Below are 57,671 nucleotides of genomic sequence, written 5' to 3'. Positions count from 1 at the left end.
CCGCGATATCGCAGGGGCATAGTTTCTTCTTTGCCACCATCCGGCGCAGCCATATACGAGCGGATTTTGATTGATGCTTGTTCCACTCATCTCTAATATTTGGAGTCATCACAACTCTGTGAGAAATATCCAAGACAGCTTGGAGAAAATCGCGACAGTAAACGGATATTGGATAGGTAGCATCTTCTCCACCAGCAGCACGCGCAACTGAAGCATCAATTACCAGGCGTTTAGAAATTTTATCTGCCATGTTAATGCTTCCACAAAACAGCTTCGGCTGCATCCAAATAGCGGTTTTCTAGATGCAAAGAGACATCGCCAAAATCTTCCGGCCACTCTCCAAAAGCTCCTGTTTCATCTAGATCGGCACTGCTGACTTCTGTAACACCATCGTCGCGCCGTTTAAACCAGTGAAGTTTGACTAAATCAGGTAATATTTTACCCTCGGCAACTAACGATTGAACTGCTAAAAGCAGCAATTCACTGTGAGTTTCTAGAACTACTCGCACACCTCGATTTGCAGCATCAACTAATATCTCTGCTAAAGCAGCTTGAGCGCGAGGATGCAAGTGAATTTCCGGCTGTTCTAGGTAAACTAATTGTCCTGGTTCTGCTACAAGCAAGGCAACTAAAATAGGCAAAGTTTGCGATACCCCAAAGCCAACATCAGCAATACTAACCGTATCGATTGCACTCCCGCTGCGGGATAAACGACCTACCAGCAGTTCAATTTGTACGTCATTAATCTGTCTGGCTTCAACTTTCCAGTTGAGTCCCAGGAACTCTAAGGCTTGACCCAATTTTATCAGTCGATCGTCCTTGGTTTCTTGCCAGGAATTAACTATACTAGCAACATAATTTTCAAAAATTCCAGTAAATTCACTGCCAAATGCTGCGATATTATAGGTGCGTTCTGGATTGCCTCTCGATCCGGGAACATGAATTATCTGGCGAATATATTGTTGAAAGTTGATTGCCAAATGGGATGAATCAAAATGACTTTCACCAAGTCGTAAGTCTAAAAAACCTCGAACATTACTTACGCTCCATAGTGGCGGTTCTTCGTCAATATTGTCTAATAAAATACAGTAATTTTCCGCAAAGTTTTCTGGAAGAACCTCAATCACTTCTTGATGTCGCATTCCCGGATAAATAGTAATAATTTTATCATTGTCAGGAAAACAGTAAATTGCCTTGACAATTCTAATGCCAGGTTTTGGCTGCTTGCTGAAAACGTTTTTCAAAAAATTATCTCTCTCTAGATTAACCCTGACATAAAACTCATCGTTGTATTTTTCAGGTGACAGTTTAGACAATATCTGTTCTGCGGATGTAAACTTAACATTCGGCCCGTCAAGTTTCAAACCACCCGGATCGTAAGGGGCTTCTAGCGTTTGCTTCATCAGCAATAGCGGCTGCATAATGCTAGACTTACCAGAACTGTTGGCACCGGCTAAAATTGTCAGCGATCGCACTTCAATTTGGCACTCTTCATAAATAGACTTGTACCCGCATACTGCAATTTCACTAATTCCCGATACAGGCTCTTTGTTCTGTGTTGCAAAGGAAGTGGATTGAGTCATAATATTATGTTTGCATTGTCAGCTCTAAATACCATAATATTATAAGATAATCTTTAGTAGCTGTGTATTTTGGCCCAATGACGATCGCAATTGACTTTGGAACTAGCAACACCGTCGTCGCTCGCTGGAATCAGGCTCTCCAGCAGCCCGAAACTTTGAAATTACCGGGATTGTCGGCAATCTCGGTTCAAAATCCACCCCTAATTCCCAGTTTACTCTACGTTGAGGACGCTGCTCAAAATAAAGTCATCCTCGGTCAGCAAGTCCGCGACAAAGGCCTCGATCTGAGTGGAGATTCTCGGTTTTTTCGCAATTTTAAGCGGGGAATTGGCACTTCTGTGCAGGGTTTTGTGCCGGAACTTGACGGGCAAATTGTTGATTTTGAACGAGTCGGTGAGTGGTATTTGAGCCAAATTGTGAACTCAATTCGCGAACTGCCTTTGTCGGTAGATTCTTTGGTTTTTACTGTGCCGGTAGATAGTTTTGAAGCTTACCGCCATTGGTTGGGTAAAGTTTCTGAATCTCTGCAAGTGGAACAGGTGCGGATGTTGGATGAGCCTACGGCGGCTGCTTTGGGTTACGGTTTGGCCGATCGCGAAATTCTATTAGTGATTGATTTCGGCGGCGGCACTCTCGATATTTCATTGGTACGCCTCGATGTTAATGCCAACAAAAAGCCTTTGGGGTTTTTGCTGAAATGGGGCGAAAAGTTGTTAGCTGAATCTTCTGCACAAAAGACAAAAGTTGCCAGGGTTTTGGCTAAAGCCGGACAAAATTTAGGCGGTTCTGATATTGATAATTGGTTGGTTGACTATTTTGTTAAAACGAAAAAGTTGGCAAAATCTCCGATTACGACGAGGTTGGCAGAAAGGTTAAAGATTCAGTTATCTTTGCTAAATAATGCGGTTGAGGTTTATTTTGATGATGAAAATTTTGAGAGTTACGAATTAGAATTAGACCGATCGGGCTTTGAATCTATCCTTGCCGAACATCAGTTTTTTGAGAACCTCGACGAGTGCATGAATCAAGTATTGCAGCAAGCGCGGCGCCAAGGCTTAGAAATTGGCGATATCAATGCAGTTTTGCTCGTTGGCGGTACTGTCCAAATTCCTGCGGTGCAGCGTTGGGTGCAGCAATATTTCGATCCGGCAAAAATTCGGTGCGACAAACCCTTTGAGGCGATCGCCCAAGGTGCTCTACAATTAAGTCAAGGCATAGAAATCAAAGATTTTCTCTATCACAGTTACGGCATTCGCTACTGGAACCGCCGCGACAATTGCCACAGTTGGCACAGTTTAATCAAATCCGGTCAGTCTTATCCGATGACCGAACCGGTAGAATTAGTCTTGGGAGCTTCTTTGGAAAATCAGCCCAGCATAGAATTAATTATCGGCGAATTGGGAGCGGAAACTGGTGGGACGGAGATCTATTTTGACGGCGACAGGCTAATTACTCGCCAACTCGCGGGCGAAAGATCCGTACAGCCGCTAAATGACAAAGACGGAGCTCGCAGTATCGCGCAATTGACGCCGCCTGGGTATCCGGGGAGCGATCGCATAAAAATCTTTTTCCGCGTTGACGAACAGCGCTTTTTGCGGATTACTGTGGAAGATTTGCTAACCAATGAAACTTTGTTAGAGGATAAACCAGTGGTGCAGTTAAGTTAAATATAGGACGTACGGTTGAAACCGCGTCTAGACAAAGGAAGTCCGCCTCCGCGGACTGAATGAAATCAAAAATTCCCACGCCCTTGAAGTGAATTTTGTCTCCATAAATGTAATTTTAACCGCTCACTCTTCAACCTGCGGAGGCAGGTTTTGTCTGTATAGACGCGGTTTCAACCGCCGTTTGATCTACGAACCTATTAGTTAAATTTCAGATTTGTGCACCACTACAGGCGTCCCCACCGAGGCCCAATTGAACAGCCATTTAGCGTGATTTACAGCTACATTTGTGCAGCCGTGAGTGACGGGATTTCCAAACAAATTGTGCCAGTAAGCGCCGTGAATTGCATTACCGCCATCGTAATACATTGTATAGGGAACGTCGGGCACGTCGTAGTCTTCCCCAGTCATTCTAGTAACGCGATATTTGGTTTGGATGGCAAAGGTTCCCGTGCGGGTGGGAGTCGATGATTTGCCGCTGGAAATAGTCACCGCATAAACGGGTGTATTTCCTTCCCAAGCTATGAGTTTTTGTCTTGACAAATCAATTTCAATCCAGCGCTGACTGGATTGCTGCAACTGCATGATTCTATTGGCAATTATGTTGCGCTGTTCGCCTGCAAATGCAGGAATTTGTCCGCCACAAAATGCAGCAACTGTTAGGGCGCAGGCAACACATAAAGTTCCTGCGCGACGCAAGTAAGTTGAGTTGATAATCATGTTTATTCCTCACACCCAAGACGATTTGATAGTTTTAGATTGAAAAATTGAAGAATTGGGAAACTTTCACACCTGGTACTATTTTAAATTGTAGATTATAGATTTTAAATTGGGAAAGAGGGCTTAACAAGTTGTTAAGTTTTGGGTGAGAGTTTTGGCAATTTCGACGATCGCCCGCCAATCTCGATTTTGCACTAAGTGTTTGGGAAATAAGTCTCCGGCTAAACCAACGGCGATCGCCCCAGCGTCAATAAATACCTTGGCATTTTCCAGCGTCACCCCGCCCGTGGGAATCAAAGGAATGTCGCCCAGAGGGCCTTGCAGGCTTTTCAGGTAAGCAGCGCCTCCCAAGCCTGCGATCGGAAAAACTTTCACGCAGGTAGCACCTGCTTGCCACGCCGTCATAATTTCTGTGGGAGAAAAAGCACCAGGGACGATCGGCACTCTCGCATCAACTGCTGCTTGAATCATGCCTACATCGGTGTGCGGAGTAAACAGGAATTGAGCCCCGCAATCTATGGCTTGCTGCAACTGTTCTAAGTGTAATAAAGTGCCAGTACCAATACTAAAATCTGGCAATTCTGAGCGGAGTTGCGAAATTAATTCAGCGGCTTTGTGGGTATTCCAGGTAATTTCAATAAATTGGATTCCTCCTGCTGCTACAGATTTTGCCATCTGCCAAGCGACTTCCTGTTCGGATGAACGGATCACGGCGATCGCTCGGTGTTTTTTTAGTAGTGTCAACCAAGATTGATGATTCATGCTAACTCATTCTGACTAGGATATAATTTTAGTACACATTACAAAATTCGATATATGCCAAACTACAATATGCGCGGCGTTCAATTTTTAATAGACAATGAAGGCAACAAAACCGCTGCAATTGTTGACCTCAAAGAACACAGCGAATTTTGGGTTGACGTGTTGGCTGAATGTGGCGAACCGACAGACTTTCAGTTTTTAGTTGACGGCCAAGGCGAAAAAATTGCGGTGCTGCTTGACTTCGAGAAGCACGGCGAACTCTGGGAGGATGTTTATGACTCTTTGACTATTGAATCTAGACAAGATGAACCAAGAGTTCCCTGGGAAGAAGTTAAGCGCCAGCTTGAGGAAAAGGGTATGTTGAATGTCTGATTACTTGGTCATTACTGCACGTTCGGCTCAAAAAGACCTGGACGCTCTGCCCGTTGAAATCAGCAGTCGCATTTATCCCCAGATAAATGCTTTAGCCAGTGTGCCCCGTCCCCCAGGCTGTCTCAAGTTAAAGGGGAAGAAAAACGGCTGGCGAATTCGGGTGGGCGATTACAGGGTAATATACACCATAGATGACGACAGCCGCACGATCGATATCAGTAAAGTGCGTCACCGGCGAGAAGTTTACCAAGGGTGATATCACGTCCGGTTATATCGAAATGATGCAGTGCGATCGCCCGATCGCATTGCACAATGAAATTAAACAGCCGATCGCACCACAAAAAAATCGGGGCGATTCCAGACAATACCAGAAGCACCCCAATTATCGATTTTAAGCTTTAGATTAAATCTAAAATCTAAAATCCAAAATCTAAAATCAATTAGGCAATTGTCGCCATCTTGACATCGCTATTAGCTAACAAATTTTGCAATTCATCAGCATCGACAGTTTCCTTGTCAACTAGCATATCTGCCAAGGCGTTCAGCACGTGGCGGTTGCCGACGAGCACGTCTTTAGCGCGCAGGTAAGCTTGCTCTACCAACAAGCGGACTTCATCATCGATCGTAGCTGCGGTTTCTTCAGAAAAGTCCCGTTCGGCCATGATATCGCGACCCATGAACATATTCCCTTGTTGGCGACCGAGAGCTACAGGGCCTAGCCGATCGCTCATTCCGAAGCGAGTTACCATTTGGCGTGCTACTCTTGCCACTTGTTGCAAGTCATTGGAAGCGCCAGTTGTGACTTCTTCTTCACCGAAGACAATCTCTTCAGCAATGCGGCCGCCCAAGGCTACCGCCATTTGATTTTGCAAGTAAGAGCGAGAATACAAGCCAGAATCCATGCGATCTTCGCTAGGTGTGAACCAAGTCAAACCACCAGCGCGGCCGCGGGGGATAATGCTGATTTTCTGTACGGGATCGTAGTCGGGCATCAGCGCACCGACTAAAGCGTGACCGGCTTCGTGGTAAGCTACTAAGGTTTTGCGTTTTTCGCTCATCACGCGGTCTTTCTTTTCGGGGCCGGCGAGGACGCGATCGATCGCATCGTTGACTTCATCCATCGAGACTTCGGTCAAATTGCGACGGGCTGCCAAAATTGCTGATTCGTTGAGCAAGTTAGCCAAATCCGCACCTGTGAAACCGGGTGTCCGGCGGGCGATTTTTTCCAAATCCACATCTTTTGACAAGGTTTTGCCGCGGGCGTGAACGTTAAGAATTTCGAGGCGGCCGGAGAAATCGGGGCGATCGACCACAACTTGGCGATCGAAGCGACCTGGACGTAGCAGCGCAGCATCCAGCACGTCGGGGCGGTTAGTAGCAGCAATCAAAATGATGCCAGTATTGCCTTCAAAACCGTCCATTTCGGTCAGTAACTGGTTCAGGGTTTGTTCCCGTTCATCGTTACCACCGCCCAAACCAGCTCCGCGCTGGCGGCCTACGGCGTCAATTTCATCAATAAATACGATACAAGGAGCGTTTGTTTTAGCTTGTTCAAACAAGTCGCGGACGCGGGAAGCACCGACACCGACGAACATTTCGACAAATTCCGAACCGGAAATGCTGAAGAAAGGAACACCTGCTTCTCCGGCGACTGCTTTGGCGAGCAAGGTTTTGCCTGTTCCGGGAGGGCCGACTAACAGCACGCCTTTGGGGATTTTAGCTCCGACTGCGGTGAAGCGATCGGCATTTTTCAGGAAGTCCACGACTTCAGCGAGTTCTAGCTTGGCTTGTTCGATGCCGGCTACGTCGCCGAAAGTCACCTGAGTTTGAGGCTCCATTTGGACTCTAGCTTTCGATTTGCCGAAGTTCATGGCTTGATTGCCGGGCCCGTTTTGGGCGCGCCGCACCAGGAAAAACAGTCCCACCAAGAGCAGGATCGGGAAGAACAGGCTGCTGAGGGCTTTTACCCAGAAGCCTTCGTCGTTTTGGGGCAGAACTGAAATATCTACCTTATTTTTGGTCAGGATGTTAATCAGTTCGGGGTCGTTAGGCAGGTTGACAATTACCTTGCTGCCGTCCTGAGCCGTTACGAGAGCTTTACTGCGATCGGAACTGATATTTATTTTGTCTACTCTGTTGCCTTCGACTTCCTGAATGAATTGGCTGTACTTCCAAACTTCCCGACTAGGGGGCTGTTTGTCAAAAAATGCAGTGGCTAGGGCAATGACTACAATAGCCAGCAGTGCGTACAGTCCAGCGTTTCTCCAGCGTTTATTCACCGAGGTCGATCCTCCTAATTATTTAGTCCCTGTGATTTGGGAATTTTTATTTATGTTCATCAATCTTAACGTATTTGTAACTTGTTTTTGTGTTGTCAGGAATCCCGGCAAGGGCGATCGCTCGTCTGAAGTAGTGGAAACCGAACTGCCCTGAAAGCCGTCAGGAGATGGGAGTGCTTTACTAAGGAGTCACATATAGCATAAATTAAAACTTGTCAAGCCTTTAGTCGAAGTAATCTTGAGGGGGCGGACTCCTGATAAGATCAGTCCTGGACGCACGGGTGGCCAGAAACCGGGTTTTTTTACGAAAATCCTTCGTTGGAGTCGCGAGATTAGGCAAAAAACCCGGTTTCTTTGGTAGGAATACGTCCAGGACTAAAGATATCTGAGTCAGGGCTGCATTGGTGTAGGATGTTCCTGTTTATTCACTCTTCATATATAACGATCGACCCTTGAGAAACCGTCTGAAGATTTCAAGACTCAGCATTAAAACAGTCTAGCCTACCCCATTGCCATCACTTGGCAACATTAAAAATTGAGTAAAGCGGGAGAGATATTCGGCCTTCCAATACAGACAGTCAATTAAACAACCTTGTAAGTTTAGATAATCAAAATGAAGTGCAATATTTGTGATTCTCCAACAAACAGCTTGGCTGCGGCTACGGTACTAAAAAAATATAACGTTGAGTATTTTCAATGCTCAAATTGTGGATTTGTTCAAACCGAGGAACCGTACTGGCTTGAGGAGGCTTATTCAGAAGCCATAGCTAGCAGCGACGTGGGAATGTTATCCAGAAGCACGATGTTCTCCACCGCAGCCAATAATATTATTTTTAATTTGTTTAATCACCGCGCTAATTTTTTAGACTACGGGGGCGGCTACGGTGTATTTGTTCGGATGATGAGAGATTTAGGATTTGATTTTTCATGGCATGATAAATATTGCAAAAATATATTTGCACAAGGCTTTGAAGCCGAGGCAAACAGCAGCTACCCCTACGAATTAGTCACAGCATTTGAAGTATTTGAGCATTTTGTTAACCCGCTGTCGGAGATCGAAAAAATCTTCAAATATTCTCGCAATATTTTATTCAGTACCAGATTGCTGCCAGCCAACAATCCCCAGCCCAGCGAATGGTGGTACTATGCCCTAGATGAAGGTCAGCACATTTCTATTTATACCACCAAGGCACTGTCTATAATTGCCGAAAAATTCAATTTAATTTTTTACTCTAACGGCGATTCTTTGCACCTCTTGACAGAAAAGGAAATCCCGCATCAACTTTTTCAAAGCTTATCATATTGCCAAGAGCCGGAATTAAAAAAAGCCTCATTACTCCAACATGATTACGAGGCAGCTTTGAGAAAAATTGCAGACACAGAGAAACGCAAATTAATGAAAAATCCAGCAGCCGTATCTCCTGAAAATTTAAAAAAGATTGTGATTGACGGCGTATTTTATCAGCTTAACAGCACCGGCATTGGTCGCGTCTGGACATCGCTGCTAGAAAACTGGGCAGAAAATGGTTTTGCTAAACAAATTCTAGTTCTTGACAGAGCGGGAACCGCCCCCAAAATTCCCGGCATCCAGTACCGGAATGTAGCCCGCTACGACTACAGCCAAACCGATGCAGACCGCCAAATGCTACAGCAAATCTGCGATGAAGAAAAAGCCGATTTATTTATTTCTACTTATTATACAACGCCTTTGTCAACGCGATCGGTATTCATGGCCTATGACATGATTCCCGAGTTGATGGGACAAAATCTTGCTCATTCCGAGTGGAGAGAAAAGCATTCCGGTATCCGCCACGCCTCAGCCTACATAGCTATTTCAGCAAATACAGCCCGCGATTTAGTTAAGGTTTTTCCGCAGATATCCTCAGCTTCTGTAGCTGTAGCGCACTGCGGAATAGACGCCAATTTCTCGCCAGCCGATAGAGAAGAAATCGCAGGTTTTAAGTCAAAGTACGGCATTGCTAAACCCTATTTTCTTTTGGTAGGCGAGAGGGTAGGCTGGCATGGTTACAAGAATGGGATATTATTCTTCAAAGCCTTTTCTCAACTTGCCAATAAGTTTGACTTTGATCTAGTCTGCACAGGCGGCAAACCTGTATTAGAACCCGATCTGCAATTGTATTGTTCTGGAATCACTGTCCGCACGCTGCAACTAAGCGATAGCGAATTGAGAGTTGCTTATTCGGGTGCTGCGGTATTAGTTTATCCGTCGAAATATGAAGGCTTTGGATTGCCAGTCGTCGAAGCCATGGCTTGCGGTTGTCCAGTCATCACTTGTCCAAACGGTTCGATTCCAGAAGTAGCAGGAAAAGCAGCGGTTTATGTAGATGGCGATGATGTCAGCGGGCTTGTCAATGCTTTGCGGGAAATACAGAAGCCTGCTGTCCGCAACTCATTAATTGCGGCGGGGTTAGAGCAAGCTAAGAAGTTTTCCTGGTCGAAAATGGCTGCAACTGTTAGCTCTGTTTTGGTTCAAGTAGCTGAGCATTCCCTTCAACCGCAAGCCGATCCAGCCTTACAGAGCGAATTATCGAATTATGACACATCGCAGCCTGTCCCGTCAGCTTTCAAAGTATCTGCGATCGTTTCTACCTACAATTCCGAAAAATTTATTCGCGGCTGCTTGCAAGACTTGGTAGATCAAACGCTGTACAAACAAGGCGAACTGGAAATCATTGTAATTAACAGCAACTCCGAACAGAACGAAGGAGAAATTGCACGGGAGTTTCAATCGAGATATCCCAACATAATTTATTGCCGGATACCACAGCGAGAAACCATTTATGCAGCTTGGAATAGAGGAATCGAGATGTCGCGCGGCAGATACATTACTAATGCGAACGCCGACGACAGACACCGCCCCGACGCATTGGAAATCATGGCTAATTATTTGGACTCGCAACCAAAAACTGCTCTGGTTTACGGCGATCAATTAATTACGAATGTTGTTAATGATACCTGGGTTGCGACGCAAGCTCAAACGCGGTGGAATTGGCCGGACTTTTCCTATGGGGAACTGGAACGACGCTGCATCATGGGTTCTGCGCCAATGTGGAGAAAATCGCTACACGAAAAACACGGCTATTTCCGAGCAGAATTGACGGCGGCTGGCGATTACGAATTTTGGTTGCGGGTGGGAAAAACCGAAAATATGTTCCGCATCCCGGAAATAATTGGGCTTTACTACCACAACGAGCAAGGTTTAGAACATGGTTCAGGGCGATCGCAACAAGAAACGCTTAAGATATGGAATGAATACGGCATCATCCGCCGAGGTATTAAACCCGCCACTACCCTCCCCGTTGCAATCTCTCCGTCACAGCTAAACGCCATGCCCTACCGCACGCCCGAACCAGCACTCGTCAGCATCATCATCCCCTGCTACAACCACGCCAATCTACTCAGAGAAGCTGTTGAAAGTGTTGCCAATCAAACCTATCAAAATTGGGAGTGCATCATTGTCAACGACGGCAGCACCGATGATACCAGCAACTTCGCAAATTATTTAATTCAATTGTATCCTCAAAAAGCGCTGCGCCTCATCGACAAACCCAACACAGGGCCCGCTGATTCCAGAAATGTTGGCGTTCAGAATTCCTCAGGAAAATTCATTTTATTCCTAGATGCTGATGATAAAATTCATCCCAAATTTCTAGAGGAGTGCGTTGAAGTTTTATCCGCGAAACCGGAGGTGGGTTTTGTCTATACAGATGTGCAGCACTTCGGCGCCAACTGCGATTTAGTTATCCACGGTGACTTTGACCCCAATAAATTTTTGAGAGACAATCAAGCCCCCGCTACTTCTTTATTTAGAAGAGAAATTTACGAGCAAGTAGGCGGCTTGAAAAAAGTGATGAAGCTGGGATGCGAAGATTGGGAATTTTGGATTTCTGCCTATGAAAAAGGCTGGTTAGGCGATCGTTTTCCTCAGCCTTATCTGTACTACAGGCAACATGGCGACGGCTCTAGCAGAACCCAAAAAATGGCGGGAGAACGCGAAAAGTTAGACTTGATGAGGGCTACAATTGTTCGCCTGCACTCTCAACTTTACAAACCCGAAGAAGTGCGTTGGTCAGAAAAAGTTTTGCAACAACACGGTAAGTTAATTGCTGATGAATTAGCTCAACTTAATACACCCGAACAGTTTTTAGCTTCCCTTCCTCAATACCTGGGAGAGTATCAAAAAGACCAAACGAATCAAGTTGCTCTCGCTCACATCCGCCACAGCCGCCGACAACTTGCCGATTATTTTGTGAATCTGCCCGCAGAACAACTAGAAACTGCCTACTCCGGTGAGGCAGGTAAGGCACATCAAATGCTGCTTAACAGCACTATCAAATATGAAGCGACAACAGATACTGAACAGAGTTTAATCGGTCAACTAGAAACACATCTATCCCAGGGAATTAAAACTCTGAAAGATGTTGGCTACTTACTAGCAGCCTCTCTCTACCGTCGTGCCGATCAGTTATTGCTAAAGTATGAAAATGCAGCTATACCCAATTGGTTTGTTAACGACTATCTCAAGTTTATGTTTACCGCGCCGACGCTCTTTCAAGAACTAGGAGAGGCTGACAATTATTGCCGCTACGTTCAGGGATGGGTTAGTTACGTGCACCGCAATATATTCCAAAACCAAAATTCACAAATTTGGCAGGAAATTGCCTGGTTTTTCACTCAAACCGCTAACTTTATCCCTTTGTATTTCAATAGCGAAAATCTCAAGCAAGTCTACACCAAACGGGCAGAAATTATTGAATTTGCGATGAAAAATCGCGGGGCTGCCATTGATTGCATTTTTCCGGCGAGGCCTGCAAACAGACAGAAAATTCGCGTCGGAGTTCTGACTAAGCATTTCGGGGCGATGACGGAAACTTTCGCGACTTTGCCTGCTTTTGAATATCTCAACCGAGATCAGTTTGAAATTATTTTGTATGCTATCAATTTGGATGGTAATAAATTAGAACAGTATTGCCAGAGTCGCGCGGATAGGCTGGTGCAATTGCCGAGTGATTTGCCAAGTCAAGTTCAGGCTATCCGCGCTGATGACTTAGATATTCTGTTGGTTGCTACGAATATTACTGCTGTCACTCATCCGATTAGTTTGCTGGCGCAGCATCGATTGGCGCGGGTACAAACTACTTGTTTTAATTCTCCTGTGACTACGGGAATGCGCCACGTTGACTATTATATTGCTGGCAAGTTGATGGAACCTGGCATTGAGGGATGCGCGCATTATCGCGAGGAATTAGCAACTATTGACGGCTTGGGTTGCTGTTTTAGCTATACCCTCGAACCCTATACTCCTAATGTTCAACTGACTAGAAATAGCCTGGGGATTTCTGAGGAATCGGTTGTGTTTATTTCCAGCGCTAATTTGTATAAGTTGGTGCCGGAGTTAAGGGAAACTTGGGCGAAGATTCTGGCGGCTGTTCCTAATTCTATCCTGTTTTTAATGCCTTTTGGCCCTAGCTGGACTAATTATTATCCTGGGGCGGCTTTTGTGAATAATATGCAAGGGATTTTTGCGAAGTATGGGATTGATAGTAAGCGTTTGCGGGTGGTGAAGGCTTTGCCGAATCGTGCGGATGTCAAGGAAGTTTTGAAGTTGGGTGATGTTTATTTGGATTCTTATCCCTATGCGGGGACTACTTCTCTTGTGGATCCGCTGGAGGTGGGATTACCGACTGTTGTCAGGGATGGTGATACTTTACGATCGCGCATGGGAGCGGCTGTGGTACGATCGCTCTTGATGCCCGATTTAATCGCCCGTGACGAGGCATCCTACATTCAGCTAGCCGTCAATCTCGCCACAAACCCGCAACTGCGGCAGCAAAAACGCCAGGAAATTCAGGAAAAAATGCAGGGCAATCCCGCCTGTTTTGACAGTGTGGCATACTCGGGGGCGATCGCGAAACTATTCCAAGAACTCTTTAGCAACTGGCAAACTAGCCACCTAGAAGCCTCGCGCAGCTTGCAGGATAGCATTCCCAAACAGCCAGACTTGGGCGATAAACTCTTGCATAACGTCCAGCTTTACCAAAGAAACTCATCAAACATCTCAGCAATATCCGAACTCCGCCAAATCCGCAAACAAATCGCTGATTTCTGGCTAAATGTTCCCACCGAAAACCTAGAAGCCACCTATAAAAGTGCTGACGGTAAAAGCTATCAAATGCTGCTGCATAGCTACTTTCAACATCAAGCGATGATGGAAGGCGAACAAATATTTTTGCAGCAACTAACCCAGATTAGCAAAGGATTAGTCCATCCTAAAGCTGTCAACGCCTTGCTCGCAGCAATGCTATATTTCCCGCCGGGAACCATGCGGATTCCCGACGCTCGCAACCGCTTGCCGCACTGGTTAATCGGCGATTACGAACAAGTTTTTGAAACAGAAGATACCGTCGAGAAGGAGTCAAGTTCTGACTTACTAGCTCAATACATTCAATCCCCGCAATTTGCAAATCAACTATTAGGATGCGTCAATCTTTACCGGATCGATCCGTCAGACGAATCGGTAGTTTTGGAACTCCGCCAAATCCGCAAACAACTGGCTGATTTTTGGCTGATTGTTCCCACAGAAAAACTAGAAAATGTTTACCGAGGGGAAGTTCGCAAAGCATATCAAGCAATACTTAGCTGCGGCTTGCAAGCCAAATCAATGACTGAAACCGAACACAACTTTTTGCAGCAAGTAACCGAAATTAGCAAAGGGTTAGTGCATCCTCAAGCTATCAATGCTTTGCTGGGTGGAATGCTGTACTTTGTACCAGGAAAAATGCGGGTTGCTGACGCTCACACCCGCTTGCCACACTGGTTGATTGACGATTACGAAAAAATCTTTGAAATCCCATTCGCGGACAATCAACAAACGATTGTCAACCAAGATTATCTCCCGCAGTTTCTCAATCAATTAACTGCTGCTGTGAATCTTTATGAAATTGACCCGACGGCGGAAATGGTAATAGCAGATTTGCGGGAAATTCGCAAGCAAATTGCTGATGTGTGGCTGAAGGTTTCCGGCGAACAACTTGAACTTTTGTACCGGAGCGATTTCGGTAAAGGTTACAAGGCAATGCTCGGGAGCGGATTTATTAACGAGCCGCTTACTGATACTGAACGTGCTGTTTTGAATTCGTTGGTGGGTGAGTTGAGTAAAGGGTTTGGAATGCCTCAGGCTGTGAATTATTTGTTGGCGGCGAGGCTGTTTTGTCGCGCTGGACAGTTGCAAGTTCAGGATGCGGATAGTTGTTTGCCTGAATGGTTGTTTGAGGATTACGAGCAGTTTGTTGGGGGTGCGATCGAGCTTGCTGTGAAGTAAACGGCTCTACAGCAGATTGCAGGTGCATGGAGTACAATTTAAATCTTAAGCACCTGCGAAACTCGTTGACAAACTGTCGCTGCTGCACTAAAACCCTAACCAACCTCGGAGAGATTTCTCCAGTCGCTCAGCATCAGAATCTGCTAATTTGCCAATCGTTCTTACAACTAAGCTTTCATGTACTGTATACAAACCTCGCTTGACTGCTGTAGCCACATTTAACCCTGCTATTGACCATTCAGCGAGTACGAACTCACCCTCAATTAAGGATGCAGTTTTGCTTGTCAATGGCACAATCATAATGTCTTGAGATACGTGTGGCGCACTCACAACAATTGCTGGTCTTACCTTAGAACTAGACAAGTTTGAAAAGGGATATCTAACCAAAATTATGTCATTTTTAGAGTAGCTGGGCATAGATATCATCCTCAGTATTATCCCAAACTGTATCTAGTGATGTTTGACTGGCTTGAAGCCAAAACTCAGCTTCTTCATCAGGTAAAACTGTTACTAATACTTTTGCCCCTTCGGGTAACTCTGATAACTCTAGCAGTTCAATTTTTCCTTGTCGAACAGTAGCCCAAAGTGTTTTCAGCATATCCACCTCATAAACTGTGCTTTACGCAATTTGCAGATTTTTGATACATTGTCGCACAATTACAACCTAAAACACATAGATCGAGGAAGTATTTAAGCCTGATTTAGGATTAATTCAAGACGAGTTCTGGATGTTGCGGCTCAAACAAAGGGCGAGTTACCTGACGCAGCAGCACTGTTTCTAAACTACCTTCTACTACATCTGCTGCTTCTATTTCTAATTCGCCCCACAAAAATCGATCGCCTTTATTTGGAATTTTACCGAAATTGTGGATCGCGAATCCGGCGATTGTTTGGTACGCTTGGTTGGTTGGCAGGTTTAACCCGAGTTTTTCGTTAACTGCTGTTACTTCCCAGACGCCGGAAATTAGGGCTGAATGAGCGTCTTTTTCAATCAGAGTTGCTTCGGAAGCTGGTAGCAGCGATTCTGACTGTTTACTGGTAATCCAACCTGTCAGCAGCCGCACCGTACCGTTGAGAATTGCTAGCAGCGGCCAGAGTATTTTCGAGCAGATTTCGAGGGCGGGCATCAGTAACAAAGCTGTGCGTTCTGGGGCGTGGGTTGCTAATACTTTGGGGATGAGTTCTCCTAATACTATCTCGATGTATGTAACGAAGATGAAAGCTACGGGAACTGCGATCGAATGCGCCGTCAGCATCGCGGGAAAATGACCGATCGGCAATTTGTCGATCCAGGGCTCGATCCAGTGTACAGTCGCACCCTCGCCCAACCATCCCAACAGCAGACTTCCGGCTGTTGTGCCTGTTTGAGTCACCGACAGGTAATGCGGTATGTTGTTCTGCGCTTGATGGACGAGTTCGGCGGTTTTCGCGTTTGGGCGATCGCGCAACTGGGCGAGTTGACGGATTTGATGGCGATCGGCTGATACTAATGCTAGTTCTGACGCCACAAAAAACGCGATTAAAAGTGTTAAGCCCAGCAACATTGCTAATCTCAGCAGTGTTTCGGCGACTTCTATTTCCAGACAAGTAAGGTTATTCAAGATAGATATCTAATCTGATAGATGTTTAGGTTAATCATTTCATCTTAGCTTGCAATTCAGATAGATTGACGGCTCCACATATCGGATATCCGCACTACGGGTCTTCGTAAGGTGTGCATTGCACACCCTACAAATAGATAAAAAAAGCAATTTGCCATCCATAAATCTATCTTCTGGCCGACGAGAAAAAACTCATAACATATTACAATGCCTTTGTGAAGCATAAGTATAAGGAAACCAAAGGTAGTGAACTTAAAAACAGTCATATCGCTGCTAAAACAAACTTTTACTGAATGGCAAGAAGATAAAGCACCAACCCTAGCCGCCGCCCTAGCCTATTACACAGTTTTTTCCCTCGCCCCGCTGCTAATTATCGTAATTGCGATCGTCGGTTTAGTCTTTGGTGCAGACGCAGCCCAAGGTCAAATCGTCGCCCAACTCCAAAGTTTAATCGGCAAAGATGGCGCTCAAACTGTCCAAGAACTAATCCTTAAAGCTTCCGAACCCAAGTCGGGAATGATTGCTACTATAGTTGGTCTCGCTACACTTTTGTGGGGCGCTTCCAATGTATTTACTAACCTCAAAGAAGCTCTCAATACTATTTGGAATGTTTCACCGCCTCCGGGACGCGGCATTTGGGGATTTTTGCAAGACCGCGTATTGTCTTTTGCGATGATTTTAGGCATCGGTTTTTTACTGCTAGTATCTTTAGTCCTTAGCGCCATTTTAGCTGCCGTCAGCTATTGGTTGAACGGCTGGTTGCAGTTACCTGTTGGCATTTGGCAGATTGTGGACTTTGCTATCTCGTTTGGCGTAGTTACGCTGCTTTTTGCCTTAATTTACAAACTTTTGCCCGATGTCGATCTTGCCTGGAATGATGTTTGGATCGGCGCCGCCATCACCTCAATGCTGTTTACGATCGGCAAATCCCTAATAGGAGTTTACCTGGGAGGTAGCGGTATTGCCTCTACCTACGGTGCTGCTGGATCGTTCGTAATTATCCTGCTTTGGATTAATTATTCCGCTCAAATTCTGTTCTTAGGTGCCGAGTTTACCCAAGTTTGGGCTAACCGATACGGCTCTCGAATGCGAGGTTCGCGAAATAATACCCTGCACAGCGAAAAGGGGGAATCCTCCACACGCAAACATCGAAAAAATTCTTAACATTTGACAATTGGGAAATTTGAGGTTAAAGTCTATCCCCGGCTTTGATAAAAGCAAGAGCGAAGCAGCCAGAAAGCGGAAGGCGGAAGGAAAGAAAAATTTTGAAGGCAATAATTTATCTTTCTCTTCGAGCGCCATGTCAAATTCTGTCTTTGGGAAGATTTACTTCTGCTTTCTCCACAGTTCAAATTATTTATCGCGACAGGTGAAAATTTTACCTCCGACTGACTGGATCGGCTCGAACAGCAAGCTGAAAGCTGGTTCGAGTTTGACAACTGCTCAAATCCGGGAAATTCTCTTCACCCTCGTTCATTTCCATTTAGATTATCTAGAGTTTTAGCTGCTGCTGGTCTCTGTCAGCAGAAGGAAGTCGTTTGTCAATTTTTCCAGTGAAATTATCCCTGAGGGATGATTTATCGATCGCCTATTTTGACTTTAATAACAATTAGCAGCTACATTTCATTCCCCGCGCAGTAGCCAAAATCGCACATTAATCGGCTTTCAACAGTTGACAGTTGACAGTTGACAGTTGACAGTTGACCCCAAGAGAGCAACGTCTACCTAAAAGGAAAAGGATTGGAGTAATGAATAGTCTGATTTTAATTTCTCCCTCACTCGTGTTCCGGCTTTCAACCAATTCTTTCTGGTAAGTTTTTTTAAATTTTGGTAAACAATCATGATTTCATTAACAAAAAAACGCATCGCCCTGATCTCGGTACACGGCGATCCGGCTGTGGAAATTGGCAAAGAAGAAGCGGGCGGGCAAAACGTTTACGTGCGTCAAGTAGGAGAATCTTTGGCGAAACAAGGATGGCAAGTTGATATGTTCACCCGCTCATCCGATCGCGAACAAGCAAGTATTGTCCAGCACAGCCCCAATTGCCGGACAATTCGCCTCGTAGCAGGGCCGCAAGAATTTATTCCCCGCGATGCACTTTACGGATATTTGCCAATTTTTGTTCGCGAATTTCAGAGGTTTCAGTTAGAGTCAGGCTTTCAATATCCCTTAGTTCACACGAATTACTGGCTGTCTTCTTGGGTGGGAATGGAGTTGAAAAAATCGCAACCCCTGCGACAAGTTCATACTTACCATTCTTTGGCAGCAGTAAAATATAAGTCGGTTTCGACAATTCCGATGATTGCCAAAACCAGGCTGCACGTGGAAAAAACTCTTCTGGAAACAGCCGATCGCGTGGTGGCTACCAGTCCCCAAGAAAAAGAGCACATGAGGTCTCTGGTGTCCTCAAAAGGCAATATAGACATCATTCCCTGCGGTACCGACACTCAGCAGTTTGGGTCGATCGCGCGATCGGAGGCCCGCCGCCAGTTGGGAATAGCGCCAGAAACCAAAGTGGTGTTGTACGTCGGCCGTTTTGACCCGCGCAAGGGCATCGAAACCTTAGTCCGCGCCGTCAGTCTGTCGGCGCTGCGAGGCAAAGGGGATTTAAAACTGATCGTTGGCGGTGGCTGGCGCGAGGGGGAATGCGACGGAAAAGAGCGCGATCGTATCGGCAGCATCGTTGAAGAATTAGGCTTAAGCGACATTACCAGCTTTCCGGGCGGCTTGAGCCGAGACATTCTCCCCGCCTACTACGCCGCCGCCGATGTCTGCGTCGTTCCCAGCCACTACGAACCCTTCGGTTTAGTCGCCATTGAAGCGATGGCCTGCCGCACGCCCGTAGTCGCCTCCGACGTGGGAGGGCTGAAATATACCGTAGTGCCGCGAGAAACCGGTTTGCTGGCGCCGCCGAAAAATGAAGCAGCCTTTGCAAGTGCGATCGATCGGCTGTTAGTTGACTCAGTATGGCGCCAGCAACTCGGACAAGCAGGCAGAATGCGCGTCCAAGCCAATTTCAGTTGGGACGGTGTGGCCTCCCAACTCGGTCAACTTTACACTCAACTGCTCGAAAAAGCGGCGATGAAACTTGACCCCGTGAGCGCTTAGTAGTATCACTTAGTATGGTTGAAGCCTGTTTCCCTCGATCCCTATCCATCTCATCTATAAACTGGGAACCTTCAACTAGAAGTGATATGAGGAGGTACTCTTGTACGCATCAGAACATCTGGGAAGACATCTGCTTCGTATGTCCGACCAAGAGCTAATTCGTCTGTGGGTAAACCGCAAATCTACCCCCAGCAAGCGCTTTAGCTGGCAGGCCGCCAACGGTTTTCAACTGTTTGTAGAAAAACCTTTGGCAGAAGTGACTCTGACAGATATCCAGACTTTCGCCGCAGCGATGAGGGCTCGCAAAGTTCCACCCCGTTTCTACAAGCAAACCTTGCTAGCTCTAAAATCGCTGTTCGCCTTCGGCCAGCAAACCGGAATCTTGCCCGCAGCTATCCCCCTCTACGCGTGGCCGGTGCGAGAGCACAGCCAGCAGTACAAACAACTCCGTTTGAGGCTGGGGTGGGGTTTGTGCATTTGTTTGTGCTTTTTTTTGGGTAGAATGACCCCAAAACTTTGGGGGCAAACAGTCTCGGCAGAAATGTCGCCACCTCCAAAACGCCTGACTGCCTCGGCAGAAAGCTCGCCGGCTTCGGCATCAGAAGCGTTGCCGAAAGTTGCAACTGACGAGCCACCAGACAAAGGAGATCGGAACGACGATAACGAGGATAATATTGAGCGCGATCGGGTAAAAGCATTTCTCGACACCATCGCCAGCGCCGAAGGCACCGCTGCTGCCGATGGCTACCACACCCAGTACACAGGAACCAAATTTGCCAGTTTCAGCGACCATCCCAGGGAAATGAGATGCGGCCGTCGCTACGGCAAAAAACTCTGTTCCGACGCTGCGGGGCGGTATCAGTTTCTCAGCACAACTTGGGACAGATTCGCCAAAAAATTCGGTGTCAAGGATTTCAGTCCAGAAAATCAAGACCTAATGGCTATAGAGTTAATTCGAGAACGAGGTGCATTAGAAGATATAAAAGCGGGTCGATTGGAGCCAGCAGTCAGAAAACTCGCTTACATCTGGCCTTCTTTTCGGCGTTTTGGCGGTTCCGTGGACTCGTCGCTGCCCAAACTCGAAAAAATGTACCTGCACAATTTAGGGATTTATCGCCCAGAATTGGTTGTTAGCAATTAGTTGACAGTCCGAGGACGAGTTGGAATTTGCGATTTTGGATAAAATTTTGAGTTCCAAAATTCAAATTTGGGGAGTTATGGGTGATGTCTATTTTTGGGGAAACTAGAGGGAAGAATGAGCAATTCCCATTACCTATTATCAATATAATTTATCTGTCAACTGTCAACTGTCAACTGTCAACTGTCAACTGTTTAAGCTAATTTTCCATCTTCCATGTTAACGATGCGATCGGCAATATCCAAAATTCGGTTATCGTGGGTCACTAACAAAATAGTACAACCTTGCTCTTTAGCAAGTTTCTGCATCAAATTGACCACTTCGCGCCCGGATTTGCTGTCCAGGGCGGCTGTCGGTTCATCAGCTAAGACAATTTGCGGGCGACTAACTAAGGCACGGGCGATCGCAATTCTTTGTTTTTGTCCGCCCGACAAGTCATCGGGATAATAGTTCAGCCTATCTTCTAGTCCTACTAATTCTAGCATTTGCCCAGAGCGATCGCGCATTTCGACACGGGACAAATTGCCGTGAACTTCCAAACCCATTTGGACATTTTGCAGCGCCGTCAAACTGCGGTGCAAGTTGTGGGCTTGGAAAATATAGCCAATGTTACGCCGCGTCTTTACTAATTTATCTTGGCTGGCATTGCACATCTCTTGACCGAGAATTTTCAGACTGCCAGATTGACCCGATCGCAATCCGCCAATCAATGTCAAAAGCGTGGTTTTTCCCGAACCGGAAGGCCCGGTCATCAGGACAATTTCACCTGCATATATTTCTAGGTTGATATCAAAAAGTACCTGTTTTTGCAGTTGACCTTGACCAAAGTAGTGGTCGAGTTTGTGCATGGAAATTACAGGCTCGGAAATCTGTAGGTTGGTGGTTGTGGGGTTAACAAGAGTGGATTTCATAAGTTAAGGATTCGGATTTTTTTAACCACAGAGGGCGCAGAGAACACAGAGAAAGATCAGAGAGAGATGAATAATTGGGATTAAAAAATGTCGGCGGGGTCGGCTGCTTGCAGTTTACGAGTGGCAATAGCTCCTGAAATACTGCACATAACCATGTTCAAAATTAATACTGCTAATGCTCGACCTATGGTCATGTATAAGGGTAAATTTGTAGCTTGACGAGTCACATGATATAGTGCTACAGAGACTCCTACTCCAGGTAAAAAACCGAGGACAGAAAGAATAATAGCTTCTTCAAAAACAATGCCGAGCAAGTAAATATTGCGGTAGCCCATTGCTTTGAAAGTAGCGTATTCTGCCATATGGTCGCTGACATCGGTTGACAGAACTTGATAAACGATAATTACTCCTACTACGAAACCCATCGCTACACCCAAGTTAAAGACAAAGCCGATCGCAGTATTTTTAGCCCAATAATTTTTCTCGAACTCGATAAATTCTTGTTTGGTCAAAACCTTGACATCCGACGGCAAATATGCTTTTAAAACTTGTTGGACTTGCAGCGAGTCGGCACCGGGTTGCAGTTGAATTAATCCGGCATTTACGCTTGCAGAATCCTGTCGGGGAAACAGGCGTAGATAATTTTGATCGCTGGTGATTAAAGCTCCGTCAGCGGCAAAAGATGCTCCAACTGTAAATAAACCGCCGATCGCAATTGTGCGCCGATCGATCTCAGTTTTAACAGATTGTCCCTGATTAATTTGGGCGATAGACCCTTGATAATCTCCCCTTGAAGCTCGGTCAAATAACACAGTATCCGGCAATTTAATCAAGTTCAAATTTTTGTTGACTTCTGGCAGGTCAAATGCAGGGCGATCGGGATTAAATCCCAACACCATAATCGACGTTTCCTGCCTAGTTTCGGGATTTTTCCAGTTGGCAATTTTCACGTAAAGTGGATCGGCTGATTTCACACCAGGTACATTCATCGCCTGATATAATCTGCGTCTTGGGAAAGAAGATAAATTCAGCAAATTCCGGCCTTGGGGATTCATCAAAACTAAGTCTGTTTGCAAAGTTTGGTGCAGGCGCGTATTGCTACTGTAAAGCGCATTTTGAAATCCCAACTGCATGAACATCAAAACGTCAGCAAAAGCAATTCCTGCTACTGCAACCGCCATTCGTCCTTTGTCGTGACTCAGTTGCAACCATCCGAGAGGAGTTCTGTTTCTTAACTGTTGTAAAGGTTTAATTAGTCCAATCATATCTCTCTTCTCTTCCTCTGTTTTCTCTGTGTCCTCTGCGCTCTCTGCGGTTAAAAAAATCTTAATTCTTAATTCCCGCCGATCGCAACTTTGACTTGCAAATTGGTCAATCCCGCTACTTTCTGACTGGAAGCGGCATCCAAACGCACTTTCACTTCCACAATTCGAGCATCAATATTCGCAGAAGGATCGGTGTTAACAATGTTTTGCCGCTGCACCTGCAAACCGATATATTCTACTTTTCCCTGCAATTCGCCCTGGAAAGAATCGCTAGTAATTTTGGCTGGCTGTCCAATCCGTACTTTGTCCACATCGCTTTGGTAGATTTCAGCCACCGCCAGCATTTCGCGAGTTTGTCCAAGTTCGACAATGCCATCGTTTCCCACTTTTTCCCCAGGATACGTGTGAATTTTCAGGACTTGAGCATCTCTGGGAGCGTGGATGTAAGCTAGAGCTAAATTGGCTTTGGCTTGTTTGGCGGCGGCTTGGGCGGAACCGACTTCGGCGGCGGCTGCTTCTATGTCAACGGGGCGCACTTCGGCGATGCGATCGAGATTTGCTTCCGCTTCGCCGATTTGCTGCTGTCGAGATTCCTGAATTTGGCTGAGTTTCGCTTGCGCTTCATTAATTTGTTGTTGGCGAGATTGCTGAATTTGATTCAGTTTGGCTTGCGCTTCGTTAATTTGTTGTTGGCGAGATTGCTGAATTTGATTCAGTTTGGCTTTTCCTTCGTTGAGTTGCTGTTGGGCTGTTTCGGTGGCGAGGGTTTTGCTGTCGCTAGTTGAGGCAGAAATTGCTCCTTGTTGGTACAGTTGCGAGTAGCGTCGCTGTTCGTTTGTAGCGTTGCGGAGTTCGGCTTCTATGCGAGCAATTGCTGCTTGTTGGGTTTGAATTTCCCCTTGCTGTTCGGCTTTTAGGCGCGCAATGGTGGCTTGTTGGGCTGTAATTTCGGTGCTGCGATCGACTTCTAAGCGAGCAACGATCGCCTGTTGCGCTGCGATCTCGTTACTGCGATCGGCTTCTAAGCGGCCAATAGTGGCTTTCTGGGCTTGAATTTCGCCATTTTTGGCTCCTGCTTTCACTTTTGCGAGATTTGCCTGGGAAACGCGTACTTGTTGTTGAGCTTGGTCAAAGGCTGCTTGCTGGCGATCGCGATTGTCGAGAATTGCGATCGTCTCACCTGTTTTCACTCTGTCTCCTTCTTTTACCAGGAGTCGATCGATCCTGCTTCCATCCGCCGCCCCAGATCCCGAAACTTTAATCACTTCTCCCCTCGGTTCCAATCGCCCCAAAGCTGTCACTGTGGTTAATTGGGATGCTGCGACGGCTGCTGCTGCGGTTGCTGCGTTGGGATCGGGAAGGCGCGATCGCCAGATCGTGTAACCAGTAGTTCCCCCAGCCGCCAGAGTGAAGAACGCTGCTACAACTAGGAGTTGTTTAACTAAGGGTGAATTGGAAGATAAGCTTTCTGCTGTTAATCGGTGTACCATGACACACCTCATGATTTGGGTAGGTAAAAACTAAACGGTTTAGTTCATACTTGAATACTAAACCGTTCAGTATAATGATGTCAATACCCGAAGCAAAAATTACAGAAACCAGAGATGGCCAGGACAAAACCAATCGAACCCGACGGAACATTAGGTGACAAAAGCGAGCAAATCCTGCAAGGTGCGATGCAAGAATTTTTAACCCACGGCTACGCGGGTACGAGTATGGACAAGGTAGCCAAGACGGGGGGAGTTTCCAAAGCCACGGTTTACAGCTACTTTCAAGATAAGGAGGGATTGTTTGCAGCCTTGGTGCAGTGGCTGGCGCGAAAAAAAGTCCATTTTACAATTCTGGATGAAGAACCCGCCGTAGCGCTGCGATTCATTGCCACAACTATATTGGATCAGGCGACGCACGAACCCGAATTTCTCAATTTCGTCAGGCTAGTGATTGCGGAGTCGGGGCGTTTTCCCCAGCTAGCGCAGACTTTTGTGAGAAACTTAGCTAAACCGGGTATCGATCGGCTGACTGAATATTTAACATTGCATCCAGAGTTAAAATTGTCCGATCCGGAGGCGACGGCGCGGATTTTTATTGGCTCTCTGGTATATTTCCAGTTAACGCAGGAGATGATGCACGGTAAAGATATTATGCCCATGGAGCGCGATCGAGCGATCGACGCTCTGCTGCACTTGATTTTGCCTGCGGAGTTAAATTCCTAGTGCGATCGAATGTTGATGGGAAGATGGGTGATGGGGTTAATTTTTGAGGTTTTGAGTAGTCGCTTTGGGAGTATCTCAGTTTAGCATTTCATAGTGCGAGCGGGGACGCTCGCTAGCCTTGCACCGATCGCGAGCGGGGACGCTCGCACTATAATAAAAATGCTTTTTTCAAAAAAGAGATGCTCCCGTCGCTTTCCCTCTCCCTTTCCCCCATCATTTGAGCTTTCAAACTTTGCTGTCAACTGTCAACTGTCAACTGTCAACCAACCTTTCCCTCAATTCAGCATCCGATAACTGTGGCAGTTGTTCTACAAACAATGTCAATTCTGCGATCGGCAAAGCCAATAAATTAGTCACGGCCTGGGGCCGAATCTCCTCCAAGTTAGTAACAAACATTTTCAATACACTTTCAGCTAACAACTTGACCGCTTCTTGCCGCCCCGATTCATCGACTGTCAGCATCGATATTGCCAGCAACAAAACCGTAAAATCCGCAGCAAACAACTTGGATATTGGAGATAGAAAAACAGTCATTTTCGGGCTTAATTCTCCAAATCGAACTCGCAGAAAATTTTCCAAGATTAACCGCTGTTGTTCTTGTCTGCCTCGTTCTAGCCCTCGTTCTAGCCCTTGTTCCAGTCCTCGTTCTAGCCCTCGTTCTAGCCCTTGTTCTAATCCTTCTTCCCTAGCTTGTTGCTGTGCAGCTTGTATTTGTTCTCGAAAAAGTGGTGCAATCGCCATAATTAACTCCCGCTCTTCTGGCTCTAATTTCTGTGGGATATCAGCTACTAAATTTGACTGTAACCGATACAATAATTCTAGCGCAGTAATCCGCAACGGATCGTCCGTTGCTAAAACGCTCATTTGGGCGATCGCCCTTTCCTGCACTTTCCCTTTGCCCAAAATCCTCAACCACAGAGTTTCGGGAGTTTCTGGCAACTGGTGAATCACCACAATTGCCGATTCCCAATGCCCCGGCAAAAAATAAATTCCTTCAACCCAATTTTGCGAGTTCGGTATCGCACCAAAACCCTCTACCAATGCTTTCGATGCTGTAGGTGTTAAAATCCACAGTCTGGGCAACTCAGCATCATCAGAGGGAGTATTTTTTCTTTTAGCCCCCCGCTGCAATTCACCTCGCAAATTCCACAGCTTAATGATACAGCTAATCGCCTCGACCACATTTATTGGATTGCGAAACGGTTCAAAAATAGCAGTTGTACCAGCCATTTTCCCCAACAATCCTAGATTTTCGGAGTATTCGGGAATTGGGGTACCAGGAGTGAAGTAAACATCGATTTCTCGGACTTCGCTTGTCACATCGCGACCGACATTCACCGTACCGATCGGCGACAGCAATTCTTCCAGAAATTCTTTAGCAAAGCGATCGTGAATAAATCGCGTCATATAATTAAGACAATTTTTTATGAGTTGATTTTAGCATATTTCCAAGATATTTATTAAGCGAATTTCAACTTGAAACACTAAATAAATTCTTGAGTCTTTTTCTCACCCAATCTACAGGATTTACCTCATCTTCTTCTTGTACATCTACCAATTCCATTTCTCGCAGTTGCTGCTGTTTCTCCTTTAGTTCTTCATGTTTGACTATTTCTTGAATAATCCGTTCGGATAAATCTGGCCGTTCTAAAATCTTTTGTAATCCTTCTTTATTGATAGCAAACACAATAGTTTCTTCCAAAGCTTTCACCGAAGTAGTTCTAGGAATTCCCAGTATCAAAGAAAGTGTGCCAAAAAACTTGCCCCTACCCAGATGAGTCAGTTCCTTATCAGTTGCTGCGATAAACACTTCTACTGAACCAGAAAGAATCATATAAAAAGCATCTCCTGGGTCGTTTTCTCGGAACAAAAATTCTTGCGATTGCAGCCGTTGCCGATAGCCAACTTCCATGAGTTGTCGCAATTCTATATCGTTCAAAGTTTCAAAGTATTTTACCTGTCGCAACAAACTACTGAGGGAAGATAACTGTTTGCTTTCCTCTCCAACAAAAAGCATTCTTTTTGCGAGTTTATTAGATGTTTTGACATTGAATGGAAAATTGATTTCCTCCTGGCGAAAATGATACTCGATCGCAAAATTTAAAGAACTTTTAATAACTTCTCGATCCGTTGGTCGATCGGTCCACACTAAAAGTTCAAATTTAAAGCAATCATTGCCAAACTCGGCAAATAATACTTTCGGATTTGGTTCGTACAATACTCCTGCTTCTGTATAAGCAATGTTTAAAAGAGTTTCTGTTACTAACAGCGGGTCACTATTTCCGTCTACTTTTATCGAAAGTCGCAGGCAAAGTGTCGAATTTTCGTAACTCCTATTAACAATTTTGTTGCTAATCATATTACTGTTGGGAACTATGACGCTGGAGTCGTCGTTGGTTTTGATAATAGTCGATCGAATCGAGATTTTTTTGACTACTCCCATCAATCCTTCTAATTCCACGAAGTCTCCCACTTTGACAGGTCGATCTAAAAGCAGCGTTAGTCCGCTGACAAAATTGGTGGTTAAATCTTGTATTCCGAAACCAATTCCTACTCCCAATCCGCCCGCAATTACTGCAAAAGAAGCAAGGTTAAATCCTATTCCTTGGATCGCAATTATCACTCCCAGTGCTATGATTAAATAGCGCAAAATAACTGCTATGGCTTCCTGATTCCCCTCATCAATTCCTAGTTTTACGAGCAAGCGCTCTTTCAGAAAATCAGTAAAAGTTCGCGATACGATCAGCACAATCATGAATGATATTATCAGTTCCAGAAGCGATCGCAGCGATACAGAATTTTCCCCTATCTTAAATAAGGTTGCTGTAAAGAGCTGGAAAAGATTAGTCAGTAGTTCTTGGGGTACTGTATTCATTCTTATTTCAGAAAAATATTTGTATAACCAGCATTAAACCAGCTTGTAGTAAGGACTCAAGTCCTTAGTCCCAAGTTAGACAAAAAAGGAATGAAGTCCTGACTACAAACTTTTATTAATTTCTCGCCGATCGCGCGGGCGACAGGGTGTTCCCGTGCAAACAAAGCCGGCTGGCATATTTTCAAACACGCTGCTGCGAGCTCCGATTAAGGCATTTGCACCGATCGCAACACCAGGGCCAATGAAACAGTCGGCGGCAATCCAAACGCCGTTATTAATGATAACAGATGCTGTTATTAACCCAAAGGCTGGGTCTTGGGGGTCGTGAGTGCCGGTGCAGAGGTAACTTTTTTGAGAAATGACGCAGTGTTTGCCGATCGCAATTCGATCCAAACTGTACAATACAACATCATCTCCGATCCAACTATAATCACCGATTTCAATTTTCCAGGGATAGGTAAAACGAGCCGTAGGGCGGATAATTACCCCAAAACCTATTTTCGCACCAAATAACCGCAACAACGCGCTTCTGATGCTATTACAAGGATGTGGAGTGAGGGGAAATGCGATCGCCTGCACCAACCACCAAAGCAAAATTAGCCAACCACGTCTTCCGCGATCGAAATTTGATTGGTTGTACAGCCGCAAATCAATTAAAGATTCGCCTGTTAAAATATTTGGTTGGTTGTCGCCAATTGGACGATCGTTGATTTCAGGATTTGGGGAATTTGCGATCGGATGCGGCGGTTCCGGGTCGGGACTTGGCGTATAATGAGTCATCTAATGTTTGATTGAAAATCGAGTTTAGCTGTAAGGATTGCTGCATGATATTTCCAGTTGGGGACAATTTTAACCCTGAAAACACCAAGAATCTCGCACAATGCGACAATCCCAATCCCAGAATTGCCAAAGTGCGACTTTTACAAACAGCTTTGGTACTGCTTAGTAGCTTTTTTGTAGCAGAGTTAATCGCCGCCATCAACTCTCACAGTTTATCCCTATTGGCAGATGCTGGTCATGTTTTGTCTGATGTAGCAGCTTTAGCGATCACATTAACTGCGACTTGGTACTCGTCAGTAAAAAGAAGTAAATCGGTGGATTGCGCGATCGCGCGATCGGCAATTCCTGCACGGGGAGAAATCATAGCAGCCTTAGTTAATAGTATCAGTTTAGTAGCGATCGCGCTTTGGATTGCAGCAGAGTCGATCGCCCGCTTGCTGTCCCCAACCCCCGAAGTAGAAGGACTCCCGATGTTAATTACCGCAATAGTCGGTTTAAGCATCAACTCAATCAATGCTTGCTGCTTGCACTCCTGCTGTCACGGCGACTTGAACCTCAAAAGCGCCTTTTTGCACGCCGTTGCCGATATTTTTTCGTCGGTTGGAGTAATTTTAGCTGCGATCGCCGTAGCGTGGCTGCATTGGAATTGGGCTGACGGATTAATCAGCTTGCTAGTATCAGCATCAATCATTTTATTAACTCTACCATTGCTAATTGAAAGCATCCAGTTGCTGCTAGGAAATGTATCAGCAATATCCGCAATTCAACAACCTTGCGACTGCGAAAAAGTGAGCGCCGAAAAATTGCTGTTTCCATCTCTTGAAGAACTAATTAAATGATGCCTCCTCATCTGCGTTCATCAGCGTACATCTGCCACCATCTGCGGTTCACAATCAAAGAAACCGGGTTTTTGACCCCCGCGCTGTCTCCCACATCCAACCGGGGTTAAAACCCCTGGCTAATAGCGAAAGTCGGTTGAAACCGACTGAAAAGCTGAGATAAAAATCAAAAACTCTTTAGTCCTCTTCAGAGGACTTTCGCTATGAGACAGGGGTTTCAACCCCGGTTGGACTATGAGGCTAACCGAGGTTTTTGGTCGCCCGCACACAATCAAAGAAACCGGGTTTTTTCCCAAATCTTTGCACTGTAACGAAGTCTGTCGCAAAAACCCGGTTTCTGGCCACCCGTGATACCCTTTTTGTTGCTTTATAATAAGCATATCGGATATCTCTTAGTCCGCGTAGGCGGACTTCGTTTCTGTAGCTGCGGTTTCAACCGCCGAACCATCGAGGTAGTAACTCACAGCCCCCTCGGTGAGTCAGATTAAATCATTTGAAAATTCAGGGGAAGTTGCCTGTGTTGGAGCTATAATCAAGCATTATAAATTTGAAGGTGATTCCCAATGGATGATAGTCGCACTCAAGCTTACCTAAATCTGATTAAATTGCTGCTGGCTGATCGAACACAAAAAAATGAAGTTTTGAACGCCAATCAAGAACTGATTGATGTCGGATTAGTACATACTATGAGACAAGTAATAGACTGGCTTGCGGCTCAAGGAGATCAAAGTGCAGCAGATTTTTTAGAAGATATAGCAAATCAACTGGCTACTCAGATTGGTGCGGTCACTTTTAAATGGTGTGGAGATTTTTTATTAGAAATTTTCAATAAAATTGAAACAAGCAATAGTAATCAAGAGGAATTGTATTCTTTCTTAGAAGGAAAGGAAGATAAATTAAATATAGATTTTCTGTACACATTAAAAGTTTATGCAGACAAATATTTAAAAAACGAAGACTTAGAAAACCATCAAGGTCTTGCAGGAGTCATTTTCAATTTTAGTACCTTGATTCAAAAGTTTCCGTTAGGCGATCGATCGCTCAACCTAGAAATTGCTATTGCAGGTTATGAAATAGCTAGTGAGGTATATACCTACAAGGACTTTCCTGAAGATTGGGCAGAAACTCTTAACAACTTGGCTGTTGCTTACGTACAAAGAATTGAAGGATCGAAAGCAGAAAATATTGAGGTAGCGATTCAATGTTTAAACGATGCTTTAAGAGTCCATATTCGTGAAGACTTTCCCGAACGCTGGGCAAAAATTCAAATTAATTTAGGAATTGCTTACACACACCGAATTAAAAAGTCAAAAGCAGAAAATTTTGAAAGCGCAATTAAATACCATCAAGCTGCATTGGAAGTTTATACCCGCGAGAAAAATGATTATGAATGGGCAAGAATTCAGCATAATTTAGGAATAGCTTACAATGGTAGACTGCGGGGAGAGAAAGCAGATAATGTGGAAAAAGCGATTGAATACTATTTAGCGGCGTTAAAAGTTCGCACCCGTGAAAAATATAAACGAGTATGGGCAATGACTCAGCTTAGTCTGGGCTATGCTTATGATTGCAGACTTCGTGAGTCTAAAGCAGAGAATACTGAACAGGCGATCGAATGTTATAAAGCTGCATTAGAGTTTTATACTCATGAGACTCAACCTGAACAATGGGCAAAAATCAAACAAAATTTAGGACTCGCATACTCAGACAGAAGTCGAGAAGATCAAAAAGAAAATATAGAGAAAGCAATCAAATACTATCAAGCTGCACTGACAGTTTATACTCGTACATCATATCCTGAAGACTGGGCAAAAGTTTATAGTAATTTAGCAGGTACTTACCTAAAAAGAATTCGCGAAAGTAAAGAAGAAAATATCGAACGTGCAATTGAATGTTGCGAGGCGGCTTTACAAGTTTATACTTATGAGGATTATCCCGAAAGTTGGGCTAATACTCTGAATACTCTAGGCTCAGGATATACAGATAGAAGTCGGGAAGACACATCAAATAATTTGAAGCTGGCTATCGCTAATTTTGAATTAGCGGCAACAGTGGCGACTCGTGAAAATTTTCCTTACAGATGGGCAGTAATTCAATTTAATTTAATAATGGTTTATTATCAATTAAAACGACTTGATGCAATGATTGAATGCTTTAATTTAGCCTCAGAAATCTTTACCCCTACATCTTTTCCAAAAGAATCTTTTAACTTATGGGCTTTCTTAGGTGAATACGGTTTTGTTAGTAAACAATGGACAGCAGCTTGGCAAAGTTACTCCAATGCAATAGCAGCAGTCGAACAAAGTCGGGAATGGGCAACCAACGAAGCAGCCCGTCAAGAAATCCAATTGAACGCCATTGATGTCTATATCAAAATGGTGCAAGCCTGCATCAATGACGGACAAATAGAAAAAGCCCTCGAAACCGTCGAACGCAGCAAATCCCGCAACTTAGTCGAATTACTGGCAAATTCCGAACTCGAACCCAATGGCGCTAGTGATTCACTCAAAGAGGAATTACGCAGGCTAAGAAAAACAACCTTTTCAATACGGCAATCACTAGCCCAAGTAGATAATAACAGCACATTTAATCGCGATGGTTTCCAGGGATTTCGTAGCAGCGAAACATCCAGCTACAACCGCGAGTATATCGCCCAACAGCGCGAACTCCTGCAAGAATATCAGCGTCAACTCGACGTAGTTTTCGCCCAGTGTCAGGAACTAGATCCCGCCTTCACCCTCACTCAAGAAGTCAAACCTATTACCGTTGCCGAAATCCGCGATTTGATTGACTCCCACACCGCTATTTTAGAGTGGTACATTGGCACAGATAGTTTCCAAATATTCATCGTCACCCAGTCGAGTTTGGAAGTTGTGCAGTTTGACAAAGCCGAATTAGAAAAACTGGAAGCGTGGAATCAGCAATATCTCGAAGCCTTATTTAACGACACCAAAACCTGGCGAAAAAATCTTTCCGAGTCGCTGAGTAATCTTTCCAAAATATTGCGCCTCAATGAAATTCTCAATCATCCCGCCTTAGACAATTGTGACTCCCTGATTTTAGTTCCCCACCGCTATTTGCATCTATTCCCCCTTCATGCGTTATCAGTTAGCCAACAAACTTGGTTGCGATTTAATCAAAAAACTCCCCATCTCCAACCCCCCGCCAAACCTTGTCTGCTTGATTGCTTCAAAAAAGGCGTGCGATACGCCCCCAGTTGTCAACTCCTACAACGGGTACAACAGCGAGAACGCCCACCCGCCGATACCCGCGCCCTTTTTGCCATCCAAAACCCTACCGAAGACCTTGCCTACACTGATATAGAAGTAGAAGTCATCAAACAGGCCTTTAAACCCGCCGACATTTTAATCAAACAACAAGCCACCAAAACCGCCCTCATCGACAACCTAGAAACCCTCGCCCAAGCGCACTACGTCCACTTTTCCTGTCACGGTTCCTTTAATTTCCAGACACCCCTAATTTCATCCCTAATCCTAGCAGGAGCGATAGAATCAACAGACTCACCCAACCCCAGCGGGCAAAAATCCCTCCGATTGCGTTCCGGGGGACAAGCCAACCCCGCCAAATGTCTAACTCTGCAAGACATCTTTGCTACACTGAACTTACCTAATTGCCACCTCGTCACCCTCTCCGCTTGCGAAACGGGGTTGACAGATACAACCAAGCAAAGTGATGATTGTATTGGTTTGGCTACAGGCTTTTTGTATGCTGGTAGTCAAGGGGTAGTCTCCAGTTTGTGGTCAGTCGATGACTTCGCCACTGCCTATCTAATGATTAAATGCTACGAAAATCTGGCAACCGCTGATATGGCAATAGCTATCAATACTGCCCAAATTTGGCTGCGAGATGCTACTCAATCTAAATTACTAGAATGGATTGGTGAATTAAAATTAGATTCAAAGTCAACCCAAGATATCAAAGGTTTCCTTGGAAGTTACGATTCTGACGAAAAACCATTTGAAAGCCCATTTTACTGGGCTGCATTTTGCGCTATAGGAAACTAAAAATTATGACTACAAATCCTCTATTATTAGCTTTTCCAAACTTTGTGAAAAGCGAATCAATTGAAATAGACTGTTTAAGAGAATTGGAGCAAGCCTTAGAATCTGTTAGCAGCGAACCTTCGCAAAATATAGAGGAAACTCTGAATACATGGTTACGAAAACACAAAGATATCAGAGAACAGCTTAGGGAGTTTGTACCAAATAACAAAGAAGTTACTAAAGTTAAAGCTCAACCCAAAACTGGGGTCGCTAACGTCTTTCAAGAATTAAGTAAAGAAGTCAAACAAAAACTCAAAGAGATCGAAAACGGCAAATAACTTTTATGTCTCCTCCCAAAATCTATGCGCCGAATGTTCATTTGTTTGCATATCATTTGCGAAAAGAATCCGAACATCAGAAAGATAATCTCAAAGAACTATTTGAGAAAGGCGAAAATATCTTACAACAATTTGGGATTAATCAAACAATTGATATCCAAGACAAAGCCGGATATCGAGTTGAACTTTCGGTTCAACAAACCGAAGATAATGCCTCCATTGATTTTGAAAAATGGACAGATTCCCCGATCGCAGGCATTGCTTATCCCGTCCGAATTCACGACACATTTGCCTTAGCATTAAATGTCCGCCGTCCCGAAAAAAACGAACAGGGAATTAAAACTCCTGATGTAGATATCGACTTTTTTAAAAGGTTGCATCCTAGCGACTGCTGGATGCCAAGCCAAATTAACGCTTCTCTTGGTCAAACTTTATTGTTAACTCTTTGGTACACTCCAGAGAAAACTTGGCAATTTTGGAACTCAAGAGAAGACCAAAAAAAGCTGAAATCTTTGGCAGATAAATGCTTGCGAGCTTTTATTCCAGACAAGTTAGACACTCCTCCATTTTACCGATCGGGCGAATTATTTGGTAGTCCCATTTTTGAGTATGGTATTGCCGATGAGTTAGAAAATTATTGTCACGTTTTAGTTTGGATATTCGTGACTCCTGAAACCGACAAAAAATTACAAGAAGAATACCCTAATTTAGTTGATATTTTTTGCTATCGCCATAAAATTACCCAGGCATATAAATTAAGTCGTTCTGTCTATAAAGTCCTCTCGCATAGCTATAAAGAAGTAAAAGCAGAAATAGCTATTGTCGAAAGTTTGCCAGATAATAAAACTTTAGATTCGAGTAATTTAGAAGACTTAAAAAAGGCACTCAACCGCATTCCTAGTCTTAATCTTAGTTACGTTGAGTTAATCAGAGACTTGGATAACTACCGCCTCCCTCTTAAAATCAATCTTCAAAATTATGAAAGAGAGCTAAAGCTGCTCCAAAAAAAATACCCACAAGAAGATTTAAGTTTTCTTGAAATTTTTGCAGATGAAAAAGCTCATATTTTTGCAGAGCAAATTCAAGCAGACTTGGACTATTTTGCCAATGGATCGGATTTACTAGAAAAAGCTTTAAATGCTATCCGAGGACGGGTGGAGATTGAACAAGCAGAACGCGATCGCTCTTTAGAAAAAACCATTCAAATATTAGGTGCTGGCTTGGGGGCGGGAGGAATTGTCTCCTCTGCGATTACCAATGATATTGACAAACCCCTCGTTATCAAGATACCTCAAAAGGGCGATCGGCTGCATCCAGGCGTAACAAGCTTGTTGTTCAGTCTTTTAGCTGTAATAATTGTGGGCGGATTGGTAGGATGGAAAAATGGTAAATGGAAAATTAATGGTAAGTTTAAATTATTCAAGGGTAAGTTCGATCGCCCGCAATTAGCCAATCCCCAAAATCCACCAGTCGATCGTATGTTGCGGGAAGCGGAAGAAGTGCGATCGCATCCTCCCGAACAACAATAAAATTCAAAGTCAGGACACGGCATTGCCGTGTCCTCCGTTGCTTACGGCGATTTAACTTCAGTCTCCTGACTTATAACTACCGACGGCGACAGAGTAGGCTCAGATTCTGCCACATTCAACTGACCGCCGCAAGAGCGCAATTCGTACAGTTTTGCATTAATTTGATACTCATACTGACTCAATAACCTTGCATAAATATAGCCAGCTTTTCCATCCAAAAAGCCGAGCTGAATAAAGTAAAATAAAATAAATCTGAGGAGTGGTTTCAAAGGCAGCCGCACCCAAACTTTTTTGAGAAATCGCTTCCGCTGCACTGCATCTCCAAATAAGTGAGCGCCAATAGTGCCGCTGTCATCGCGCCCTTCAATAATATTGTAATAAACGCGGGCTTCCCAATTTGAATATCTGTTGTGCCGTTCTATCCAATGAAATAAATCGCGATAATCCTCGTGGATCATATCATGTTTTAAGTAGCCGACTTGACCTGCTAAAATGACGTGTTCGTGAACTTCGTTGTCACCTGTGTTGGGGACGGATTCAGTGCCGAGATTTTCGTAACGGCCTTTTTGATGCTTGAACAAACGCAAATTCCAGTCGGGATATCGGCCGCCGTAACGCAGCCATTGACCTAAAAAGAAGACTTTGCGGTTGAGGTAGTAGCCGTCAAAATTCGGATCGGCGATCGCCCGCGCGATTTCGTCCCAAAGTTCCGGGGGGATGCGCTCGTCGCAATCGACAATTAATACCCATTCGTTGCGAAAGGGCAGGTTGTCCAAAGACCAATTTTTCTTTTTCGGCCAGCGGTTGTCGAAGTAGAATTGTACTACTTTGGCACCGCTACTGATGGCAATTTCTACCGTGCGATCGCTGCTTTGGGAATCAACCATGAAAACTTCATCTGCCCTGGCAATGCTGGCCAGACACGCAGGTAGATTAAGTTCTTCGTCTTTTGCCGGAATGAGAACTGAAACCGGAATCTTTGATGAACTAGATGTCATAATCGAGTGCTTGAACCTGAATGCGGTCGAGTTATTGTGAATGAAGTGCGATCGGCATGGTAGCGCCGACGACTTTAACAGCGAGGGATATTGCCTATAGCCTAATGCCTGCTGGTCGATTTCGGTGGAAAGATCAGGCCCTGAAGGGCTGCACTTAAATAACCGATTTGACCCCAAGCAAAAACGAAATTTTCAAAGCGCAGCCCTGGATCTCTAATGTATTTAAAAGACTTGTATACACCCCTCAGTATTCTTTCACCGCCCCGTCCAAGCTGAGCAATACCTGCTCGATCGGACAATTGTTCCCGATAACACTCGCTGATGCCTTGCCACCAACCGCGATCGAGAAACCAAGCTTGCTTGAGCCTTTCTACAGCCACATTGTGCAGAACCAGGGCCTCGGGCAGATAAACCACTTGCCAGCCTAACTCTAATGCTAATTCTGTCGCGCGCAATTCTTCATTTGACAGCAACTTTGTGCCGACTCTACCGAGTTTGACATCGAAGCCACCAATTTGTTCGAGAAAAGCACGCCGGATCGAGTAGTTTACACCCCTGGGAGTCAAACCGGCAGCAGTTACGTACTGGCAAGTATCCCCTAAATCGTAAACTCCCAAGTTTTGGGCCAATCCGGGCGATAGCCATTTGGGTGCACAGACTCCACAAGGCCACAGCAAGTTAACTTTGCCGCCGGCTACGGCTAGTTTTTGATTGCTTTGATAGGCGGCGTGCAGCACCCTGAGCCAATTCGGCTCAGCAATAGCGTCGTCGTCGAGATAAGCTAATATTTCGCTGCGAGCTTCCTTGGCGCCGGTGTTCCGCGCTACTGACAGACCGATTTTGGGTTCCCAGACATACTTGAGGCGGCAGTCGGAGAGTCTTGCTTCTACCACCTCGCGAGTGCTTGTCGTGGTACTTTTGGGGCTGGCATAATCGTTAGAACCGTTATCCACTACTACTACTTCAAAGTTATCGGGAAAATCTTGTACCAGCAAGCTGTCGATCGCCCCAGCTAAATAGCTGGCGCGATTGTGAGTGCAAATTATGGCTGATATCTGAGGTTTGGGCATGGGGCATGGGGCATTGGGCATTGGGAAGAAGGCCCGCGCAGGGCATTGGGCATTGGGGATAGTCTCTATTTTTTGCTTCTTTTCTTCTCTCTGCAAATTGGTAAGGGCGTAACTCACTTGCTGGAAAACGGCTATGTTGGGAAATTTGATGTAGTTATTCTGATATTGTCCTATCAATGCTATTATCGCCTAAAAATCATTGGTAATCAAACAAATAACTAATAACCAGCAACCAATAACCAGCAACCAATAACCAGTAACCAGTAACCAATAACCAATAACCAGTAACCAGTAACCAATAACCAGTAACCAATAACCCTTCGACCCTTCGACTACGCTCAGGGAACCGCAAATAACCAATAACCCTTCGACCCTTCGACTACGCTCAGGGAACCGCAAATAACCAATAACCAATAACAAATAACCAATAACCAATGACTAAAATAATCTTAGTAACTGGGCCGGCTCGAAGTGGTAAAAGTGAATGGGCCGAAACTCTGGCTGCTGCTTCGGGAAAACAAGTAATCTATGTGGCTACTGGCATGGTTGATGAAACAGATTTGGAGTGGCTGCGCCGCCTCGAACAACACCGAAATCGCCGCCCGGTTCATTGGAAAACTCTAGAAGTGCCGATCGACTTACCGACATTTGTCCGCACTGGTAAACCATCGGATTGCTTGTTAATTGATTCCCTCGGAACTTGGACGGCGAATCTTTTAGAACAAGAAGCCACACTGTGGACTGCTGCACAGCAAGATTTGCTAGCGAGTTTGAAGTCAACTGCGGCCGATGCAATTTTTGTAGGAGAGGAAACAGGATGGGGTGTTGTGCCTGCTTATCCGGCGGGGCGGCTGTTTCGCGATCGCCTCGGCACACTCGTCCGTCAAATCGGGGCGATCGCCGATACTGTTTATCTCGCCACCGGAGGTTACGCCTTGAACCTGTCCGCTTTGGGTACGCCACTACCGCCCGCCAAGAATTAACAGACGGAAGCGCGATCGACTTTTAGAGCAAAAAGCTCGGTTTGCCCGCAGACAATTTTAACTAAAAATCAGCTATAATTATAATTAAGCTCGAAAACTCAAAAATCACATCAATCACTCCAAAAAAATACTCCATCGGGCAACCAGCACAACAATTTGACACCTAAAATAGTCGGCTTTTGAAAGAATGTCAAATATCAAATGTCTCTTGAGATAGAGATCAAATTTAAAGTTTAAAGTCTAAAATTACCAATGAATTGCAGGATTGAGTAAAAGCTATGGCATCAGAAAGTGAAGTCAGAAAATATATTGCTTACTGGTTTCAGTTAGGCAAAAAAGTATTTATTCGCAACGGTTCCGAAGCGCTGCTACCAAAATCGGTAATTGCGGGCGATCGCTACAGCAGGGAATTTGAAGAATGCTGGCAAAAAATCATCTCCTCCGACAGCGGAGACTCCTACCTGCAAGGCACCAACGAAACAATCGCCGAACTGCTGACACCAGCATGGGAAATCAGTCCCTGTGCGCGCTGCGCCATGCCCGTACCGTTGCGCGATGCTGGAATGCCGCCGGAGTTGTGTCCCTGTAACGACTTAGCCAACTGGCCCGATACCGAAATGCCCCGACCCCGATCGCCCGTCAGCACCAAATCGCAACTTTCAAGCATTCGCGATCGACTCCTCAGAACCGGCAGGGAGTGAAAATCGCGATAGGAGGGGAATCGGAGAGGGGGTGGCCAGAAATGGGGTTTTTCGCCAAAACAAGCGTTACAACCTTAGATACTCCACTAAAAAACCCGGTTTCTTTAGTCCTTTGCCAACTGACAACTGTCAACTGCCAACTGTCAACTGTCAACTGTCAACTGCCAACTGACTAACCAATTCGGTTTTCTCTATCTCACAATAGTGGCGAGAAGGCCACAAATTGTTACAATGTCTTTACAATGCTTCACACTAGGTCTGAGTTTATGGATGTCAAGACGGTATCGCCAGCCTCCCCGCCAACTTACTCAAATTCAGGGACTCACACTGCAATCGGCAATCTCAAAGAGGTAGAAACAGTTCCCCTGCAAGCAGTACAAGTAGAAATAGAAAGTCCCGCAGCGACTCCCGAACCGCTCAAATCAGCCAAAGATATCGCCTATGAGTTGGCCGGAGAAGCTGTGCGCTACGATCCAGTTGCGATCGCAGCCCAATACAAAAATCGCCCCCTGCAAGTCTGGAAAAGGCTGTTGAGCGTTGTTTGGACATTTTTTAGCTTCGCCTTCAGTTTGTGGTTTGACGGCAAAACAGGCCGCGTCGCCAAGAACCAAAAACGTCGCGCCGCCCGACTCAGAGACATTCTCGCCCAACTCGGCCCAGCTTTCATCAAAATCGGACAAGCACTTTCAACTCGCCCCGACTTAGTACCGCCGGTATATTTAGAAGAACTAACCACGCTGCAAGACCAATTACCAGCGTTTCCCAACGAAGTAGCATATCAATTTATACAAGAAGAATTGGGCGCACACCCCAAGGATATTTACGCCGAAATCACCGCAGATCCGATCGCAGCAGCATCCCTCGGACAAGTCTACAAAGGCAAACTCAAAACCGGCGAAACCGTCGCCATCAAAGTGCAACGACCCGGTTTAGCCGAAAACATCGGCTTAGATATTTACATCCTGCGGCGCGTCGCAGTTTGGGCGCAAAACAACTTCAAAATCATTCGCAGCGACCTCGCCGGAATTATGGACGAGTTGGGCGAGCGCATTTACGAAGAAATGGACTACACCCACGAAGGACACAATGCCGAACGCTTCGCCGAACTCTACGGGAATCTGAAGGATATTTACGTTCCCAAAATCTACTGGGAATATACCCGCCGCCGCGTCTTGACCATGGAGTGGATTACCGGCATCAAACTCACTAATTTAGAAGCCGTCAAGGCTCAAGGAATTGACGCTCCTTACTTAATTGAAGTGGGGGTGCAGTGTTCTCTCAGACAGCTTCTAGAACACGGTTTCTTTCACGCTGACCCGCATCCCGGCAATCTTTTGGCAACTCCTGACGGTCAGTTGGCTTATCTCGATTTCGGGATGATGAGCGAAGTCAAACCTTATCAGCGGTACGGCTTGTTGGAAGCTGTGGTGCATTTGGTAAACCGCGACTTTGAAGGTTTGGCCAGAGATTACGTGAAGTTGGAGTTTTTAACGCCAGACACGGATTTGACGCCAATTATTCCGGCTTTGGCTGGGGTGTTTAACAATGCTTTGGGTGCTAGCGTTGCCGAACTCAATTTCAAAAGCATTACTGACGAACTTTCGGCGGTGATGTACGAGTATCCTTTCCGAGTTCCCGCTTACTATGCTTTGATTATTCGATCGCTCGTTACGCTAGAAGGGATTGCCATTAATGTCGATCCAGAATTCAAAGTGCTGAGTAAAGCTTATCCTTACGTAGCAAAACGGCTGTTGAGCGACCCTGCACCGGAATTGAGAGCATCCCTGCAAGATTTATTGTTCAAACAAGGCGAATTCCGCTGGAATCGCTTAGAAAACTTGCTGAACAATGCCCGCGAAAGCGACGATTACGATGTGAGCAAAATCCTCAACCAAGCGTTAGAGTATTTATTTTCTCAAAGAGGAGATTATATTCGCGATCGGATTGTTGCTGAATTGGTGAAAAGTCTCGACACACTTTCGAGCAATGCTGTTGCTAACGCCAAAGCAGTCGTCGGCGAATGGTTTGGAGTCAAAGCAAATCAACCTGTAGTTTCACAAACCGAACAAAAAAACCTCGAACACATCAAGCGGATTTGGGATATTTTGCAATCAACTCCGGGTTTTGACGGCATGAAAGTATTGCAACTACTGCCGCAATTATTAGTGAAACCAGAAGTGCAGAATATGGGCCAGCAAGTCGTCGGCGGTTTAGCTCAAAGAGCAGTTGCTAGATTAATTCGCGAGTTTTTACTTTCCGAAAAACCGGCAGCTATTCCTGAAAATGGCAGCTATCCTCATACTTCGCCTCAATTGTCTTTGCCGGCGGCGAAGTAGTTAGATCGGGAGTTGGGAACCGCAGATGTTAGCGGATGAATACGGATGAACGCAGATGAAATGATATCAATTCCGGCTGCACCGTCAGGTGATGTTGACTGTAGACTGTAGACTGTTAACTGTTGACGGTTTAAACAATACCGATGCAACCGGAAACGATATCAGCTCATAGTGCGATCGTAAAAAAAAGAAAGTCCAGGCGCAACAATCAGATAAAAAAAGGTACGTAGTTGCGCTTAAGCGCTGTTCTATCTATGAAAGTCCAGGCGCAACAATCAGATAAAAAAAGGTACGTAGTTGCGCTTAAGATCTGTTCTATCTATGAAAGTCCAGGCGCAACAATCAGATAAAAAAAGGTACGTAGTTGCGCTTAAGCGCTCTTATCTTATATACAAGAGTTCGGACAGTTTTAGCTTTGATATAGTGTCCGAAACCATTACTGGCTATGTAGTGGACTATTTTTTTAAGGTTTAAGTCGATCGCACTCGTTGCTTAAAATGCGTTAAAAATGGCAGGGCTTCCTCGCCATCGGCTTACAGGGCCGTTAAAAAACTGTCCGAACTATTTTTTTCAGAAAATAAACAAATTTATTGAATTAACCGCGCAACAATCGCCCTGCTTGTGCGTGCGCTATCATGGAAGGATTCACAGAAAAGCCTCGATGGGGAGTCAACCTATGCAAGCAATCCTTTTAAGCCGTGAAGAAGTTGCGAAACGTGCCAAGCAATTGTATGAAAGCACCATCCGCGAAAAGGTAGAAGTGGAAAAGAACATCGGCAAGATGGTAATCATCGACATTGAGACAGGTGATTATGAAGTCGATAAAACTGGATTGCAAGCCTCCCGTAACCTTAGCAAGAAGCACCCAAACGCTAGACTATTTGGTATTCGTATTGGATATAACGTTGCTGTCTCATTTGGTGGTGTCATGGAGCGTGTATACAAGTGATTTCTGGGATTGTGACAAATAGACACGCAACTGTAACGCTGACTTTCTTGCTACCGAATGGCTCAAGCCTCCCTATTGAGTTTGTGATAGATACAGGCTTCACTGGGGAATTATGTCTTCCTCTAGAAGCTGTTTTATTGATGGGCTTAACCTTTAGACACGACACTCCTGCAAATTTGGCAGATAACAGTGAAGTCTTGCTACCAATTCACGAAGCGATCGTCCTTTGGGATGGTGAAGAGCGAGAAGTCCTTGTCATTGCGACAGGAAGGCGACCTTTACTTGGAACTTCCTTGCTGGATGAGCAAGAACTTGTTATTCAGTTTACAGAAGGTGGGTTGGTGACGATCGATGAATTGTAGTTGTTCTCAAGGTTGCAAGTACGCGCGATCGAAGCTATTAAAATTGCGTAAGTTTACAAGATCGTGTCACTTTTTTTTGCCGACAGGGCGATCGGGGTGGTTGATTCTTGGAGTTAAAATCAAAGCAGACAACAAGCTGTTGAGAATGTTCGGAGTTTAAACCGCAGATATGCGAGATAAACCAACTAGGAATAGTCTTGTACCGCATCTGCGACACAATTATAAGTTAGGTAGCTTGATCATCTGGCTAGAGCAGTACGGTAAACTCACTTGTTGAGAGTAAAACATAATAGGTGAATGTTAGTGGCGCTTTTCAGTCGGCTCCTAAGTCTCAATACAGGTAGTATTCCGCTAGAAGATTTCTTCACTGAGTTGGTCGCTTACCTCTTCAGTACAGACAAGGAAATTCTCTATTCTTGGCTCAATAATTTAAACTTATTAGATACAAACATTTATTTGGATGCCTATGTTTCAACACAGAGGGAGTTTGAGCCTCTTGATGGTCATCGTTTAGCTAGCCGCCCAGATATCTTAATTGAGCTAGTAGATACTAAAAGTCGTAGCATCATCTTTGTCGAAAGTAAGATTGGCTCTCAGGAAGGCTACGAGCAGCTTTCAAGGTATGCCGAGATTTTGCATGGAATTTCCGGGTTCCAGCACAAATTTCTTTTGTACATTACTCGTGATTTCGATCCAAAAGATCAAAAATATATTTTCAAGAATATTTCTCAATCTACCGTTCAGTTCAGGCAATTGAGATGGCATCAGTTCTATCGATTTTTGAAATCTCAGGCAGATACGATGCTTGTTCAAGAAATTATGACATTTATGGGTGAGTATCGCATGGCACATAACAATCAGTTCTCTTCTATTGACGTGATTGCGTTAGCAAATTTCACAAAATCACTAAAACTTATGGAAGAGACAATGTGGGAAGAAGTCAGTCAGCGCTTTAAGAAAGTTCTGGGAGCAATTGGGCAAAGGTCTACAGCTCTTACCCAGATGCAAAGGCATGGGCGATATTTAATGACTGCCGAAATGTCAAGTGGAAGATGGTGGTGTGGTCTAGGCTTTATTCTAAAGACATCACATTTAACTGATTACCCAATAGTACGTCTCGTACTTGAAGTAAATCCTAATTCACCGCGTCGAGCAGAAATTATTGAAGCGATGAAAGATATTTGCGAACAGTACGGTTGGAAGGGTTATAACTTAGATAGCTCAAAAGACTGGGCAGGAATAGTTCGAGACAAAAGTTTACAGGACTTTCTTTCTGAAGAAGACCATGTGGTAGCTATCAAAAGATTTTTCCTGCACGCACTAGATGAGTTAGAAATGATCAAAGATCGGTATTCAAAACTTCCTTGGGTAGCAATTCAAGGCAATGAAGAAAGCTCTGATGATACGTTGCCAGCTACCTAACAAATCGCTTGGAGCGGACTGCATGCAAAAAACCCGGTTTCTTCAAGAAACCGGGTTTTTCTCTATTCGATCGCCCTCAACTAAACCTACAATTACTTCACGGTAGAAGTGCCAGTCAAACTGCTATTCCCTAGTAGATTGATTGGACTTGCAGCCGGAGTAATTAATAGGCTGTTGTCCTTACCAGCAGTATTCGCAGTTGGAATAATCGAACTACTAGCAATCGTGCCAGTCAAAGGCAGAATGGGCTGAGTTTGAGCGCTGGTGAGAGAAGTCAACAAGCTCTTTGTGTCGTAGACGAGGATGTCATCGTCGGTTTCGCTAAAGGTCTTCATGGTTGGGATTGAACCGCCATTTAACAAGATGTCATTCGTGGTAGTTTTCGCAGACGTTGCTGTTGCAGTAGCTGAATTAGTACCTGTTGTCAATGGTTGCAGACTTGCTGGTGCAGTAGTCGTGGCAGTTGACAGAGTAATTGGTGCGGTAGTTGTACCGGTTGGCAGAGTAATTGGTGCAGTAGTCGTGCTTTTTGGCTGACTAATTGGTGCAGCAGTCGTGCTTAATAAGCCAGTGCTAGAACTCGTATTGACCGCACTCATAACATTGTCGCTATCCAGTGTTTCGCCTGTCAAAATATCCACAGGTGAGGGAGTATTGAAAGCTGCGGGAAGCGCGCCTCCGGGAGTGATGGAGACAAAGCGAGAACTGTCAACTGTTTTGGCTTGAGTATCTTTCAACCAAGCTAAATGTTCGCCGGTGCCTGCGATGCTGATCAAGGCATCGTTAGTATAATTTTCGCCGCCTTGAACGATTTGCAATTGGTCAAAGGTGAGGTCTTGGGTGAGTCCGAGGTAATCGCGATCGCCCTGGAAGTAGAATATATGATCTAGTCCCGAACTTGGTGCTAGCACAAATATGTCGGAACTACTGCCTCCAATCAACGTATCTTGACCATTTGCGCCCTTGAGCACGTTGTTTCCTTCGCCGCCGTAGAGACTGTCATCGCCATCGTTACCATTGAGGCTGTCGTTACCGCTGTTGCCGTTTAAGAAGTCGTTGCCATTACCGCCATCGAGGGTGTCATTGCTGCTGCCACCGTCGAGACTGTCATCGCCTTCGTTGCCCAAGAGGCTGTCGCTGCCAGCTTCCCCGGTTAGCAAGTCGTTGCCACAACCGCCGTCGAGAGTGTCCTTACCGGCACCTCCCAGCATCGTGTCGTCGTCGCATTCACCGAACATCAAGTCGTCGCCGTTGCCTCCGCCCATGAAGTCGTTGCCCATGCCGCCTGTGAGGGTGTCATCGCCGGAATCGCCGGTGAGGGTGTCGTCGCCGGAGTCGCCGACAACCATGTCGTTACTCGCGCCGCCGTCCATCAAGTCGGTTTCGTCGCCACCGTAGAGGGTGTCTTCGCCGACTTCGCCTAATATCGTGTCTTGCCCTTGACTGCCAAATATCAAGTCGTTGCCGGCACCTCCGAACAGTTTGTCGTCGTCGATGCTGCCGTCAATTTTGTCGTTGCCAGCGCCTCCTAATAATTGGTCGTTTCCTGTACCGCCGAACAGTTCGTCGTTGCCAGCGCCGCCGTCGATGGTGTCGTAGCCGGAACCGCCGTCGATTTTGTCTTGGCCTGCTTCTCCAAAAATTAGGTCGTCGTCTTCGTTGCCCCAAATGTTGTCGTTGCCAGCGCCACCGTAAACCGAGTCGTTGCCTGCTTGGGCCCAAATGTTATCGCTGCCGTCACTGCCGAGAATTGAGTCTGCGCCGGAACCACCATCGATGTTGTCGTCTCCGACTTGTCCGAGGAGGGTGTCGGCTGCATCTCCGCCGTGGATTTGGTCGTTGCCACGGCCGCCGTCGATCAAATCTCGGTCTTCGCGGCCGTAGAGTTCGTCGTCGCCGTCGTTGCCCCACAGGGTGTCGCTGCCGGTACCTGCATCGATGAAGTCGTTGTCGTCGTTGCCTTCGATGCTGTCGTTGCCGGCTTGACCGAAAATGCGATCGTCCCCTTCACCACCAGCCAAAGTATCATTGTTAGCGCCGCCGTCGATGTAGTCGTCGCCGCTGTTGCCGTCGGCGAAGTCGTTGCCGTCATTTCCGTAAATGCGATCGCGCCCAGCACCCCCAGTCATGCTATCGTCGTCTGCACCACCTTCTAAGTAGTCGTCTCCATTGTTACCGGAGAGGGTATCTTTGCCGATTTGACCGAAAAGGCGATCGGCCCCATCGCCACCATCGAGGCTGTCATTGCCCGATTCACCCCACAGTTGGTCATCTCCGGTTTGTCCTAACAGCGTATCGTCGTTATCTCCACCCCACAGTTGGTCGTTATCGTCATTGCCTTCTAACAAGTCATTGCCTTGGCGGCCGTATAATTTATCACGGCCGTCGTTGCCGGAGAGAGTATCGTTTTCAGTACCGCCGTCTACGATGTCGTCACCGCTACCGCCAGCGAGAGTATCGCGACCGGCTTCTCCTAACAGGCTGTCATTGTCTTCGCCACCATCGAGGGTGTCGTCGCCGCTACCGCCGAACAGGGTATCAGTGCCCGATTCTCCCTGCAAGATATCAGCGTCATCGCCTCCCCACAGGGTGTCGCTATCGTCGCCACCGAACAGGGTATCGAGGCCTGCTTGACCGTAAATGCGATCGCGCCCTTCGTTCCCCTGAAGCAAATCGTTGCCCAAACCGCCGTCAACTATGTCATCGCCGCGATTGCCGATAACCGTGTCATCACCGACTTGTCCGAACAGACTGTCATTATTATCACCACCATCCAGAATGTCGTTACCGTCGCCGCCTTCGAGGGTGTCATTTTCAGTACCGCCGTCGAGAGAGTCGTTGCCGAGTTCGCCAAACAGCCGGTCTGTTCCCGAATTGCCTTCCAGGATGTCATCGCCACCGAAGCCGTACAGAGTGTCGCTGTCAGCTTGACCGAGAAGGGTATCGTTGCCTTCGCCTCCCAACAGCGAGTCATCGCTATTGCCACCTTCTAATAAATCGCTGCCAGCTTCGCCGAACAGAGTATCTTTGCCGTCGCCACCGTAGAGGGAATCGTTGCCATCGCCAGCTTTGAGGCTGTCGTTGCCGTTTTCGCCGTAGAGGTAATCGTCGCCAGTTTGGGCTAATAACGTGTCATCGTCTTGACCACCCCAGAGATAGTCGTTGCCACTTCCGGCATCGAGAATGTCTTTGCCGTCACCGCCGTAGAGGGAATCGTTGCCTTCTGCGGCTAAGAGTGAGTCGTTGCCACCTTCGCCGTAGAGGTAGTCATCGCCAGCTTTGGCTAATAAGGTGTCATCATCTTGACCACCCCACAGATAGTCGTTGCCGATTCCAGCATCGAGAATGTCTTTGCCGTCGCCACCGTAAAGACTGTCGTTGCCTTCGGCTGCATCGAGGATGTCGTTGCCACCTTCACCGTAGAGATAGTCATCGCCAGCTTTGGCGTATAAAGTATCGTCGTCTTGGCCACCCCAGAGGTAATCGTTGCCAATTCCGGCATCGAGAATATCTTTGCCATCGCCACCGTAAAGACTGTCGTTGCCTTCTGCTGCATCGAGGATGTCGTTGCCACCTTCGCCAAATAGATTGTCGTCGCCGGCTTTGCCTAATAAAGTGTCATCGCCTTGACCTCCCCAAAGTTGGTCGTTGCCGATTCCAGCATCGAGAATGTCTTTGCCGTCGCCGCCGTAGAGGTTGTCGTTGCCTTCGGCTGCATCGAGGGTGTCGTCGCCCGCTTCGCCGTAGAGGTTGTCGTCGCCTTCTTTGCCGAGGAGGATGTCGGCATCGTCGCCACCGTAAAGTTGGTCGTTGCCGAGGCCTGCATTCAGGGTGTCTTTGCCGCTGCCACCGTAGAGGTAGTCGTTGCCAGTTCCGGCGTCTAGGGTGTCGTCGCCTGCATCGCCTGCGAGTGTGTCGTTGCCGGCTTCGCCGATGAGGGTGTCTTTGTCGTCGCCGCCGGAGAGTTCGTCGTCGCCGAGGCCGCCGTAGATTAGGTCGGTGTCTCCTTCTCCGTAGAGTTTGTCGTTTTCGCCTTCGCCGTAGATGGTGTCTTTGTCTGCGCCACCGTAGATGTAGTCGTCGCCAGCGCCACCGTAGAGTAGGTCTTTGCCTGTTTCGCCAAAAATCGTGTCGTTGCCGTAGCCAGCGTCTCCGGCAACGGTGTCGTCATCGCTACCGGCGTAGATTAAGTCGTCGGCATCGCCACCTCGGATGTAGTCTCGACCGGCTTCACCGTATAGTGTGTCTCGGTCTTGGTTGCCGTAGATGCTGTCGCCGCCGTCGCCGCCGTAGATTAAGTCGTTGCCGAATTCGCCGTAGAGTTTGTCGTTGCCGCCGAGTCCGTAAATGCGATCGTCCCCAGCATCTCCGGTGATAACGTTAACGCTATCGTCGCCGGTAATATTATCGTCATATCGAGAACCGACGACGTTTTCAATGCCAGTAATTTTGTCTTGGTCTCCCCAACCGTCGGTAGCATCGCCTGTTTTTAAGTTGACAGTAACGCCGTTCGGGTCGCGGCGATAGCTGAGAATGTCGATACCTTCTCCGCCGTAAAATGAGTCATTGCCGGCATTGCCAATTAATAAATCGTTGCCTTCTAATGCCCAAATTCGGTTATCTTTTTCGTTGCCGATTAAGATGTCTTCAAAGCGAGTACCGATGATGTCTTCTAAGTTTCTCAAAGCATCAGTAGTGCCAAAACCGTCTTTACCAGTACCAGCAGCAATTTCAAAATCCCGTTCGAGTTCGGTGTAATATTCGCTGGGATTGACATCGGTAACGAATTCTTTGAAACGTTGTTTGGTGTTAGTGTCGTAGTCGCTACTTTCGTCAATATTAACGATAACGCCCTTGGGAGAATTGATGTAATTAACGAGATCAACTCCTTCTCCGCCGTCAATTAAATCATCGCCGATTTCTCCGATTAACGAGTCATTGCCAGTACCGCCAAATAATTCGTCGTTGCCAGCATTGCCGTTGAGAGTGTCATCGCCGGCTTGGCCTAAAAGTACGTCGTCATCGAAGCCGCCAAACAGGGTATCTTTGCCGTCGCCACCATCGATGAAGTCTTGACCTTGACTGCCGAAAAGATTGTCTTCGCCAGCTTGTCCGTAAATATCATCGTCGTCGGCGCCGCCATCAATAATGTCTTGGCCGTCGCCGCCTTCTAGCCAGTCATTGTCTTCATTGCCTTGGATGATGTCGTTGCCGCCTTGTCCGTAAATTCTGTCATCTCCGGTATTGCCGAACAGCAAATCTTGGCCGTTGCCGCCATCGATGTAGTCATCGTCAGCGTTGCCTTCTATGGTGTCGCTGCCATCTTGTCCGTACAGGATGTCGTTGCCTTCGTTGCCTTGGATGGAGTCGCGGCCGCTGCCACCTTCGGCGTAGTCTTCGCCAGTGTTACCTTGGATGATGTCGTTGCCGGATTGGCCGTAGAGTTTGTCATCGCCGCTGCCTCCAATGAGGACATCGTTGTCGCTACCGCCGTCTAGGATATCGTCGCCATCTTCACCGTAAAGTAAGTCGTTGCCAGCTTCGCCGTAGAGTAAGTCGGCATTTAATCCACCATAAAGTTTGTCTTGGTCATCGCCACCATATAAAGTGTCGTTTCCGGCTTCTCCTTGTAACAAATCATCGCCTTTTTCGCCTCGCAAATCGTCATTTCCAGTGCCGCCATTGAGGGTATCTTTGCCAGTTCCGCCGTAAAGAGAATCGTTGTTTTCTTCTCCTTTTAAGTCATCGTCTCCTTCTTCGCCATAGAGTTTGTCTTCACCTTGGCCGCCGTACAAGGAATCATTTTCGGTTCCGCCGTAGAGGGTGTCGTTGCCCTTTTCTCCTCGGAGGTCATCTGAACCTTGTTCGCCGCGAAGTTCGTCATTATCATCGCCGCCGTAGAGGAAGTCGTTATCTTGACCGCCGTAGAGAGTGTCGTTGCCGTTTTCTCCTCTTAAATCGTCGCTGCCTTCATCACCTCGGAGGTCGTCATTATCATCGCCGCCGTAAGCTTTGTCATTACCAGTGCCACCGTAGAATTTGTCGTCTCCTTTTTGTCCCCAAAAAAGATCGTTGCCGCCTTGGCCGTAGAAGATATCGCTGTAGTCGCCGCCGGTCATTTCATCAGCAAAATTTGAGCCGCTGATGATTTCGATATTTCCAAGAGTGTCTACGGTTTTTTGACCTTTGACAATAAAGCCATCTTCAACTTTGTAAACATCAGAATCCCCAACTTTTGCTGCCCAAACTTTAATTCCAATTGGACTGCCAGAGTAAGTGGCAGTATCAGTTCCTCCTCCACCATCTAAAAAGTCGAAGCCAGAGTCACCACTTAAATTGTCATTTCCAACTCCACCTTGCAAGACATCATTGCGTAAACCACCCTGAATGTTGCCATCTCCTTTAATCCAGTCATCATCTAATGTAGCACTTGTAGCGATCGATCCTTTAGGAAAATAGAATCCTTTGGGATGCAGTTCGTAAGCAAAATCTTTGAAATAAGTGGTAACTTCTGCATTCAAGTTATTTAAGTATTTGTCACTTAAGTGATCTCCGAGATTTGGCAAGCCTGCTACTAATTGAATAAGATGCGAAATTTTGTTCAATACATTATCTAACTCTCCTGATGTAAGTTGGAGTTTAGTTACAGGATCTGAGCCATATATGACATTTTTTCCGCCATACTGACTCATGCCTCCAGCAGCAGAATACATTGTCGGCGATCCCATTGCGAGCAGTCGAATACGTGAACGGTCAATTTGAGAACCAATATCTATTAGACCATCTTCCAGGAAAAAATTTCCTTGAGAGTAGCCAATCAATATCAAAGAATTCTTTTGATCGGAATTATTGACCCAATTAGCAACGCTGTTATTACCTTGCGTCCAATTATTGTTGACTGGCTTACTAATATCTGTACTTTTAAACCAGTATTGCTCTAGAGCTTCTTTAAGATCGGCAGGTAGTGACGTTATTAAATTATTAATTACGTTACCTCCTGGCAAATAACTACTAATAAAATCTAAAGCTTTAGCAGTAAAAGTCTCATTTTGTAAAAGTTGTGCAGGATTTGGACTCGTTAAAAATTGCCCTAATAAACTACTAAACTGAACAATTTGTTGAGGAATTGTCAAAAGATCTAGGATATTAAAGTTATCCAGTGCTGTTTTGATAAAAAACTTAACCACTGAAAGGCCGAGATCTTGTAAAATATTCCCACCTGTGTTGGGGCTAGTTGGGTTGTATTCTGGAGTAAAGTTAATTGCACCTCTAAATCCTGAACCACCTAATTTATAAACGTTTTGATCTTCCTGAAATTTAAAAGTCTCTTTAACCTTAGTATCAAATCCTGTTTCACCAGTAAAAATCCCATTGATGTAAACAACCCGAGTTTTGCCTGCATCTTCAATGAGTTGATCGTAAACTTTATCGAAATCAAATTCTTTAGGAGTAGCCATGATTTTTATCCTCGTGTGGTAGATACAATGTGTTCTGAAAATTGACAAAGCGACTCTATCGACAAGCCCGATCGCACTTATGCACTTATTTATGCACTTATGCACTCTCGAACTGCCGTAGATCCGTCATTTACCCAAACTGAAGTCTCGCGAAATACGATGTGCGATCGGGAAGTTACGGGCGATGCGACTTTTGAATAAATCTCAACAAGTGCGATCGAGCTTCGCAAATTCCCTTCTGTTTATTTATCAGGGTGAACTCAGTGGTTTTATGCAAAACTCTCAAGTTTTTTTTGAAAGTTTTGCGAAAACTGGGTGAAAGTACGGAACAACGGGTGTTTTGGGGGTTTGAGGTTTGACCTCGTTGCCTTTTTGTTGTTCCTGTTTACTTATCAGGGTGAGCTCGGTGGTTTTATGCAAAAATCTCAAGTTTTTTTTGTAAACTTTGGCAAACACTGGGTAAAAGTACGGAAGGATGGGTGTTTGCGGGGTTTTAGGGGCGATCGATTGAGGACTCACGCATGGGCCCAGAAACCGGGTTTTTTTGCGGAAACTTCGCCGTAGTCGAAAAATTCCCTAAAAACCCGGTTTCTTTGGTTAAAGTGCGTAAATCCTCTCGCGCCCAGGCCCAGAAACCGGGTTTCTCTGATATTTTTCGCCTCCCCACCGGATTTTACGCAGAAACCCGGTTTCTCAATTCTGACGCGCTAACCCCAAAAACCGGGTTTATTTGGTGAGAGTTCATAAGTTTCAACAAAAATTCACATTTAATTTCACAGCAAAACCTACCGCACCGCAAGACTTTCAACCATCAGCCACAAAAAACTTTCAGAATTTCGCATAAAACGATCGAACTCACCCTGATAAATAAATGTAGGAACAAAGTTGCGGCCGCACTTCACTATGAACGATCAATCCCACCCCTCCGAGGGGGAAGACCACTCATCCGACGACTCCGATCCTGTTGGGGACTCAGGAAAATCTCGAAATTGCGATCGCAAACTTCTCTATCAAGAGTTAGACAGCCTTGTCACCCTAATTAGGGAGGAGGCCTCGAATTCTTGGAAGCTAAAACGTTTGTTGAATCAGCTTGTGACTAAAATGAAAAACTCGGGGCTGATCTGGAAAGACAAGGTACCTTACTATGAAGATGCTGTCCAAGAACAGTGGGAGTTTTTCTATAGCAATTTGTGCGAATCCCGCACCGGCACTCAGTACGATCGCGATCGGGGTAATGTCATAACTTGGTTCAATTATTATTTGAAGCGACGGCTGCAAAATTGGGCGGTGAGGGTAGATCGAGAAAATAGCAGGAGAGACGATCGACAACTTGTTTTAGAAGACGGAACTGCGATCGATCGAATAGAGACTTTACCTGCTGAGGATGACAGTCATACAGTCGAATGTATTCAATTATTTGAACACGTCAAAAACTGGATCGAAACTAATCCTGATGGGATATTAAACGAGTATATTCGAGGGCGGAAAGATCTGACTTGTCAAGTTATATTGAGAAGCAGAGCATCTGGTAAAGATTTTACCACAATAGCAACGGAGTTTGGCTGTGCTTATCCTACAATATATAGCTTTTACCGAAAGAAATGTCGGCCTCATTTGCAACAATTTCGAGAAGACAGTGGCTATTAATCATACAAGGAGTTAAAATCGGGAAATGAAGAACAATACTACTACAACCCAATCATTGCCAATGCCAATTACCCAAAAGGCAATTCATCTAGCATGGCAATTTGCTTGCGAACACCAACACCCGCAAAAAGTAGAACAGATTTATGTCAATACTTTGGCTGTGTTGGTAGTTGCCGATTATTTTAAAATATTAGATATTGAAACTGATTTAACTCAATGCGATAGCTGGAATCCAGTAATTCGCCTGTTTGAAAATGTGGCAGATTTATATATTAAAGGCTTGGGCAAAATTGAGTGTCTCCCAATTAGGGCTGAACACAAACAAGGAGAAAATGGCAATCAAAATTCTGGTATAAATTTACCTGAAATCTGCCGCGTTCCTACCGAAGCTAGGGAGGAACGTATTGGTTATATTGTAGTAGAAATTGATGAGGATGAAAAGGAAGCAAGATTGCTGGGATTTTCTCCGACGGCGGATTCAGGTGAATTAGTATTGAGAGATTTACATCCTCTGGATGACTTCTTGCTTCACCTTGAAAGAATCTATGAATCTAAAGTCGATCTGCGTCAGTGGTTGGAGAATATATTTACATCGGATTGGGAGTCTGTTGAATCGATATTCGATCCGCAGCCCGAGACTGAACCGACTGAGATTGAAAATCCGGTCAAATCTAATTTACGCAATTGGTTAAAGAATGTTGCAGAAACAAGTTGGCAGAAAATTGAGGAAGGTAAACAAAATTTAGAAGAGCTCATTTTTCCTGATGAAAACCCAGCTTTTGTATTCCGATCAGGTGGTAATTCCAGATCGGAAGATACTTTACGCGGACATCAAAGCAGTGTCAATATGTTTCCCGAAGCTGATATCGCGCGGGCAAAGTTGATTGATTTGGGAATGCGTTTGGGTAGGACAACTGTTGCGTTGTTGGTGGGGATTGCCGAAGATAGCGATCGCGCTGTCAGAGTTCACGTTCAGTTGCATCCGGCGATCGGCGATCGTTACTTGCCAACCAATATTAAATTGTCCTTAATCTCTGATGTAGGAGAAAATTTACATGAAGTAAAATCAACTGTTCAGAATAAGTGCATTTTGCTCAACGATTTTTACGTAGACCCAGAAGAAAGCTTTACTATTCGAGTAGCTTTAGATGATTTTACCATAACAGAAAATTTTGTGGTATGATACTTTGATTAACTGCAATGACATCCAATTTATGAGCAGTACAGTTATCTTGGCTTTGGGATCCGGGGATTTTAAACAAGGTTTTTCTTGCGTGACAGCGGAGTTGAAAAAACAAGGAGAAACTGTCGCTAAATATTTAGGAAGCTTGCTGCCAGCACCTGAGGTTGACGAGTTGCACAAAAGGTGGAAAGTTAGTTGTCGCGCCACCCAACATCACAGAAGCAGTTCTCGAATCAAAATCAAGCCTGCGGGCAAAACAAATATCTCTGAAGACAAGCCTAATATTATATATGAAGGTTTGAAAAAAGAGATGAACAAGTGGTTGAGTGCTGATGAGTTTTACAGAAAAATAGAGGTAAAACTCAGAACAGAAATTAGCAACCGAGACGAATTAGTTGAAATATTTTTAGAATGCAATAACTCTGAGATTTGGCAGTTGCCTTGGGATGTGTGGCAGTTTCGCGAAGACTACAATAACTGTGAAATTATCGGCAGTTCCCCTGAATATAAAAAAACTCCCCAAGAGGCAATGATAGGGGGAATACCTCTAGGTTCGCGAGGCAGAATTTTATGTATTTTAGGTAATAGCCAGGGAATTGATGTCAGCAAAGATGCAACGGAAATCACAAAATATCTGGGCGATAGCTGCGACTTACAATTTCTTCAAGAACCAAATTCCCAAGAGTTACGCAACCAGTTATTTGATGACAAAGGCTGGCAAGTTTTATTTTATGCGGGGCACAGCGATAGCGATATCAATGGTGCCAACGGATTGCTATATATAAATCAAGAAGTTGCAGACAATACTGTCACCGTACAAGACTTTAAAGAAGGTCTCAAACGAGCTATTGTCAAAGGATTGGAATTACTAATTTTTAATTCTTGTTCGAGCATGGGTATAGCAGCAGATTTAGTCACAGAAGGTATTTCTTTGCCATCAGTGATTGTGATGCGGGCGCCAATCCCGGATTTTATTGCTCAGGAATTTGTGAAGTCTTTGTTTAGATATTTAGCCCTCAAAGAACCTTTATTTTTAGCAGTACGAAAAGCTAAGAATGATTTACTGCGCTATGAAAATCAATTTCCTGGCGCGAGTGGCATACCAATGCTTTGCCAGCATCCAACTTTTGAGGGATTAAAATTATTAGAATTAAAGTGCGATCGCCCTTTCGCTGCACCGACAGATGATGTAGCCCCGGTGAAGCGAAGCTATCCCGTAGGGAATCGCCCAAACCACCCGCAATTTACGATTCCAACTAAATTTATGCAGCGTACCAGCATCAGTTTAGCTGGTTTGGCGATCGGCTATCCACTCATCGGCCCGCATCTGGCATCTGCGATCAACACATTTGGCATGAAAAACCACCGCAACAATCAATTTTTAATCGCGAAAGCTTCATACAATCTAGCTGCATCAATCAATCCTACTAACGGCGAGTCTTCCTATAACTTATCTTTGCTGTGCGATCAATTAAATGAAGACGAGTGTGCGCGAGAAGCAATGAAACAAGCAGTCTGGCGAGGACTTCCAGAAGCTTATGCTCAAATATCTCGATCGCTAATTATCAAAAACAAACCTGAATCCGCTTTAAAAGTAATCGGAATGTGTTTAGAACAAACTCAATTTGATGGAGTAAAATCAGCTTGTTTTAAGAATCGCGGCTGGGTGCGATTGAATCAAAAGCGATACGACGCAGCGGAAACCGACTTAAGAAAAGCAATATCTCTCAGCAATAAGACTCCAGAAGCTCAATGTCTTTTAGCGAAGGTACTGGAAGCTAAAGGGAAACCACAAGAAGCACTCACACATTGGCAAGAAACACTGAAATCTGCCAATCCCAGCATACCAGAACAAGATGAATGTATCCAAATGGCAAAGGAACGTTTACCAATAATAGGAAAAAGTCAATGAAAAAACAGACGACTGTTGTTATGGGTGCAAGCGCGATCGCATTTACGTTGATTGCGATCGATATTTTGCCTCATCTCCACTTCGGTATTGGCGCCAATTTATCCAAAATATCCGCCAACAACCTGATAATTTCCCCAGCAATTGCAGCAACGACAAGAATACCCAACGGACAAATCCTGAATATTAGCGGGGAAGTGCAGCTACAGCGTCAAGATGGCAGAAATGTTCGCCCCAGCGCGGGTACGCCAATTTATCCGGGCGACAAACTGCAAACTGCACAAAACGGACAAATTACGATTCAATGTGCAGATTCAGAAATTAAGTCAATTAAAGCGGGTGAAAATCAATTAAATAGCTGTTTATTGGCTAGCGAAAAGTCGAAGGATGACTGCAATAAAAATTTAATTCATTGTCCCGATCGCGGTGACGATCAAATTGTTTGGAACAATGCGCCAATTCCTTATATAATCAGTCCAAGGCGGACGAAATTGTTGGGAAATAAGCCAATTTTGCGCTGGAATCCGGTTGCGGGTGCGACTAGCTATAAGTTGAGCATTCTCGAAAATAAAGCGAAGTTAAATTGGGAAAAGACGGTTAACGGTACAGAGGCGGTGTATCCGGGGGAACCGGCGCTGAAACCGGGTGTTAAGTACAGGTTGATTGTGGAGGCGAATACGGGAGTTTCTTCGGAAAATCCTCTCGGGGAGGGGGATACGGAGTTTCGATTGCTGGATGAGAAGGAGGTTGAAGGGGTTAAGGAGGCTGTACGGGCGATCGAGCAACAAGTACCGAATGCAGCGAGTCAGAAATTGGCGATCGCACAGATATATCGTAGCGCCAACTTGATTGCCGAAGCAATAGAAATCCTAGAAAGCTTACCAGCAGCGGGAGTTGAGACACCGCCCATCTACCGCACGTTGGGAGAAATGTATCAAGGGCGATCGCAACTAATGCCGCAGGCTAAATTCTACTATTTAAAGGCGATTAGTACAGCAAAACCGGACGATATCGAAGAGCTAACAGAGGCGCGCTACGGTTTGGGAGAAGTCCATTCATCTATGAGGGAGAATCTGGAAGCGATGCAGTATTTGAAGTTGGCAAAAGAGGGATATCAAACTTTGGGAGATGTGCAGATGGTAGAAAAAATAGGGAAGCAGTTGCAAGATGTGCAAAGGAGAGAAGAAAGGAAATAGTAATGGGTTTGGAGATGAATTATCGGTCAATTTGCAATGTCGCAATAACCCAAATTCGTAGGGGCGGGTTCGCCATTAATTCTGTCACCAACAAACAATCTCAAAAACCCGCCCCCACCCAACCAATAACCCCC

General features: G+C 45.4%; 41 protein-coding genes (1 of these 41 running past the window's edge). 24 read left to right on the top strand and 17 right to left on the bottom strand.

The window, feature by feature from the left end:
* Both JGK22_RS04580 and JGK22_RS04575 read right to left on the bottom strand, forming a co-directional pair.
* Nucleotides 1-250, bottom strand: partial view of a hypothetical protein gene (locus JGK22_RS04580; RefSeq protein ID WP_293196156.1) — the 5' portion only. It extends 209 nt beyond the left edge of the window; 250 of the gene's 459 nt are visible here — the first part of the coding sequence; its start codon is at nucleotides 248-250; its stop codon lies off the left edge, out of view.
* Nucleotide 251: 1 nt separating this feature from the next.
* Nucleotides 252-1,583, bottom strand: a complete 1,332-nt coding sequence (locus JGK22_RS04575) for an AAA family ATPase (protein WP_293312428.1) — start codon at nucleotides 1,581-1,583, stop codon at nucleotides 252-254.
* 77 nt (nucleotides 1,584-1,660) lie between these two features.
* On the opposite strand from JGK22_RS04575, the gene JGK22_RS04570 reads away from it, so the two are divergent.
* Complete coding sequence (locus tag JGK22_RS04570) at nucleotides 1,661-3,250, top strand: Hsp70 family protein (RefSeq protein ID WP_293219498.1); 1,590 nt, start codon at nucleotides 1,661-1,663, stop codon at nucleotides 3,248-3,250.
* A gap of 201 nt (nucleotides 3,251-3,451) precedes the next feature.
* Here JGK22_RS04570 and JGK22_RS04565 read toward each other — a convergent pair whose 3' ends face one another.
* Together JGK22_RS04565 and JGK22_RS04560 are read right to left on the bottom strand one after the other, a co-directional pair.
* On the bottom strand, nucleotides 3,452-3,973 hold the full coding sequence (locus JGK22_RS04565) for a L,D-transpeptidase (RefSeq protein WP_293178839.1): 522 nt from the start codon (nucleotides 3,971-3,973) through the stop codon (nucleotides 3,452-3,454).
* A gap of 117 nt (nucleotides 3,974-4,090) precedes the next feature.
* A complete protein-coding gene (locus tag JGK22_RS04560; protein ID WP_293178812.1) occupies nucleotides 4,091-4,729 on the bottom strand; it encodes a bifunctional 4-hydroxy-2-oxoglutarate aldolase/2-dehydro-3-deoxy-phosphogluconate aldolase in 639 nt (212 codons plus the stop codon).
* Nucleotides 4,730-4,783: 54 nt separating this feature from the next.
* Here JGK22_RS04560 and JGK22_RS04555 point away from each other — a divergent pair, with 54 nt between their 5' ends.
* Genes JGK22_RS04555 through JGK22_RS04545 form a run of 3 tightly spaced genes read left to right on the top strand, consistent with a single transcriptional unit; the run spans nucleotide 4,784 to nucleotide 5,496 of the window.
* Complete coding sequence (locus tag JGK22_RS04555; RefSeq protein WP_293207120.1) at nucleotides 4,784-5,101, top strand: hypothetical protein; 318 nt, start codon at nucleotides 4,784-4,786, stop codon at nucleotides 5,099-5,101.
* Nucleotides 5,094-5,357, top strand: a complete 264-nt coding sequence (locus JGK22_RS04550) for a type II toxin-antitoxin system RelE/ParE family toxin (RefSeq protein WP_293178806.1) — start codon at nucleotides 5,094-5,096, stop codon at nucleotides 5,355-5,357. Before JGK22_RS04555 ends, JGK22_RS04550 begins: the two co-directional genes overlap by 8 nt.
* On the top strand, nucleotides 5,293-5,496 hold the full coding sequence (locus JGK22_RS04545; RefSeq protein WP_293229651.1) for a hypothetical protein: 204 nt from the start codon (nucleotides 5,293-5,295) through the stop codon (nucleotides 5,494-5,496). The genes JGK22_RS04550 and JGK22_RS04545 overlap by 65 nt, the downstream gene beginning before the upstream one ends.
* Nucleotides 5,497-5,541: 45 nt before the next feature.
* On the opposite strand, the gene ftsH3 is transcribed toward JGK22_RS04545, so the two are convergent.
* Entirely contained in the window at nucleotides 5,542-7,380 is a 1,839-nt protein-coding gene (ftsH3, locus tag JGK22_RS04540; RefSeq protein WP_293178800.1) for an ATP-dependent zinc metalloprotease FtsH3, read from the bottom strand.
* 613 nt (nucleotides 7,381-7,993) lie between these two features.
* On the opposite strand from ftsH3, the gene JGK22_RS04535 reads away from it, so the two are divergent.
* Nucleotides 7,994-14,722, top strand: a complete 6,729-nt coding sequence (locus JGK22_RS04535; RefSeq protein WP_293312426.1) for a glycosyltransferase — start codon at nucleotides 7,994-7,996, stop codon at nucleotides 14,720-14,722.
* An 87-nt stretch (nucleotides 14,723-14,809) separates the two neighbouring features.
* Here the strand turns inward: JGK22_RS04535 and JGK22_RS04530 are convergent, their stop codons facing one another.
* The 3 genes from JGK22_RS04530 to JGK22_RS04520 form a co-directional block, all read right to left on the bottom strand.
* Nucleotides 14,810-15,139 (bottom strand): type II toxin-antitoxin system PemK/MazF family toxin, encoded by a 330-nt coding sequence (locus JGK22_RS04530; RefSeq protein ID WP_293312424.1) that lies wholly within the window; start codon nucleotides 15,137-15,139, stop codon nucleotides 14,810-14,812.
* Nucleotides 15,123-15,320, bottom strand: a complete 198-nt coding sequence (locus JGK22_RS04525) for a hypothetical protein (protein WP_293312422.1) — start codon at nucleotides 15,318-15,320, stop codon at nucleotides 15,123-15,125. Before JGK22_RS04525 ends, JGK22_RS04530 begins: the two co-directional genes overlap by 17 nt.
* Nucleotides 15,321-15,429: 109 nt before the next feature.
* Nucleotides 15,430-16,323 carry a CNNM domain-containing protein gene (locus tag JGK22_RS04520; protein WP_293207111.1) on the bottom strand — a complete coding sequence of 298 codons (894 nt, stop codon included), beginning with the start codon at nucleotides 16,321-16,323 and terminating at the stop codon, nucleotides 15,430-15,432.
* Between the two features lie 246 nt (nucleotides 16,324-16,569).
* Between JGK22_RS04520 and JGK22_RS04515 the strand changes: the two genes are divergently transcribed.
* From JGK22_RS04515 to JGK22_RS04500, 4 genes are all read left to right on the top strand, one after another.
* On the top strand, nucleotides 16,570-17,487 hold the full coding sequence (locus JGK22_RS04515; RefSeq protein WP_293178785.1) for a YihY/virulence factor BrkB family protein: 918 nt from the start codon (nucleotides 16,570-16,572) through the stop codon (nucleotides 17,485-17,487).
* Nucleotides 17,488-17,506: 19 nt separating this feature from the next.
* Nucleotides 17,507-17,827, top strand: coding sequence for a hypothetical protein (locus tag JGK22_RS04510; RefSeq protein ID WP_293178782.1), 321 nt, complete (start codon nucleotides 17,507-17,509; stop codon nucleotides 17,825-17,827).
* A 336-nt stretch (nucleotides 17,828-18,163) separates the two neighbouring features.
* Complete coding sequence (locus JGK22_RS04505; protein ID WP_293312420.1) at nucleotides 18,164-19,432, top strand: glycosyltransferase family 1 protein; 1,269 nt, start codon at nucleotides 18,164-18,166, stop codon at nucleotides 19,430-19,432.
* Nucleotides 19,433-19,571: 139 nt separating this feature from the next.
* Nucleotides 19,572-20,573 carry a glycoside hydrolase family 104 protein gene (locus JGK22_RS04500; protein WP_293312418.1) on the top strand — a complete coding sequence of 334 codons (1,002 nt, stop codon included), beginning with the start codon at nucleotides 19,572-19,574 and terminating at the stop codon, nucleotides 20,571-20,573.
* A 191-nt stretch (nucleotides 20,574-20,764) separates the two neighbouring features.
* Here the strand turns inward: JGK22_RS04500 and JGK22_RS04495 are convergent, their stop codons facing one another.
* The 3 genes from JGK22_RS04495 to JGK22_RS04485 form a co-directional block, all read right to left on the bottom strand.
* Nucleotides 20,765-21,481: a DevA family ABC transporter ATP-binding protein gene (locus JGK22_RS04495; protein ID WP_293178773.1), complete on the bottom strand. Its 717-nt coding sequence runs from the start codon at nucleotides 21,479-21,481 to the stop codon at nucleotides 20,765-20,767.
* A gap of 80 nt (nucleotides 21,482-21,561) precedes the next feature.
* Complete coding sequence (devC, locus tag JGK22_RS04490; RefSeq protein ID WP_293178770.1) at nucleotides 21,562-22,746, bottom strand: ABC transporter permease DevC; 1,185 nt, start codon at nucleotides 22,744-22,746, stop codon at nucleotides 21,562-21,564.
* Between the two features lie 68 nt (nucleotides 22,747-22,814).
* Entirely contained in the window at nucleotides 22,815-24,236 is a 1,422-nt protein-coding gene (locus JGK22_RS04485; RefSeq protein ID WP_293178767.1) for a biotin/lipoyl-binding protein, read from the bottom strand.
* Nucleotides 24,237-24,350: 114 nt separating this feature from the next.
* Between JGK22_RS04485 and JGK22_RS04480 the strand changes: the two genes are divergently transcribed.
* On the top strand, nucleotides 24,351-24,959 hold the full coding sequence (locus tag JGK22_RS04480; protein WP_293178764.1) for a TetR/AcrR family transcriptional regulator: 609 nt from the start codon (nucleotides 24,351-24,353) through the stop codon (nucleotides 24,957-24,959).
* Between the two features lie 252 nt (nucleotides 24,960-25,211).
* Here JGK22_RS04480 and JGK22_RS04475 read toward each other — a convergent pair whose 3' ends face one another.
* From JGK22_RS04475 to hpsU, 3 genes are all read right to left on the bottom strand, one after another.
* Entirely contained in the window at nucleotides 25,212-26,366 is a 1,155-nt protein-coding gene (locus JGK22_RS04475) for a flagellar assembly protein H (RefSeq protein ID WP_293178761.1), read from the bottom strand.
* 64 nt (nucleotides 26,367-26,430) lie between these two features.
* Complete coding sequence (locus JGK22_RS04470) at nucleotides 26,431-27,834, bottom strand: mechanosensitive ion channel domain-containing protein (protein ID WP_293178758.1); 1,404 nt, start codon at nucleotides 27,832-27,834, stop codon at nucleotides 26,431-26,433.
* A 102-nt stretch (nucleotides 27,835-27,936) separates the two neighbouring features.
* Entirely contained in the window at nucleotides 27,937-28,614 is a 678-nt protein-coding gene (gene hpsU / locus JGK22_RS04465; RefSeq protein ID WP_293178755.1) for a hormogonium polysaccharide biosynthesis acetyltransferase HpsU, read from the bottom strand.
* A gap of 44 nt (nucleotides 28,615-28,658) precedes the next feature.
* Between hpsU and JGK22_RS04460 the strand changes: the two genes are divergently transcribed.
* From JGK22_RS04460 to JGK22_RS04445, 4 genes are all read left to right on the top strand, one after another.
* Complete coding sequence (locus tag JGK22_RS04460; RefSeq protein ID WP_293207386.1) at nucleotides 28,659-29,453, top strand: cation diffusion facilitator family transporter; 795 nt, start codon at nucleotides 28,659-28,661, stop codon at nucleotides 29,451-29,453.
* Nucleotides 29,454-30,016: 563 nt separating this feature from the next.
* Entirely contained in the window at nucleotides 30,017-33,478 is a 3,462-nt protein-coding gene (locus tag JGK22_RS04455) for a CHAT domain-containing protein (protein WP_293207384.1), read from the top strand.
* Between the two features lie 5 nt (nucleotides 33,479-33,483).
* Nucleotides 33,484-33,795 carry a hypothetical protein gene (locus JGK22_RS04450; RefSeq protein ID WP_293207382.1) on the top strand — a complete coding sequence of 104 codons (312 nt, stop codon included), beginning with the start codon at nucleotides 33,484-33,486 and terminating at the stop codon, nucleotides 33,793-33,795.
* A 5-nt stretch (nucleotides 33,796-33,800) separates the two neighbouring features.
* Nucleotides 33,801-35,324, top strand: coding sequence for a hypothetical protein (locus JGK22_RS04445; protein ID WP_293207381.1), 1,524 nt, complete (start codon nucleotides 33,801-33,803; stop codon nucleotides 35,322-35,324).
* 41 nt (nucleotides 35,325-35,365) lie between these two features.
* On the opposite strand, the gene JGK22_RS04440 is transcribed toward JGK22_RS04445, so the two are convergent.
* Nucleotides 35,366-36,322, bottom strand: a complete 957-nt coding sequence (locus tag JGK22_RS04440; protein ID WP_293312416.1) for a glycosyltransferase family 2 protein — start codon at nucleotides 36,320-36,322, stop codon at nucleotides 35,366-35,368.
* Between the two features lie 101 nt (nucleotides 36,323-36,423).
* The gene (locus tag JGK22_RS04435; protein WP_293178833.1) at nucleotides 36,424-37,392 is read right to left on the bottom strand and encodes a glycosyltransferase family 2 protein; all 969 of its coding nucleotides are present in this window, start codon (nucleotides 37,390-37,392) and stop codon (nucleotides 36,424-36,426) included.
* Between the two features lie 434 nt (nucleotides 37,393-37,826).
* Between JGK22_RS04435 and cobU the strand changes: the two genes are divergently transcribed.
* The 6 genes from cobU (at nucleotide 37,827) to JGK22_RS04405 (ending at nucleotide 44,145) form a co-directional block, all read left to right on the top strand.
* The gene (cobU, locus tag JGK22_RS04430) at nucleotides 37,827-38,375 is read left to right on the top strand and encodes a bifunctional adenosylcobinamide kinase/adenosylcobinamide-phosphate guanylyltransferase (protein WP_293178740.1); all 549 of its coding nucleotides are present in this window, start codon (nucleotides 37,827-37,829) and stop codon (nucleotides 38,373-38,375) included.
* A 278-nt stretch (nucleotides 38,376-38,653) separates the two neighbouring features.
* On the top strand, nucleotides 38,654-39,076 hold the full coding sequence (locus JGK22_RS04425) for a hypothetical protein (protein WP_293178738.1): 423 nt from the start codon (nucleotides 38,654-38,656) through the stop codon (nucleotides 39,074-39,076).
* A gap of 266 nt (nucleotides 39,077-39,342) precedes the next feature.
* Nucleotides 39,343-41,412, top strand: a complete 2,070-nt coding sequence (locus JGK22_RS04420) for an AarF/ABC1/UbiB kinase family protein (protein ID WP_293178830.1) — start codon at nucleotides 39,343-39,345, stop codon at nucleotides 41,410-41,412.
* Between the two features lie 676 nt (nucleotides 41,413-42,088).
* Complete coding sequence (locus JGK22_RS04415) at nucleotides 42,089-42,361, top strand: hypothetical protein (protein ID WP_293178736.1); 273 nt, start codon at nucleotides 42,089-42,091, stop codon at nucleotides 42,359-42,361.
* 11 nt (nucleotides 42,362-42,372) lie between these two features.
* The gene (locus JGK22_RS04410) at nucleotides 42,373-42,723 is read left to right on the top strand and encodes a clan AA aspartic protease (protein ID WP_293207377.1); all 351 of its coding nucleotides are present in this window, start codon (nucleotides 42,373-42,375) and stop codon (nucleotides 42,721-42,723) included.
* Between the two features lie 297 nt (nucleotides 42,724-43,020).
* Complete coding sequence (locus JGK22_RS04405; protein WP_293207375.1) at nucleotides 43,021-44,145, top strand: hypothetical protein; 1,125 nt, start codon at nucleotides 43,021-43,023, stop codon at nucleotides 44,143-44,145.
* Between the two features lie 92 nt (nucleotides 44,146-44,237).
* On the opposite strand, the gene JGK22_RS04400 is transcribed toward JGK22_RS04405, so the two are convergent.
* Nucleotides 44,238-51,602, bottom strand: a complete 7,365-nt coding sequence (locus JGK22_RS04400) for a hypothetical protein (RefSeq protein WP_293312414.1) — start codon at nucleotides 51,600-51,602, stop codon at nucleotides 44,238-44,240.
* Between the two features lie 903 nt (nucleotides 51,603-52,505).
* Here JGK22_RS04400 and JGK22_RS04395 point away from each other — a divergent pair.
* The 4 genes from JGK22_RS04395 to JGK22_RS04380 are packed head-to-tail and all read left to right on the top strand — an operon-like array spanning nucleotide 52,506 to nucleotide 57,537.
* Nucleotides 52,506-53,249 (top strand): hypothetical protein, encoded by a 744-nt coding sequence (locus JGK22_RS04395; protein WP_293186636.1) that lies wholly within the window; start codon nucleotides 52,506-52,508, stop codon nucleotides 53,247-53,249.
* Nucleotides 53,250-53,274: 25 nt separating this feature from the next.
* Nucleotides 53,275-54,432 (top strand): DUF1822 family protein, encoded by a 1,158-nt coding sequence (locus tag JGK22_RS04390; protein ID WP_293312412.1) that lies wholly within the window; start codon nucleotides 53,275-53,277, stop codon nucleotides 54,430-54,432.
* A gap of 31 nt (nucleotides 54,433-54,463) precedes the next feature.
* Nucleotides 54,464-56,344 carry a CHAT domain-containing protein gene (locus tag JGK22_RS04385; protein ID WP_293312410.1) on the top strand — a complete coding sequence of 627 codons (1,881 nt, stop codon included), beginning with the start codon at nucleotides 54,464-54,466 and terminating at the stop codon, nucleotides 56,342-56,344.
* On the top strand, nucleotides 56,341-57,537 hold the full coding sequence (locus JGK22_RS04380; RefSeq protein ID WP_293312408.1) for a hypothetical protein: 1,197 nt from the start codon (nucleotides 56,341-56,343) through the stop codon (nucleotides 57,535-57,537). The genes JGK22_RS04385 and JGK22_RS04380 overlap by 4 nt, the downstream gene beginning before the upstream one ends.
* Nucleotides 57,538-57,671: the final 134 nt, after the last annotated feature.

Source organism: Microcoleus sp. PH2017_08_TRC_O_A (assembly GCF_020738665.1).
Taxonomy (GTDB): Bacteria; Cyanobacteriota; Cyanobacteriia; order Cyanobacteriales; family Microcoleaceae; genus Microcoleus.
This window is presented reverse-complemented; position numbering and strand designations above follow the sequence as displayed.

Bases quoted from the DNA above. Each gene is read 5' to 3' on its own strand.
- JGK22_RS04425 (WP_293178738.1), top strand. From the start codon at position 38,654: ATGGCATCAGAAAGTGAAGTCAGAAAATATATTGCTTACTGGTTTCAG.
- JGK22_RS04460 (WP_293207386.1), top strand. From the start codon at position 28,659: ATGATATTTCCAGTTGGGGACAATTTTAACCCTGAAAACACCAAGAAT.
- JGK22_RS04555 (WP_293207120.1), top strand. From the start codon at position 4,784: ATGCCAAACTACAATATGCGCGGCGTTCAATTTTTAATAGACAATGAA.
- JGK22_RS04470 (WP_293178758.1), bottom strand. From the start codon at position 27,834: ATGAATACAGTACCCCAAGAACTACTGACTAATCTTTTCCAGCTCTTT.
- JGK22_RS04575 (WP_293312428.1), bottom strand. From the start codon at position 1,583: ATGACTCAATCCACTTCCTTTGCAACACAGAACAAAGAGCCTGTATCG.
- devC (WP_293178770.1), bottom strand. From the start codon at position 22,746: ATGATTGGACTAATTAAACCTTTACAACAGTTAAGAAACAGAACTCCT.
- JGK22_RS04505 (WP_293312420.1), top strand. From the start codon at position 18,164: ATGATTTCATTAACAAAAAAACGCATCGCCCTGATCTCGGTACACGGC.
- JGK22_RS04485 (WP_293178767.1), bottom strand. From the start codon at position 24,236: ATGGTACACCGATTAACAGCAGAAAGCTTATCTTCCAATTCACCCTTA.
- JGK22_RS04475 (WP_293178761.1), bottom strand. From the start codon at position 26,366: ATGACGCGATTTATTCACGATCGCTTTGCTAAAGAATTTCTGGAAGAA.
- JGK22_RS04415 (WP_293178736.1), top strand. From the start codon at position 42,089: ATGCAAGCAATCCTTTTAAGCCGTGAAGAAGTTGCGAAACGTGCCAAG.
- JGK22_RS04395 (WP_293186636.1), top strand. From the start codon at position 52,506: ATGAACGATCAATCCCACCCCTCCGAGGGGGAAGACCACTCATCCGAC.
- JGK22_RS04390 (WP_293312412.1), top strand. From the start codon at position 53,275: ATGAAGAACAATACTACTACAACCCAATCATTGCCAATGCCAATTACC.
- JGK22_RS04380 (WP_293312408.1), top strand. From the start codon at position 56,341: ATGAAAAAACAGACGACTGTTGTTATGGGTGCAAGCGCGATCGCATTT.
- JGK22_RS04440 (WP_293312416.1), bottom strand. From the start codon at position 36,322: ATGACATCTAGTTCATCAAAGATTCCGGTTTCAGTTCTCATTCCGGCA.
- JGK22_RS04405 (WP_293207375.1), top strand. From the start codon at position 43,021: ATGTTAGTGGCGCTTTTCAGTCGGCTCCTAAGTCTCAATACAGGTAGT.
- JGK22_RS04495 (WP_293178773.1), bottom strand. From the start codon at position 21,481: ATGAAATCCACTCTTGTTAACCCCACAACCACCAACCTACAGATTTCC.
- JGK22_RS04560 (WP_293178812.1), bottom strand. From the start codon at position 4,729: ATGAATCATCAATCTTGGTTGACACTACTAAAAAAACACCGAGCGATC.
- hpsU (WP_293178755.1), bottom strand. From the start codon at position 28,614: ATGACTCATTATACGCCAAGTCCCGACCCGGAACCGCCGCATCCGATC.
- JGK22_RS04385 (WP_293312410.1), top strand. From the start codon at position 54,464: ATGAGCAGTACAGTTATCTTGGCTTTGGGATCCGGGGATTTTAAACAA.
- JGK22_RS04480 (WP_293178764.1), top strand. From the start codon at position 24,351: ATGGCCAGGACAAAACCAATCGAACCCGACGGAACATTAGGTGACAAA.
- JGK22_RS04450 (WP_293207382.1), top strand. From the start codon at position 33,484: ATGACTACAAATCCTCTATTATTAGCTTTTCCAAACTTTGTGAAAAGC.
- JGK22_RS04525 (WP_293312422.1), bottom strand. From the start codon at position 15,320: ATGCTGAAAACACTTTGGGCTACTGTTCGACAAGGAAAAATTGAACTG.
- JGK22_RS04500 (WP_293312418.1), top strand. From the start codon at position 19,572: ATGTCCGACCAAGAGCTAATTCGTCTGTGGGTAAACCGCAAATCTACC.
- JGK22_RS04455 (WP_293207384.1), top strand. From the start codon at position 30,017: ATGGATGATAGTCGCACTCAAGCTTACCTAAATCTGATTAAATTGCTG.
- JGK22_RS04445 (WP_293207381.1), top strand. From the start codon at position 33,801: ATGTCTCCTCCCAAAATCTATGCGCCGAATGTTCATTTGTTTGCATAT.
- JGK22_RS04535 (WP_293312426.1), top strand. From the start codon at position 7,994: ATGAAGTGCAATATTTGTGATTCTCCAACAAACAGCTTGGCTGCGGCT.
- JGK22_RS04545 (WP_293229651.1), top strand. From the start codon at position 5,293: ATGACGACAGCCGCACGATCGATATCAGTAAAGTGCGTCACCGGCGAG.
- JGK22_RS04570 (WP_293219498.1), top strand. From the start codon at position 1,661: ATGACGATCGCAATTGACTTTGGAACTAGCAACACCGTCGTCGCTCGC.
- JGK22_RS04530 (WP_293312424.1), bottom strand. From the start codon at position 15,139: ATGCCCAGCTACTCTAAAAATGACATAATTTTGGTTAGATATCCCTTT.
- JGK22_RS04420 (WP_293178830.1), top strand. From the start codon at position 39,343: ATGGATGTCAAGACGGTATCGCCAGCCTCCCCGCCAACTTACTCAAAT.
- JGK22_RS04400 (WP_293312414.1), bottom strand. From the start codon at position 51,602: ATGGCTACTCCTAAAGAATTTGATTTCGATAAAGTTTACGATCAACTC.
- JGK22_RS04435 (WP_293178833.1), bottom strand. From the start codon at position 37,392: ATGCCCAAACCTCAGATATCAGCCATAATTTGCACTCACAATCGCGCC.
- JGK22_RS04550 (WP_293178806.1), top strand. From the start codon at position 5,094: ATGTCTGATTACTTGGTCATTACTGCACGTTCGGCTCAAAAAGACCTG.
- cobU (WP_293178740.1), top strand. From the start codon at position 37,827: ATGACTAAAATAATCTTAGTAACTGGGCCGGCTCGAAGTGGTAAAAGT.